Raw genomic sequence first — 57,671 nt, 5'->3', positions numbered from 1 at the left:
CGATATGGAGCCGGAGAAGGTACTGCAATTCGAGTATGACCTCAAGTTCGCAGGCAAGACCATTCAGGTGCCGACGCAGATCATCCTAGGCGATATTCATCTCAACCTGAAGCAGCTCGTATTGCAAAGCGGAGCAACGACCAAGGAATTGGAAGTGCCGGCGGCGTGGGCAGAGGCGGCAGCAGCGACCCTCCAAGCGGAATCCGCGTCCGCGTTATCGGCGGGTACGGCGTTCAGGAGCCTGCGGGCCGCGCTTCCGAGCGATGCGGTTCTGTTCGGGGATGCCGGGAGCCATTCCTTCCATGCCGTACAAAACTTCGAAATCATCGAGCCCGGAACCTTCTTTTTCGATGAAGTCTTTATCGCCATGGGCGCGGCCATCGGTTATTCGATCGGAGCCAAGATCGCCATGCCCGACCGCCCTGTCGTCTGCGTGACCGGCGACGGCTGCATCATGATGCAAGGCACCGAGATCTCGACGGCGGTTAACCACGGGATTCCGGTCATTTTCTTCGTACTGAACAACGGACGGCTAGACATGGTGGAGAAGGGGATGTCCTATAACACGGGGCGCTCCGTCGGCGCTGTCTACGAGCGGCCGCTGGACGTCAGCCTGTTTGCCCAATCCATGGGCGCCTCGGCCTATCGCTGCGACACCGGAGCGGAAGTCGAGACCGCGGTTCAGTCCGCCTTGCGGTCCAATACGACGTCGGTCATCGAGGTCATGGTGGATCCGCAGGAAATCCCGCCGATCCTGACCAGGCTGCTGAGCCTGGATTAAAGCTTACGGAGGATGTACATGGAAACGAATCGCTACGATAAAGGCATCGAAGTGCTGCAGCGGATGGTCAGCGAAGATACGCTGAACGCCACGGTTAAACGAATGGAGCAATTCAGCCCCAGCATGGCCAAACTAATCGTCGAGTTCCCTTACGGCTCGCTGTATGCCCGGCCAGGGTTGGATTTAAAGCAAAAGAGCCTGCTTACCATAGCGGCTATGATCGCATCGGGCGCGGCTACGCAGCTCGACTTCCATATCAAAGGGGCGCTCAATGTCGGACTTACGCCCAACGAGATCGTAGAGGCCGTTATGCACTGCGTGTCTTATGCGGGCTTTCCCAAGACGCTGGATGCCATGTTCGTGGTCATGAAGGTGTTCGAAGAGCAGGGAATTACATACGAAGAAGGAAAAGGATGACGCCTAGGCGCCATCCTTTTTTTCTGCGAAAGCGGCGGGATATCGTACTTCTTTAAAACATCGGCTTAACGACCATCAGCACGGTTACGGCCAGCGTTAACAGCTGCGCAGTCGTTTCCAGGGGCGCCAGTTTGCGCATGGCTAACCTGATATCGGCGGATAATTCATGACTCTGGCTTTTGGATGCGACTTTGATCCGTTGCACAAGCGGTTCAATAAATCCTCCTATCGCGACAACGAGTACCAGCGATAAAAGGATGGAGAGATTTAGCCACATTTGAGTAAACCCCGCCTTGGCGTTAACCATAAGCCAAATGCCGGTGATCACGAGCAATGCGGCGCCAATCTTGGAAATCCAGGCCACCTTGGTCGTCATATCAAAATAAAAGCGAAGCTGCGCGGCGGTTTTAGCCGATCTGCGGATGATCGGCACAAAAAAGGCCGAACCGATTACCGCAACCGCGCTGAAAATATGCAATACAAGCAGCAAGGCGAACATGCGATCAACCCCTTTCCTCGATTAGCGAGCCGGCTTCTCTTCCCGATAGGCGAGACCCACCCTTTTTCCTTTATACGGACCCGCAAGATCCACGTGGGTGAGCATGCAATCCGCGACATCCTCATAGGAAACATCCAGCTCCTGAAGACGGCTGAACAAGTGACCCGCCAGCTCGTTCTCGGAGAGCGCCTGTATCGTATCGGGAAACGGCAAGGGCAAGGCATCCGTGGTGAAATGCAAATGAATCGGCGAGGAGTCGGGCTTGGCTTCGACCATCGTTCCCGGACACATCACGGACCAATCCAGTCCGGTCTGCCGCAGACGATCCAAGTTCCGGTTGTGGTATTGGAAGGCCGGCGGAAAGCCCGGCAGCTCGTTGCCGGTAAGACCGGTATGCGGGATATCGAGCAGCCCGGCGCCTCCCATCATCCATACGCGTCCGGAAAAGAGAGGCTGACGCTCGCACTGGCTGACGATGTTGCCGACGATCGCAACGAATTCTTCTCCCTGACCTGCATGACCGGCAGCGATAACGGCGACATCCTGACGCGCCAGCGCCGCAAAGACGCTGTCCGGATCCATAATATCCTGCGCAATTACCTTTACTTGCTTAGCGGACTGCGTGCCTTGCTGCTCATACAGCTTTTCCGGATTGCGTACGAAAGCGGTCATCTCATGCCCCATTCGAACGCCTTGAGCAAGCACTCTTTTCCCCGTATTCCCCGTTGCGCCGAATACAATGATCTTCATCGTCTCATTCCCTTCTTTCACCAATTCATTTTTCACATTCTGTCTCGCTGAATTGACTCAAGCCTACCATGAGACATAAAATCTTGGTAAGAACCCACTTTTTTGTAGGGCACTTACTTCAAAGTAAGCATGGCGGAGGAGGGTTAGGATGGAAGCGAACGCTGAGACTGCGGCAGAGCGGAAATGTCCCATTGAAACGGTGATGCATCTGTTGGGCGGAAAGTGGAAGCCCTTGATCTTGTGGCACTTGTTAGAAGAAACCAGACGATTCAGCGAGCTGGAGAAGCTGATTCCCGAAGTGACCCAGAAAATGCTGGCGCAGCATTTGCGGGAGCTTGAAGCCGACAGATTGGTGACGCGGACGATTTACCCCTCGGTTCCTCCAAAAGTGGAATACACGCTGAGTGAATATGGAAAAACGATGGTCCCGGTTTTGGAAACGATGTGCGCCTGGGGAGAAAACCATAATCGTTTGAACCTGAAGCCAGCTTCCCCAATCACCGCACATTCGGTGTAGATGTTCCGGTAATTGCCCGCTAAAATATGGGCGAATCGCCGCTTATGCCGACCGCTGATTTGGCTTAGAGTAGTTACCGTAGACGACTGAAAGGCATGTGATGCCAATGTCGATCAGAAGGGACAAGTGGCTGCAATATCGCATCCTCCGCCATGCGCCCTCGCTCGCCGGACGACTGCCGGAAACGCGGTTGCTTAAGCGGAACGGGAAGAATGCTTTATCCGAGATGCTGCTTCAACATCGGAGCGTCGTGCTGAAGCCTCGGGACGGGAGTTTCGGAAGGGGTATTCTGTTCATTACGCGGAACGGCGCAACCGCCTATCGCATTCAAAACGAAAAAAATGCGATCACCCTGAGAGACACCGCCAAGGTGCTCAAATGGCTCCGCAAAGAAAGCAAAGGTCGCGGCTATATCGTTCAGAGGCGTCTGCAGCTTGCTCGAATTCAGCGCAAGCCGTTCGACATTCGGGTCATGGTCCAGCGAAAAAGAGGGGCAACATCCGCATCCGCTTGGGACGCGACCGGTTCGTATGCAAAAGTGGCGGCGCGAGGATATCTGGTCACGAATGTGACGAGCCGCACCCTTCCGGTGCTTGAGGCGCTAAAGTTAGCCCGGATCGGCGACCGGAGCATGCTTGGTAGAGTGGAACGGCTCGCACGACTGGCTGCCAAACGTTTGGGGGAGCGTTACCCCAAGCTTAGACAGGTCGGATTCGATATCGGCATCGACAAGAGGCGCCGGTTATGGATTATCGAAGGCAATTATCGGCCGGACTTGCGGCCTTTCAGGCGCTTGAAGGATGCTTCGATGTATCGCAGAATATTGCGATATAAAAAGCATTAACGTTTAAGAAAAACGTCAGGGGGATAACCCTTGTTTGCTCATCCGAGCGCATTTCCAACTTGTTGGTCTTTGCCCCCATGTCACGCTCTACTGCGGCAACTGCAAAAACAATCCAGCCAGCCTTGCGCATGAGGCGCCTGGGTGTTCCTAAGCAGAAACAAGTCCGGCCGGCCTTGCGCATGAGGCGCCGGGGTGTTCCTAAGCAGGAACAGGTCCGGCCAGCCTTGCGCATGAGGCGCCGGGGTGTTCCTAAGCAGGAACAAGTCCGGCCGGCCTTGCGCATGAGGCGCCTGGGTGTTCCTAATTAGGAACAAATTCGGACGGCCTTGCGTATGAGGCTCCTTGGTGTTCCTAAGTAGGAACAAGTCCGGCCGGCCTTGCGCATGAGGCGCCTGGGTGTTCCTAAGCAGGAACAAGTCCGGCCGGCCTTGCGCATGAGGCGCCTGGGTGTTCCTAATTAGGAACAAATTCGGACGGCCTTGCGTATGAGGCTCCTTGGTGTTCCTAAGTAGGAACAAGTCCGGCTAGCCTTGCGTATGAGGCGCTTTGGTGTTCCTGAGGAGGAACAAATCCGGTCAGCCTTGCGCATGAGGCGCCTGGGTGTTCCTGAGGAGGAACCGATTTTGCATTTATTTCTTCGGTCCGCACGCAGTCTGTCATGCTAACTGTCGATACACGGACTCTCCCGCCGCTACCGTCTCCGTGACGTCGACCGCTCCGCCGGGTTCGTAGCGGAAGAGCGTCAGATCGGCCCGCATGCCGGGCCGGAGCGCGCCCAGCGCCTCGAATCCCATCACCCTTGCCGGCCGTATCGTTACGGCTTGCACGGCCTCGGCCAGGGACAGATCCGTGAATCGCACGGCATTGGCGATTCCATCCGCCAGCGAGGAGGCGGAGCCGGCCAGGATGTTCGGATTGGCTGCCGTATGCAGCAGCCCGTTCGCCTGCAGCACGACCTGTCCGCCGATCGGGCTGCTGTAGGCGCCCGGCGCCATGCCGCCGAAGCGAACGCTGTCGCTGACGAACAGCGCCTTGTCCCGCTTGACCCGCAGCATCGCCTTGAGCACCGGAGGCGCAAGATGGTGGCCGTCCGGGATGAACGTCGCCCATAGCCGGTCGTCCGCCAGCTGCTGCCAGATATAATTGGGATGCCGGGGCAGCATCGGTTCCGAGCCGTTGCCCAGATGCGTCGACACGCGGGCTCCCGCTTGCACGGCTTCCTCCAGTTGTTCGGCGCCGGCTCGGGTATGCCCGATGGCAACCACGACGCCCGCGTCCGAGAGGCGTCGAATGAACGGAATCGCTCCCTTGCGTTCCGGCGCGATCGTGACCATCCGTATCAAGCCTTCGGCCGTCTCCTGCAGACGCTGGAATTCGTCCCAATCCGGATCGCGGATATGCGCCGCAGGATGAGCGCCGCGGCTCCCGTCCTCACCCGATAAATAAGGACCTTCCATATGAATGCCGACAATCGAACGGCTGCCGAAGCGCCCCTCTCTTACGTAACCCGCGATCGTCCCGAACGCGCGCCGCATCTGTTCGATCGGTCCCGTAATAATCGTCGGCAAGAAGGCGGAGACCCCCTTCGGGTGCAGCGCGCGAACGACGCCCTCCAGATCTTCGGGCGTCAGCATCTCCCCGTTGAGATCGTATCCCCCGAATCCGTTCACTTGCAGATCGATCCAGCCGGCGCTGATCCAGGGCAGGTCTTCGGCGCCTGTTTGCGGCTCGGCCGCGCTTCTGACGTCAACGATCCGCTCTTGCGAGACCGTCACTTCCACCGCCTGTCCCGTTACCGCGTCTCTACCTTTCCACATCATGCCTTCCCCCTCCTGTCCGGACGATTGCGCGATGCCCGACAGTCCTTAACGAAGCTGATAGATCAAGGATGCCGATGCTTGGTCCAGATACAATTGCCAATGGGAATGCGTCTTCAGAATCGTCGAAGGAAACTGCGGATCCACGCCCTTCAGCATGGTGTTGCGAATGGCCTCCGCTTTGACCCCATGCGGAACGACCGAGAGAATATGGCGGCTTTTCATAATCTGCTTCACCGTCATCGTGATCGCCTGCTTCGGTACCTCGTCGCGCGATGCGAACCAGCCCTCTCTAACCTGCTGATCCTTGCAGGAGTCGTTCAGATCGACCGCCATATACGGTTCCTCGATGTCAAAGTCCGCAGGCGGGTCGTTAAAAGCGATATGACCGTTCTCGCCGATGCCGATCAAGGCCAGATCGATCGGTGCCCGGGCAATCTCTTCCTTCAGCGACTGCAACACTTCCGGGACCGATCCCTCCCCGTCTACCAGATACGCGCGCTTCACCTTCACATCCTGCAGGAACCGTTCCTTCAGATATTTGCGGAAGCTCGCAGGGTGCGCCTCCGGCAAGCCGATGTACTCGTCCAGATGGAACATTTCGACCCGGCTCCAATCGACGTTCCTGGTTATAAGATGCTTCAGAAATTCAAACTGCGACGCGCCCGTCGATAACAACAGTCGTGCCTCATTTTGCTTGGCCAATGTATCCTGCAAAATTCGCTCCGCCTCGATCGCCGCCGCCAGCCCCGATTGATCGGGCGTATCCGATATTTTCAAGTTCATTCGTTCCCCATTCCCTTCCATTCCGAATTTAGCCATCCCGCGGTGCCCTATTCCCTTGTCGTTGGACCGGCGATGTCGACATATTGCAATAAGCCTGGAAAGACGGCGCTCATCCAATCCTCGTTCGGTTCGCCCGCCGACAGGAACCAATCCGCTAATCGCGCGTATTCGGTATCCGAGTAGACTTGCCCGATCCGATCGCACAACAGCGCCGCGAGGCGGGCCGACAACCAGGCGTTGCCCGGGGCATAAACCGAAAGGCTGGCATTTCCTGCGACGCTTGTTATCCATTCCGCACATCGGATCGTATCGTATGTCCGCAAGGCTGCGAGGCTGTCCCCAAGCCAGATTAACTCGTCCGCCAGCTTGTGCAGCATCCCGAACATCTCCCGTACCGGTTGACCGTACACCGGGGCCGGTTCGTGCGGACCGACGCCGGAAGCGTTCAGCACCACGACACTTCTTCCGGCTGCGCATTGCTCCAGAATCCAGGGCCAATGCCGACTTAGGCAATTCGTGCCGCCCGCCCACGCCGCCATTACGACTTCGGCCGGACGGTCGTCCGCCTCCCGGGCGCCGCCGAACCAGAGCGCGCTGTTCATCACGCCGCTCTGCGACCACCACATCCAATACGCCGTCGATAGACCGTCGGTATCCGCCATGCGCATATGCCTGGTATTGAACGGGCACGGCGCACGGCCGGCATAAACCTGATCGCGCAGCCATTGCTCTCCGTCAGGCGCAAGCGCATCCGACGGCCGCCCGGGGTTGTTCGAGCGGAACCTCTCGTAACGCCTTTGCACAATATCGGACAAAGTCAACGCTTGCGGCCATTCGGACGTCATTCGGCCCTGCTTCGTACACCACAGCTTGTCGGTCGGCACCGCGGGCAACGCATGCCCGGCCGAATCCCGCGGATGCGCAAGCAGCCGTTGCGCAAAAAAAGCCGCGGCCTTCTTCGCCATGCCGTCCGTATAGCGGTGCAGCGACGGTTCGACGTAGCATTCAAAATCGGCTTCCTTGCCGAGCATCTCCCAATAGCGCCGGGATCTCGTCACGGTCCGCCTTGTGCCCTCGATCGGGAAAAAGTCATATTCGGCGGCAAGCACAAGCAGCGGCTTCGGCGCGAAGGCCAGCAGCAAGTCTTCGTGATCGAACCCCGCCTCCGTCAGGCCGGGCCAGACTTGCTCCGCATCTTGCACGCCTCCGGCGTACATATAGCTCTGCCGGTCCATGATGAACGTAGCCGGCGCCGCGGCGCTGATACGTTCGTCGCAGAGCATCATCATCGCGGTCTGGGTTCCGCCTCCCGAATTGCCGGTCACGCCAAGGCGGGCGGTATCCAGCTCCGGACGCGTCTCCAGATAATCGATCGCTCTAATAGCATCCATGACGAAGTATCGGGCAATGCTCTCTCCGAACGGATAACACCGGACTCCGATCCGTTGATGCTCCCCCGTGCCCCATATGCGGTCGCCGGCGTCGTCCAGCGCTTCCCCGACGCGTTCTCCTTGTCCCGGGGGGTCAAAGGCGAACACGGCCAGCCCCTCTTCCACGAATCGTAAAATAACCCGGTGATAATAGTCGCTATGCCTGCCTTCAGGCTCATGGCCGGACAAGAAGAGCACGACCGGGCTGGGCGAGGCGGGTTCCGCTTGCGCAGGCAAATACAGATTAGACGTGACGCGATAACCCGGCAGCGGTTCGTAGACGATATTTTCGATGCGGTAGCCCTCTTCCCGAACCTGCCCGACGATTACGGCATTCATCTCCGCTTCCCGGTCCGGAATTCCCCCGATCGCATGAATAAACGCCGTCTTCATCGCAAGCTGCCGTTCGCGCAAGGCGCTTGCGGTCGAGATTCGGTCTCGCTCCCGGTCCCCTCGGGCAAACGCCCGGTCCGCCCGCTCATACACGTGGCGCTTCAATTGATCCTGCGTATCGTAAAGCGTAAATATCGTGCGCTCAAGCGCTTGCGGCAAAAGCATGGGAGCCTGCCTCCTTGGCTTCAGTTGTCATCTCACCAGTCTTCGGGACTAGGAAAGGGAAGCGAGCGGCCTTCCGCGATGGAGCGATTGGCGAGCGCCCCGATCAGCAACGATTCGGCTCCCGCCAAGCTTCCGGCTTGCTGGCCGAGCGGGTCGGCCAGATTGCCTTCGAACAGCGCTTGGCGAAGCTTGGCATCGCCGCCTCCGTGGCCTTCCGCCGAAACGCGGACTTCGATGTTCTCGACGGTGCCGTCGTTTCTGATTAATTTAATCCAATTGCTGTCGCCGGGCGACATATCTGCGTTGCTGTAGACGTTCGCCAGTTCCAGACGTCCTTGGCTGCCGTTGATCGACGCCCGCCAGCCTTCGTACGGGCTGTATGCGATCAAGGAGTACGTGAGCAAGACGCCGCTGTCGTACCTCACGTTCACGGACATGTTGTCGTAAATGTCGATCCGATCGTCGAACACGCAGCGGTCCCGGATATAGCTGTCCTCCTGCTCCGCCTGTAAATAATATTGCTTGAGGAACGGATCCTGCTCGGCGTCCAGGTAGAATTCGCAGCTCTGCTGAAAATCGCAGGTCAGGCAGCGCTCGCCTTTATTGGCGCGGCGGTCTCCATATACGCGCCGGCTCCCGAATGCATGCACTTCGGCGGGCGCGCTGTCGATCCACCAGTTCGCGATATCGAAGTGATGCGTCGACTTGTGAACGAGCAGTCCGCCGCTGTTCTTCATCTCGGAGTGCCAGCGCCGGAAGTAATCCGCTCCGTGCCGGCGGTCCAGAAACCATTCCAGCTGCATATGGTGGACGTCCCCGATCGCGCCGTCCGCGATCAGCTGCTTCACCTGGGCGAAGTACGGCGAGAATCGCAAATTGAACGTGACGGTTACTTTCCTTCCGCTGTCCTTCTCTGCCTGCAGAATAGCCTGGCACTTGTCTTCGTCGATCGTCATCGGCTTCTCGGAGATGACGTCGCAGCCGGCCCGCAACGCCTCGATAATGTAGGTGTGGTGGGTATGGTCGGCCGTGGCAACCAACACGACGTCGGGCCTCGTCTGCGCCAGCATGTCCTGGAACGTTCGGTAAACCGGGATGTGGCCGCACGCCTCGCTTAGCAGCGCCGCGCGCACCGGGTTCTTGTCGTAGACGCCGGCAAGCTTGATTCGATCCGACCACTCCGATGCCATCGGCTTGGCGAACATATGCAAGGATCTGGCGCCGGCTCCTGCAATGACATACTTTTTCACGCTCCGAACATCTCCTTACTGATTAGCCTTTAACAAAAAGTAATCGATATCTATCGTGAGCGTAACATGAAAGTGTTTGCAATTCAACTTTTATTCTATATATCCAATAAAATTACGATTATAAAGCTGCTTTTACCGCTTTTATATTCTTAATATAGGTAATCGATTACTTTTTGGATAACACAATAAGATTCAGTGTTAGCCATTCAAATCACGGACCGATTGCCGCTCGAGCAGCTTGGGTTGAAGAGTCACGTTGAACATCGGCTTATCCTTGCCCATCGTCATGTCGACCAGCATCCTGCAAGCCATCTTGCCCATTTCGTAATCGGGTTGCTTAATGGTCGTTAACGGAGGATGGATCATCTGCCCCACGTCAATCCCGTCGAATCCCATGACCGATACGTCGGACGGCACCTGCAGTCCCCGAGCCCTGAGCTCATGAATGACGCCGAATGCCAGAAGGTCGTTGCAAGCGAAGATCGCGGTCGGCGGTTGATCCGCATCCATCATTCGCCGGGCAAGCTCCCTGCCCGTCTCGAATTCGAAGATCGGATTAAAAGGCTCGTCGGTGCGGTATTCCTCCACGAACGGCTCAAGACCCGCTTCCTTCATCGCATCCGTGTAGCCGCGGCAGATCCCTTTTCGGCTGGGGCGATTGAGCTTGGTCGTCACATAACCGATGCGGGTGTGCCCTTTGCCTTGCAAGTATTTGGCCGCCAGGAACCCCCCCTTGTGATGATCGAACTCGATTTGCGATAGGCCTTCCTCGTCCAATTTCTGATCGATCGCAATGACATTTACGTTCATTTCGATTAATCGCTTCAGCTTCTCTTTATTTGTGGTGATGGAGGAGATAATGACCCCTTTGACCTGCTTTTCCATCATGGTCTGTATGTACTCGTCCTCCAGCTCCGGATCCTGCAGAGAATTGCAGGCAAATACCGTGAATCCCTCTTGCCTGGCCACTTCCTCCACGCCGAACACGACGGAAGAGTAGAACGGATTAATAATCGACGGAATAATGATGCCGATGGTCATCGTCGAATTCTTTTTCAATTGCTTGCCGAGCAAATTCGGAACGTAGTTGACTTCCTCGGCAATCTTGAGAATCCGGGTTCTGAGCTTCTCGCTAACCGGATAATCGCTGTTGCTGAGCACCCGGGATACCGTAGCCGACGATACGTTGGCCAATTTGGCGATGTCGTGAACCGTCACAGACTTTGACATGGGGAACCTCTTCAACCTGGTGAATTTACCTTGGCGGCATAGCCTAAATATAGCATAGTCCCACAGCGTGAGGAAGCGTGACGGGGAAGGGTTTGGCGACCGTCGCCAGCCACTCTCTATATCCGGAATGGCGCATTGAAGAGTGTCATCGCGGCCGCCTGAGCGTTAAAAAAGACGACAGCCTTTTAACATTGGCCTGTCGTCTCTTTGTGGTTGGCGCTTATGTTTGATCAGGCCCCGCTTGGGACATTCACCTGCGTTTTCTGGAGCTTACGACGCGCGTCACCTGGAACTGGTTGGGCCCTACCTGGATGATGGCAAAGTTGCTGTAGGATGTGCCGGAGGACGTATAGGGCTCCGCTTCGATATTGCCGCTCGGCGTTCTGACCGTTGCGGTGATCTTCGTCAACAAACAGGCGCCGCGGCTGGAGGCTCTCCAAGTCTCGTCGCGTTGAACGGAATAGCTGTCGTCGCTGCAAAGAAAGGATGCATATTCAACCTTCCCGGACGCATTAAACGGAGTCGAGTTGTGGATCTGAACGAGGTCGTAACCGGCTTGCGGCTTGCGATTTCCCATGCGCAAAACCTCCCTTAATGGATACTGTTCATTAAATGCAAGTAAATCCTTTCGGTCAGGGATAGATGTGGACAAGAAAAAAAAGTGCGATTGTCCGGGTAGGTCGGGATGAGACGGCCATTCATGATCGCCCACCTCCCGCCATCGCCGCCTTAAAATGCCAAATTAGACTATAATATCGTAAGATGCTTTACTTTTTAGTATACTGTGCTATTATTAAGCACTGACAGATCACACATCATAGGAGGCAATTCCCCATGGCAAACGTACTGTTCGTCAAGGCCAATAACCGCCCTTCCGAGCAAGCGGTCAGCGTGAAGTTATACAATGCTTTTTTCGAATCGTATAAGGAAAACAATCCTAACGACACGATCACCGTACTCGATCTGTTCGCTGCGGAACTCCCTTATTACGACAATGACATGATGACGGGACTGTACAAGGCGGCGCAAGGAATCGAGGCAACGGCTGAAGAGAAGAAGCTGGCCGATCTCGCGAACGGCTACTTGGATCAATTTCTGGCCGCCGACAAGATCGTCTTTGCTTTTCCGCTCTGGAACTTCACGATTCCGGCACAGCTCCTGACTTATCTGTTCTACCTGGGCCAAGCAGGTAAAACATTCAAATATACGGCAGAAGGCCCTGTTGGCCTGGCCGGCGACAAGAAGGTCGTCATTCTGAACGCCCGCGGCGGCGTTTACTCCGAAGGCCCGATGGCACAGCTCGAAATGTCGGTCAACTACGTGAAGAACACGCTTGCTTTCTGGGGCGTCACGGACGTCACGACAGTTATCGCCGAAGGCCACAACCAATTCCAGGACCGCTCGCAGCAAATCATCGAAGACAGCATCGCGCAAGCAACGAAGCTGGCGAGCAGCTTCTAAGCAATCCATTCCACTAAGACAAAGAAACCAACGCAGGCTTTTGGCCGGCGTTGGTTTCTTTGCGTTTTTTATGTCCGTTAAGCCGTGCAGGAAATCGCATTAAACCGCCGAAATAAACGAATGGGGTACAAAAGAAAAGGTACTTAAAAAACCGCTCGTCGGAAGGAGCGACCGACATGAATGAGCTATATCGGGAAATATATACGAAGCTGCCGGAACGGGAGCGGCAGGCGCTGCTGGCTTCGCTGGCGGAGAGGCATCCAGGCCTTGAGCTGAAGGCGTTTGCCCGTTTCGAGCGGTTCGACAGAGGCACGGATACGGCCATTTATTCGCTGGACGGGAGCGAGTTTGTATTTGTTCCAGGCGATACGGTGACGCTGGGATGGAATTCGTTCGCCGACGGCTTCGATGAGGCGACGCAGCAGGATATAGACGAGACGCTGGGCGAGTTCGATATCGAGGACGGCGAGGCGTGGATCGGAAGCCTCATGTCGCCGGTTCGCACGGTGACGGTGCCGCCGATGCTGGCAGAGCGCAAGCTGCGGGAGATCGGCTGGACGAAGGCATCGCCAGGCGACAGCGCAGTAGTCGAAAGATGGAAAGCGGCCATCGACAACTTCGAGAGCACTTCCACGAACAGGCTCACGATCGATAAGCGGTTGCGGCTTGAGCGGTCGGCGGAAGGCGTCACGGTCTTGTCGACGTACGCGCCGGTGAGCTACGAGGAATTGCTGCAAAGCCTTCAGTCGCAGGGCTTTTCCCTGCCGACGGAGGACGAGTGGGAATACTTGTGCGGCGGCGGCTCCCGGACCTTGTGGCGCTTCGGGGACAGCTTCGATTACGACATGCACCTTAAGCATTTCCAGGCTCCGGAGCGGAAAGGCGCGCCGCACGACCTGGAGCTGCCTAACGAGTTCGGTATCCACATCGCCTACGATCCTTACAAATACGAGGTGGTGGACGACGCTTGCTTCTTAAAGGGCGGCGACGGCGGAAGTATGATCTGCGGAGGCACGGGAATGGCGATCGGCTATTTGCCGACCGCGACTTATTACCGGCCTTCCTATATGGGAGAATCGGCAGAGACGGACTATAAAGCCGATATCGGCGGCGATTATACCTTTTATCGCAGAATCGTGCGGCTTTGAGGTGACTTTAACGTACTCGGGCTTTATTGAACGTTAACGGTCGCTTGCATCGCTTCAGCAATGATGAAGAAGTCCTCGCGCGCGATCTCGAATTGGCCGGTGCGGAACGGGTAACCCCAATTCTGCTTGCCGCTGGTGAAGCTAAGCCGGTCGAGCAGGTCCGCGATCCGCGCTTCCCGGCAGGCAACGTAGTCGATGTTCCGGCGAAAAGGCACGAACGTGGCGGACATCGCATACTCGTATACGCGATCGTCCGCTACCCGGCCGATGGCGGTGAACGCCTGCAGCGGTTCTCCGCCTCCCATCTCGGTGCGAGGAGAGTAGTACACCAGCCAGTCCCCCGGCCGCATCCTGCGCAGCGGCGCGGCTTTGCCGTGGCACATCTGGGCAAAGCCGCCCTGAACGCCGCGCTGCACGTGCGACGCCGAGACGACGCCGATCCAATAGCGCGGTCGCACGCGCACCGCGCCGGCATCCCCCTCGCCCGGGAACGCGGCGGTCATTTGCAAGGCCTCATACATACGCTTCCCTCCAAGCGTCGTCCAGACGCTTCTTCTGCAGCAGATGATGACGATAATGCATCTCGATCAATTGGAACCACTCGAGCGCATTTAAGCCGCCAAGCCGCGGATGAATAACCGTATTTTGCACGAGCGCAAGTGTCTTATCCTTGTTCGGATCAAATGCCGCTGCCACTGCCGACTCGATCTCGGCCATTCGACGAACCGTATCGCGCAGCCCGTCTACGATTTGTTCCTTGCTCTCCGGCTGGGGCGGCGTGTACTGCGGCGACGGGGGAACCTGAATGCGCTCCGGCGGAAAGCTTCCCGCCCTGAACAATGCCTCCCCCTGCTCCGACTTGCCTGCTGGAGAACCCTCCGTTTCTGCACCTGGCGAGAGACACAGCGCTACATTCCGCAAATGCATAAACTGCGCGGAGCGGATCAGATGCATATGCATCTGACCAAGCGACCACGCCTCTTCTGCAGGCTTCCATAGCAGCTGCTCCAGGCTGAAGCCCTCTAATTCCTGAATATAACCGTTCACTGTCTCTTCGAATTCGCGCAACGTTTCCTTCGTATTCATTACTGGAACCACTCCTTGAACTGGGATGGCTCAAGCATACGACAACGCTCCTGACACAACCTTGTCAGTACCTTTTTCGCATGTTTTCGATTTCCGCGCGCATGCGATCCCGCAGCGATTCCGGCTCCAGCACGCGCACGGCCGCGCCCCAGCCAAGCGTCCACTGGAGCAGCTCCTCGACTCGCCGGACGCGGAACGTCGCCAGCCAGCCACCCTCTCCTCCCGGCTCGAACGATTCCATATAGAAATTATCCGCTCCCTGCACCAGGTCCGCGACAGCCGGATCGACCAGCATCCGCACGATGACGTTCCGGTCGTCCGCGGGCCTTCGGTCCTGAAGGTTAAAGCCGGGAAGAACTTCAAACGATTCATCCAGTACGACGAGTTCATTCATGCGGGACAGCCGAAAGTGGCGAACTTCTCGCCTCAGACCGCAGAACGCGACAAGCAGCCACGCGCCCTGGGAAAATACGAGCCCGTAAGGGTCGGCGGTACGCTCGCTGTGACGGTTTCCGTCCATGTCCGGCAGGTTCTTGGAATAGCGGAAACGAATCTTACGCTTCTGTACGATCGCCCGGCGCAGCAGCTCGAACGTCTCCTTCTCCTCCCCGCGCGTTCTCCCCGCTCTATCGTTCAACAGCCGGATCGCCGACCGCAGCCGGGCCGTTTCCTCGCGTACGCTTTCCGGTAAAATGGCCTCGATCTTCTCCTGCGAACTGCGAGCGCTCGATCCGTACTCCGTATCCAGCCTCAGCTCGACGAAGTCCGCCCCGACGAGCAGCGCCATCGCTTCCTCGGCCGTGAAGCTTACCGGAGGGAGGAAGTATCCCTCCATCAGGGAGTAGCCTACGCCAGGGGCGCCTGCCACGGGAACGCCCATCTCGCTAAGCGCCTGCATGTCGCGGTAAATCGTGCGGACGCTCGTCTCGAACCGGCCGGCCAAGTCCTCGGCGCGCAGGACCCCTTTACGCTGCAGCTCAATGACGATGGCCAGCATTCGCTCGGTTTTGTTGATATCCGTCCACTTCCCTTCCCTCACTTGCTATGAATAATCGGATTTATCGGCAAAAACCCTAACTGATTCAAGGAGCCGTGGTTGGATAAGTTATTTATATCCATTTATAAGCTGTAATCTCGCGTTCCAGGGGATGTGATGGAATGAGCATGGAAAGGGACAGCAGCTTTTTTTACGTTGAAAATGAGGTTAGCAGGCATTTTATGCTCAGTCTTGTGTCTTCAATGATTTGCAGCATTGCTCTCGCCATTTTAGAAGGAAACCATTACATTCTGGTCTTTATTGTATATTGGCTCTATACTTTTCCTTCCATTTTAATCATGGGCGGCCTTTTCTCTTTCATTATTGAAAAAAAGATCGCTTTACATTTTAGCCCTAAAAACCGAATTCTAAGGTACTTATTCAAAATCATTTTGTACCTGATTGCCGGCTTTCTTTTTATAACCCTATATTTCCTTATTGTTTTAAAAACCTTGCCCTATTTTAGCCCGTGGAGCGCTTTTATTTCATTTTATCAATACGGGTTCTTTGGAGCTCTATTATATTTGCATCTATATATTTTTTATGAATTTATTCTGTCCTACAGAAAACACCCCGAAGCCAGGTGCAGTGAACTTGATAAGGGAACCAGGTGAAAAAATGCGAGATACTGACTGGACACGATTAAAGGTCGAAGGTATCGCCAAGATAGAAAAATTAGTTGCCGAGTATGTGGTAACGCAACTAGATGTGCCTACAGGAAGGTTTCGAGTAAGAATCTACGAATCCGCTAATCGTTGGTTTATGGGAATAACAAATTTACGAATTAAGAATGCCATCGATGGTTACCCGGAAGCCGGGTTAGGTAATGGGCAATCGTTAACTGAGGCATTAGAAGACACCCTCCGCAACCTTATGCAGCTTCTGTTAGAAGATCGTGTATTAACAGATGATGATTTTGTTTTTGTGAACTATAGTGATTTTTAAAAAAACCATTTAGAGGTGTTCGCCTGGCCTTATGGAGCGCCAGCGTCCGCAGGAGCATCCCCGCTGCCCGCATCCCCTTCGCCAGATATCGTCGTGTCATTGGGCGGGGTCTCCGTTTCTTCCGGCGTTTCTTCCGGCGTTTCTTCCGGCATTTCTTCCGGCGCTTCCTCCTTCACGATCGTCGTCAGGGCATCCAGCGGCAAATCGGCCTCGCGGACCCAGACTGTACCCTCTAAGGCCGCGACAAGGAGCCAGCCGTTCCAACGTTCGACAACGACGGCCGTTTGGGTTTGGAGCATGACGGAGGAAGGTTCCGCAGCAATCGGCGTTTCATAATGGACAGCTTGCTCCGTCAGGTTGACGGCCAGGTTAACCGGTTTCTCGAACGGACCTGCAATGACCGCTCTGGCAGAGATCCAGCTGGGGCCGTTCGGCGCGGAGATTTCCAGCCAATCGCCTTTCTGCCGCAGCGTTTGGTAGCTGCCCCTATACACGGCGCCCGCTGATTTCGCACGGAGCTCAGGGAACTGGTACCCTTTTTCATCGGCGAGCAGTCGAACCTCTTGGGTCCATTTTGCAGCCGATTGCCGTTTCATCCATAAGCCATAGCCTTTCTCGGCTAACATCCATAGGGTGTCTTTATGCTGCTTCCAGATTCGGTTCCATTCCGACAGCGGAACGTGCGTCGAACCGGCAGCCCGCCCAAGCTCCGGGGTCAGGGCGGGTCTTCCGAACTGCTGGATAAACCAATCGGTGAATCCGCCGCCGGACGGATTGGGCTGAGGCGCTACGAGCGAATAACCCGTCAGCTTCGCGTAGGCGGAAGCCATGCTATAATCGCGGCTGTAGTTCGCCGGATCGGTATGAAAATTCCAATATAAAATTTCGCCTGAAGTATGGTAAGCCAGCGAGATTTCCGGCTTGGTCGCGAGCGCCAGATCGTACATGGCCTTCGCTTCTTTCGCTTGCAGCGGCTGAGCGCCTTTATAGTTCATAAAGCTCGGCCTTTTGGCGGCGTTCGTGATTCCGCCCCAATTTGCCGGATATTGACGGTTCAGATCGATGCCTTTGGCATTCGCTTTCCAACGCTTGAAGTCTCTGCTGCCGTTATTCATATAGATGAGACTGGCGCGATCGGCTTCCGGAAAAGCGCTCAAGCCGGATTGCTGGAGCGTCACGCCGTCGGGATTGACCATCGGGACGATGCGGAACGTGACCCGGTCCAGCAGGTCGCGGGCACGGATCCCGCCTGAGACCGTACCGTTTTTCTCGTATTGAACGGCCATCTCCTCGATCAGCTTCATCAGCGTAATCGTTGTCATCCATTCGCGGGCATGATGGGAACCATTAAGCATAATGACGGCAGGGCCATGGCCGACATCAACCATGAACAGCGAACGGCCGTATTCGCTTTTTCCCGCTGAATCAAGCGTAATAAGTTGTGGATATCTCGCTGACAGGGCCTGCAAATCGACGCTCATGCGGGTGTAGGAATACACTTGCAGCGGATTGACGATCGGTTGATTGGAGGACGGATTGGCCGATTGAACGGCGGCTCGTACGGGTAATCGAGCAGAGGATAAGACGACCGCGACCGTTAAAACAAGGGCAATTAAAGTTCGGACGGACTTTTTAAAGCGGATATCTCGCAGGATGAAGAAAGACATTTTGTTCCTCCAAGCCGATGATGTCGAATACGCAAATCTGATCCTACGTATTCGACATCTATCGCTAATCCCCTCCTAACAGTTGGAAATCTCATCCCGCAGCCGTTCCGATAATCCGGCCTTATCGTCGCCGCGCCGTTCATTTGCCGCAATGCCTGCAAATATACATCCATTTTCGCCGATTTCAATCCTTTCGAGAAGAAAGGATGCAATAGCGCAGTTATTTTCCTCCATCAGCCCGATTTCCGGTTGTGCTTTTAAATTTACCTGCATATTTGCATGTATTTCATTAAACGCCGCGAACAATTAAAAAATACCTGTACATATGCAGGTTTTACGTCCCGCCACACGCCCGGAAAGCTGCCGCTCGCGGATCGCGCGCTTGCCTGTCCGCGAATCGCCGCCTGGATCAAGAATCAAAAAAATGGCGGCCTTGTGGCCGCCATACATACTTGATTGACTCGAGCTGCTTGCTTGGCTGCCTCAATATTCGCCTTTAATGACGAAGAACGAACCACGGATGGTGCCGGCCAGCTTCGACTTCTGCCTTGCGAATTTGAACTTCTTCTCTTCCAGCTCCTTAGGCACTTCCATTCCCTCGGACAGCTTGAACCCTACGGCCCGCTTCTTCGGATCGTCCACCGTATACAAGACGTTGACTCCCAGGCCGTCTTCATAAAAGACGAAGGCCCAATCGATATTTTCGACTTGAAAACGCGCCGTTTCCAGCGGTCGGGCCGCAAACGCAATACCGCGCTCTTCTTTTAAAACGCGTTCCACATAATCTAGCGTCTCTTGGCTTTCACTGGCAGGCACGACCGTGAATTCATGCTTGTATTTGTTCATGAAGTAACGGGATTCATTCGCGCGCAAACCGGCTAGCGCCTCTGCGACCGGCGAAGATTCCAGGCCGGCGGCAGACACGTTTTTAAAGTCAACGATTGTGGACATTCCTTATTCCCTCCTGTCGTTCTCGTTTACTTTTGTACGACCGGGACCCACATCTCGCCATAGACCAGGCCGTCCCGCTGCCCCATCTCGACCGTTGCATTGGGCCCCCCCACATAGGCGTATTTATCGGCTGCCGGCAGGGCTTGACCGAAGGCAATGCCGGTCAGCATGCTGCTGAGCTCGTCGGGCGATTTCCCTTCGCCTTTAACGACAAGGTATTGTCCCTTAGGGAATTGAATCACTCTGTGCTCCTCCGGTACCGACGAGTCCGTCATGACCCCGGCGTAGTACATCATCTTGTGATTGACCGCTTCGTTGACGGCAAAAATGTAGTCGTTCGCGGCGATCGCCTTCAGCGTGTCGAGCCTTCCGTCCTGCTCCACGGACCGCCAGAAGTTCTCCTTCTCCTTGTTCATGGCGACATAATCCGTGTAATCGCTCTTCAGTTCCGTTCCGATCCCCAGCACGATAAAGCTGTCTTTTTCTTCAAAGGTATACGTTGCCATGATTCCAGCTCCCTTTTTAAATAATGAATGGACTTGTCTGCTTGCTTGATAGATTAATCATAACCATAAACGATGTCAAAATACGATACCGTTTAACGTCGCGCCCTATTACAATCTGCGGCTTTGCGGACGAAGCGCCCAGGAAGCGATGGCAAGCGCGGCGTAGAACAGCGGTAGGATCACGTGGAATCCGCCGTCGCCGTAATCATGAGCGAACATATGCGATAAGGACGCGCCCGACATCAGGAAGAAGATACCGCTATACGCCCATTCCTTCAGCCGGGGGAAGCCCGGGATGAGAATCGCAAGGATGCCAAGCAATTTCCACGTCCCGAGAATGTTCGTGATATACAACGGAAAACCGATAGCAGTGACCAGGTCGACATTGCCCCCATATCGCATCAACTGCCCGATCCCGCTTAAGGCGATAGAGAATGCGAGAATGACGGTGACGGTCCAATATGCGGCCGTTTTTCCGGTAAGACGGGATCCCGCCTTTGCGATCTTTTCGTTTCCTGCGATCGGACTCATTTCCATTCCTGTTGCCATCGTCCCAGCTCCTTTTTCGTTTGGTCATTTGTTTTTTCTCTTGATGAGCTTATAATAACGATTAATCATGTCAAAATATGATACTGTTTAGAGGTCCCTATGAAAAAAGTAGAACGGATTAACGTCATCATGCGGTACATCAACAACCGCGCTCACTTCACCATCTCGGAGATCATGCGGGAGTTCGACATCTCCCGTTCGACGGCAATCCGGGACATCAGGGAAATCGAAGCGATGGGCATGCCGCTAGTCGCCGAAGTCGGGAGGGACGGGGGCTATTTTGTCATGAGTAACGCCGTCCTGCCCACGGTCCGCTTCACCGATAACGAGATTAAAGCGCTATTTATCGCCTTCATGGCCACGCGCAACCTGCAGCTCCCTTATCTCAAGAGCCGCCACTCTTTGGCGGAAAAGCTGCTCGGCCTCATTTCCCAAAACCAGCAAGACGATCTTGTCCTGTTAAATCGAATCCTGCTCTTCGAGGGTACCAATCCCCACAATCCTGACCTGCTCGATCTATCGGACCTGCCCCACCCGATGTTAGAGCAGCTCATTCAGATCCTCCTTGCAGACCGCTATTTGGCGATCTCCGTCGAAGAAGGAAGGGAAGTAAAGTCTTACGCCATCTATCTCATGCGGCTATATCGCGAAAAAAGCGCTTGGCAAATCGAAGGTTTTGACCTTGCGGAGGAGAAGCGGCGAATTATTCCGGTCGACAATCTCGCCGATGTCAAACCATACCCCGAGAAAAAAAGAATAAGCGCGAAGAAAATGGCAGAACAACTAAGCAAGCAGGAAGAAGCCATCAACCTGATCGTCGAGCTTGGTCCCAGGTCGATCGCTCAATTTAAAAAGTACCATCCTTTAAAAATGACGATCTCCTATACGAATCCTTATCAAACGACGGCGATCTTAAAGGCGTTCGTTCATGTTCATCAACCGGGTGAATTAGCCGAGATCACGAACTGGCTGCTTTTCTTAGGCGCAGATATCAAGGTCAGGGAAATACCGAATGAGGTTGTCGAAGTATTGCGGGACCGAATGAAGGTGTTGGGGAGCGAGTAATGGCTACCGTAACCCTTTCCTGCGAATGACTGCTTCGATGACGAGCAGGTTGGGAATCCAGCAAATCCAGGCGACAACCCGGTACCCCGCCTCGAAATCGCCAAAGAGAAGAGCCATCGGCGCTAGCCAGATCCGCAGGGTTACGGCCGCAAAAGTAAGCGAATAGCTGCGGAGCATCCATGCTTGATGCGCTTGGATGTCTTTGACCATCGCTTTTCTCATTCCGGTAAGTGTCGTCCCCACCCATAGGATATCCAGCAGCATGAAGCCAAGCCCGGCAACCCAGCCTCCTGTAGCAAAAAGAGATAAATATACGCTCACGATCCCGCTTGCCGTAATCGAAATAACGTACACATAACCCAGCAGCCGATGCCGTCGTTTCCTTGCGTTCGTTGGCTTCATAAAAATTTGAAAAGGCCCGATGATCAAAGCAAGCATCGCGGTGGCGATATGTATGTACAACACGTAGACCCACGGCGTGAGTTCAAAATCCGGCTTTTGCAATTTGAAAGCGACGAGTCCCGCATCGCTGGCTTTAAGCACGCCGTACTGAACGATTGCATATCCCGCAATTGAAAATGCCAAAATCATAATGAGCACCCGAATCGTCTTTTTTCCCATTTTGAGATCAACGCTCCTCCAATTAATTAATCGCCGTTCAATTAAAGTTTAAAAAAATTACGACAGCCCACGCAGTAATAATTGCACGTGTAAGTCGGCCAACGCGGCAATGTCTTCGTACGTTTGCGGACTATGAATATAGAAGCTGACAAAACCATGAAGGGACAAAAACAGGACCCAGATCAACTGGACGTCTTCCGACCGGTCGGCGCTGATCGCTTGCAGCGATTCCTTTACCGCGCCGTAAAACTTCTCGTAGCTGGCCATCTTCCCTTGCGACGTATAGCTTTCAAGCCCCGGCTCCTGAATCAAAAACATGAGTTCAAACGACTTTTTGTTCTCCAGGCCGAATCGGATAAAAGACAGAAAAATTAACGCAAGCCGCTCGCGTCCCGGAGATGGCGATGCGCTCACCACTTCTTCGAGGAGACGGTCCAGTCTGAGAAAATCTGCTGCCGTCAGGGCGCTAAATAAATCAGCCTTCTCGCGAAAATGATAATAAAGCGAACCCGGTGAGTAGCCCAGCTGCTTGGCAATGCCTCGCATGGATACGTCGCGATACCCTTGCTCCACGAATTGCTCTCTTGCTGCATCCAGGATTCTTTGCCTGCTCAGCTCATGCTCGACGGCTTTTCTTGGGGACAAGTGGGATACCTCGCTTTATTTAAACGATGTTTAATAAAACATAACACACGCTATATTTCTCTGTCAAAGCGTCTGAATACAAGACAAGGCTGCCTGGAGATTGAACTCCCAAGCAGCCTTGCATATTTATCTTTAAAGCAGCCTTGTATGATTTACCTTTACTTAGCCGATTGCGCCAGCATTTTCAGCAGTACGGTCACCGACTCCGCTCTGGTCGCCTTTTCGCCCGGCGCAAATGCATTCGCGCCTTTGCCTTCGATATTGCCCAGCTTTTCCATGGCCCCGACTGCGCCCTTCGCCCAGGCCGGGATGTCCTTGTCGTCCGCGATGCCGGTTGCCGTTGTGGCATCCGCCGGCTGTCCCAGCGCTTTGGCGATCATCACGGCCATCTCCGCACGCGTAATCTCGGCATTCGGCCGGAAGGTACTGTCTTCATAGCCTGCAAGAATGCTCGCTTGCACCGCTTGCGCGACCGATTTCTGCGCCCTTGCCCCGACCTTTTCTTTATCGGTAAACGTCAGTGCGGCTCCATCCCCTTGCGGCTTGAGGGCATTCATCAGCATGACCGCAAATTCAACGCGCGTTACCGTGCGGTTCGGATTGAACGTACCGTCCGTATAGCCCTTGACGATACCTCTAATATAAGACGATTACAGCGCAAAAAAATCCCCCATCCAAGGGGGAGAGGGGATAAAATTATGGGGATATTCTTATACCAGTATTTATTGTTAAAAGCGCTCTATAACCACTTAAATTCTTTTCCTTGCGCCAGCGCCTGCTCTCTGCTGTTCACGCCAAGCTTTCTATACATGCTCTTCAGGTGGCTCTTGACCGTCTCCGTCGTAATCTGAAGTTGGTCGGCAATCTGTTTATTCGACAGCCTCATCTCGATCATCCGTAATATTTTCAATTCCTGCTTCGTGATCAAGGCGCCCGCGTTGGCCGTCTCATTCGCAGGGTCCGACATGAGCAGCAGCAGATCCCTGGCATAGCGCATGATCGGAGACATCAGGTTAGCGTTGATCTGCCTGTGCCCGATATATGCGCGCAACAGCTCGGCCATCTTGACCCCTTCATCCAGGAAACTGCGGATGTATCTCCCCGGTTCCGCCAACAGGAGCGCCGCCTCCAGCTTCATGAGGGCGTTTGCCGTCTCTCCTTTTTGGTAAAATGCCAAGCTTTGCAGGACCGTCACCTTCACCTTATCCCAGGTTCGATCTTCATCATCGACAAAACCGTACATTTGCTCGAGCAGTTGCAAGGCATCGCTCTCCCTGCCGCACGCCATACATGCCCGTGCCAAGTGAGAATATTCCCTGATCGAAGCAAACGGCGCCGTATCGGTATATTGGATGCCGCAGGTTTGCAGCCAACCCGCATCAAAAGAACCATTCACAAACGACAAATAAGCCTTCTCTGCCTCGATCTTCCTCATGAAAATACTTTTGTCCGGAGAATGGATTTTCGATTTGAGCCGCTCCAGCAGATCAAACGCTCTAACCGGATCTCCCTTGGCCTGATAAATCCGTACGGCAACTGCAGCGGCACCGAACAAAATAAGGCCATAGGGCTGTATACACTTGGTCTGCAGCGCCCTTTCCGCATAAACTTCAGCCTCTTCCAACCGGTTCTGCTCGTATAACAGCAAGCTGTACGTAACGTAGTAAAAACCGACAAAGGGATAATTTTCCCTGCTCTCCCATCTCTTAACCCACTTTGAAAAATACCTTTCCGCTTCATGCAAATCGTTGGTAAAGCTCAATTGCGTGTCGAAGTTAATTGAATAGGAATTCCCTTCGATCATCTGAATGTAGCTGCCTTCCGGCATATGCCGGTCGAACATCTCCATATATTCATCCAATCGCCGAATATCTTTCCGGTAAAAAGCAACCGCCGAGGATAAATAAAGCACATTCCCGACGTACGCTGCCCATTCCGGATCCGACAGCTTGTCCTCCATATGACGAAGTCTGGCTTGTGCCAGCTCCATTTGACCGGATTCCACCATCACTTTGACATAAAGAAACTGAATGCCCGGCTTCTCTGCCAAACAAGACTCCGGCAGCTCATGCAGCCATCGGTAAAGCACCCCTCTTCTTACGCGAAAGTCTTGCAGATGCTTTTCCATAAGATCGCTTGCTTCCGGATAATGCCCGTCCATGAGCAGCTGCTCTACCGCTTCTTCTAAAAATCCGTGCGCCTCCAGCCACTGGGCCGCCTTGGCATGCAGCGCCTTCGATCGTCCCGCATATCGCTTCCGAAAAAGCCGCCGTAAAAACTCGGAAAACAAATGATGATAGCGATACCATTCCCGCTGATCGTCCAACGGGACGATGAACAGATTTTGTTGTTCCAGCGTCTCCAGCAGTTCCTGGCAATTCGCCTGTCCTGTAACCGCCTCGCACAACGGGCCGTTTATCCTGTCCAAGATTGCGGTTTCCAATAGAAAGGACTGAATCTCGACCGGCTGGAGACTAAAAACCTCCTGAAACAAATAATCGGATATGTTGCGGTGCTCCCCGCTGAAGGCACGTATAAAATCCGAATGGTCGCCGCTTCTTTGCAGTGAAATGGCCGCCAGATACAATCCGCTGATCCATCCCTCCGTACGGTCGACAAGCACCGCGATCTTATCTCCCGACAGCGGCAATCCCATGCAATCCTGAAAGTAACGGATACCCTCCACAAGTTGAAATCGCAGCTCTTGAACCGTAATTTTCACCATTTGGCCGGTCGTCTGCAGCCTTACCGTCGGAAAAGGCATTTCAGCCCGGCTTGCGACATAGAGGTGGAAGCGAGCGGGCAAATAAGCAAGGAAATAAGCGACCGATGCGTGAATGGACGGAAGATCAATCGCGTGATAGTCGTCCCAAATCATTACGAATTCATCCGAGTAGCTGTCAAGCTCGCGAACCATGGCTGAGATGAAGGGCTCGAACGCGCCCGACTTTAAGGATGGCAAATACGGGGTAACCGCTTCCGAAAAATGAGGCATCTTACTGTCGACCGCAGCGATCGTATAGTTCCAAAATGCAATCAGGTCGTTATCTTGCGGTCCCAAGGAGATCCATACGGCAGGGATGGCGGACTGCTGCAGCCACTGGCTCAGCGCCGTGGTCTTGCCGTATCCTCCGGGAGCCGTCAAGGCGGTAAGCTTGCTCTTAAGGCCTTTATTTAATAGCCCGGTGATCGTCGCCCGCTCGACAAGGTCGTCGCGCCGCGTTTGCGGAATATGAAGCTTGGTACTCAGAATCATGTCGGCACCTCGGAGTCGGCTGTCGGTTTCTTTTTATTATATGGCATTTGCCAAGCAGACGAACAGGCCGGATGCTACGCCCGGATCGGCGATTTAATAAATGGAACTAAAACCAACTGCACAATCTTAATCATCCTCGTCTTCATACGCAATCGGAAGTACGGGCAGCGGATAGAGACCGTCCGCTTTCTGCTCTTTATTGGGACGCCGCAGCAAAGAATGCCGCTTCAGGAGCAGCCATATTTGGCTAGCGATGCAAATCGACGAATACATCCCGACGATCAGTCCGATCGACATTGCGAGCGAGAACATTCTTATCGATTCGCTGCCCCAGAATAATAAAGCAAGTGAAGCGAAGAGGACCGCAATAACAGTATTAATGGATCGGCTTAATGTTTGATTGACGCTTCGATTGACGAGATGACTTAAATCCTCAAAGGACCGGACCTTCGCAAAGCGCATGTTTTCCCGGATTCGGTCGAAGATGACAACCGTATCATTAATGGAGTAGCCGATAATCGTGAGCATCGCGGCGACAAAAGGCAAATTTACTTCCAGCTTGAATACAGAGAACACGCTCACCACAAAAAATGCGTCATGAAGCAACGCAACGATAGCCGCCAATGCGAACCTCCACTCGAACCGGATGCAAACGTAAAGCAGGATGCCCAGACTTGCAAGAGCGACCGCATAAATAGCCTGCAGGGCCAGTTCGCGTGCAATGCCGGGATCTACCGTATTTTCTTCTTTACTCACGTTGTTTCCAAACTCAGCGACAAATGCCGATACAATCCTCGCAGAGTCTTTGCCTGAGGGATCCAACACATGGTCGAAGCGCATCGATACGCGATTTTGTCCGTTGCCGCCTACGGACAGGACAGAAGGTTCAAATCCGGCATTACTGACTATTCGATTCGCAGTCGTCGCGTCGACGGATCGGTTTAACGTGATGTCCAGAGAAGTGCCTGCCTTGAAATCGACGCCATAATTTAAGTTAAAGAGCAGAAGACTGGCTATGCCGAGCAGAGTGGTGATGAGGGAAAAAGAAAAGAAGGCTTTGCGGCGATTCACAAAATCGATGGTCTTGCGAAGCGTCGGCATCTCCGCGACCTCGGCCTGCATAACAATTTGCTCTGATTTCACGCCATACAAATGAATATGATCTGCCAGTCCAGTGCGCAGCAGCATACGGAGGAGCCATTGAGAGAAGTAGATATTCGTAAAAACACTCAATACGATGCTCATGATTAATGTAATGGCAAAGCCTTTAATCGCGCCGGATCCGAGAGAGAACAGAACAAACCCCGCAATTAACGTCGTAACATTGGCATCCATAATCGTTTTAAAAGACCTTTTGGAGCCGGCCTTAAATGCGGATAAGGGCGTTTTGCCCGTCCGCAATTCTTCGCGAAATCGTTCATAATTGATGATGTTGGCGTCCACGGCCATGCCAATCCCCAGGACAAATGCTGCAATACCGGGCAATGTCAGCGTGGCTTGCATCAAATTCATGAAAAGCAGAAGCAACCAGGAGTAGGTTATCAATGTAATACTGGCTACGACGCCGGGCAGCCGATATAAAGCCAGCATAAACAACAAGATGAGAATGGAGCCAGCAGCCCCTGCAGTCAATGTCTGCTCCAGCGATTGTTGCCCCAGCGAAGCTCCGACGGACTGGCTGAAATTCTCAGTCAACTTAAGAGGCAGGGCGCCCATATTGATGGTATCGACAATGTTTTTCGCGTCGTCGTAAGTAAATTGGCCTGTAATCCGGCATATTCCGTTGGTCAGGACCGCTTGAATAACGGGCGCCGTCAGCACCCGCTCATCCAGATTAATGCTGATGGTCTGCCCAAGGAGCCGCGCGGACAGCGATTCCAGCTTTTCTTTATTCTTAACGGTGACTTGTATATTAGGATTCCGCATCTCGTCGTAAACAACCTGGGCAGCACCCTCGACAAAGTCGGTTCCCGTCAGTTCGACTTGGTTGTCCGGTCCCCGAACTGTCAATTCCGCCGGCTTCTTCAACATTTCTCTGACTTGTTGCTCGTCGGTGACGCCGGCGATTCTGACGCGAATTCTGTCCGTACCCTCGGTCCAGATTTCGGGCTCGGCCGTACCTAACGCGTTGATTCGCTTTTCCAGGCTTTTGGCCGTCTGTCGGAGCGTATCGACCGGAATCTCGCCTTCACCCTTAACGGGCGAAGCTTCGTACAAAATCTCGAAGCCGCCTTTCAAATCGAGTCCCAGACGAACATGATTGACAATGCCCGGCGAGGTGAAGAAGACAACCCCGAGTGTTAGGACGACCGTTAGCGTCAGTCCTGCCAATCTCTTTAGCAGCAGCACGTTTTAGCTCCTCTCGCAGCCATCGGTTCCTATTAATTTAGTACCAACTATAGCACATCTTTCACTTTAAAAAGCAATCCCGCCCCTGTTCAGCGAATGTTCAGTGTAGGTTGTTAGTATTATTTACATAAACAAGAATCGTCAGGATTCATCAAATTTCGATAGGTCGGCAGGCTTATCTGAGTTGAGGGAGAGAGCACTGGTGAGAGACAAACGCAGAGCCGTGATGACAGGACTCAGCATGATTATGATTCTGTCCAATGCCGGACAGGCTGCGGCTGCGGCCAAGGATTTTTTTAAAGACTTGCAACACGTGCCCTGGGCGGAAAGACAAATTAATAAAATGAGCATGCTTGAGGTTATCGACGGCAGAGGAAACCAGGTTTTCGACCCCGCCGATAAAGTAACGAAGCAAGAAGCGATCATCATGGTCGTTCGGCTGATGGGCGCGGAGAATCGCCTCGAGACGGGCGTCACAGGCTACCCCGTCGATGCATGGGCGCAGGCCTATGTTAAACTCGCATTGCAACTCGGACTCGTGGACGAGTCCGAAATAGCCGGAGGCTCCGTTGCAAATTGGGGGCGTTCGTCCGTCCAACGCGTATGGGCGACCCAACTCATGGTCAAGGCGGTCCAGCATGGCAATGAAGACCTGGCGCTGTACAGCTCGTTGTCTAAGTTTAACGACTGGTACAAGGTGTCCCAGGAGATGCTGGCCTACATCAACCTTGCAAGCGAACTGAAAATCATCGAAGGATTTCCGGACGGCTCTTTTAAACCGCTCGATCTCGTGACGCGCGGACAAATGGCTAAGATTCTGACCGCGACGCTGCCATATCTAGCGGACAGCGAAGACGGCAGCAAGGCCGGACTCGTGAAATACGGAGTTATCGCCGCCATTAAAGGCAACGTCGTGGACGTTAACATCGATGGCGAGATAAAAAGCTTCCAGCTTGACGAGAATACGTTTATCTACGGCAAGGACGGAAAGAAAGCGACCGGTGCAACCGCGCTTAAAGTGGGCCAGCCCATCTCCCTGGTCGCGGACGGCAACAAGCTCGGTCTCATCGAAGTGACCGATAAAGCGCTTAGCACCGCGACTTTTGCATCGCAGCTGAAGGTGCTGGCAGAAAAAGCGGAAGCGAGCAAAGGGCAGAAGGGCGATCCGGGCGCCACGGGGGCTACCGGAGCTCCAGGCGTTACCGGCACGACCGGCATACAGGGCGGTCCAGGCGGTCCAGGCACGCCAGGCGTCACGGGTGCTACGGGCGTCACCGGCGACACGGGCAATCCGGGCGTCACCGGTGCCACTGGCGGTACCGGCGCTACGGGCGATCCGGGCGTGACAGGTGCTACGGGTGTCACCGGCGCTACGGGCGGTCCAGGCGTGACGGGTGCTACGGGCGTCACCGGCGCTACGGGCAATCCGGGCGTGACGGGGGCCACGGGCGTCACCGGCGCTACGGGCAATCCGGGCGTGACGGGGGCCACGGGCGTCACCGGCGCTACGGGTGAGCCAGGAGTGACAGGTGTCACTGGCGCTACGGGCGGTCCGGGCGTGACGGGTGCTACGGGCGTCACCGGCGCTACGGGCGATCCGGGCGTGACGGGTGCTACTGGCGTCACCGGCGCTACGGGCGATCCGGGCGTGACGGGTGCCACGGGCGTCACCGGCGCTACGGGCAATCCGGGCGTGACGGGTGCCACGGGTGTCACCGGCGCTACGGGCAATCCGGGCGTGACGGGTGCCACGGGCGTCACCGGCGCTACGGGCAATCCGGGCGTGACGGGTGCCACGGGCGTCACCGGCGCTACGGGCAATCCGGGCGTGACGGGTGCCACGGGTGTCACCGGCGCTACGGGCAATCCGGGCGTGACGGGTGCCACGGGTGTCACCGGCGCTACGGGCATGACCGGCGCTACGGGCATGACCGGCGCTACGGGCATGACCGGCGCTACAGGCGTGACGGGCGCCACGGGCGTCACCGGCGCTACGGGCATGACCGGCGCTACAGGCGTCACGGGCGCTACGGGCGCTACGGGCATGACCGGCGCTACAGGCGTCACGGGCGTCACCGGCGCTACGGGCGCTACGGGCGTCACTGGCGTGACTGGTGCTAACGGTGCCACTGGCGTAACAGGACCTATGGGAGTTTAAGACCCCGCGTAACGAAGAGTATCAATCACAACCCGCGTCCACGCTACGGATTCATCGTTCGCGTGGACGCTTTATTTTCAAGAAGCAAAGACTTCCTGGACAAATTTATTTTTGATCTGGGATACTAGCAGAATAGAGAATGTCTGTAACGGAGGTTCGCCATGAAATCCGTAAGTATCGTTTTGCTCGCGCAGCACGAAAACCTGGTCGAGAGTTGCTTGACTGCGCTTTATAATCGCACGAAGCATCCTTTTGAGCTCATCGTCGTCCTTGCCTCCGGAGCGGCCGGATTCGCCAAAAAAGTCAGGACCCTGGCGGATGCGAGCACATTGATCGTGCTGGCGCCTAAAGACATTGGCGTAGCGGCCGGCTATAACCTTGGCGCGGCGCAAGCCGGCGGAGAAGTCGTTGTCTTCATGCGGGATACCGTTGCGGTCGGCAAGGATTGGCTGGAGCCGTTGGTCGATTGTCTTGAAGCTCATCCGGAAGCCGCAGCGGCCGGACCTATGAGCCACGGCGTCAGCGGTGCGCAGCATGCGGCAGGGGACGTCGGGGAACTGCTGGAGCTGGACCGCGCAAGCCGGGAAGCGGTCAGAGCGGATCGGCGGGCCTCCAGATTGATCGGTCTGACGATCGCTTTTCGCAGCGCCGCGCTGGCGCAGCTGGGCGGATTCGACGAACGGTTCGAGGGCGAGAGCTACGAGGACGACGATCTATGCTACAGAGCGCTGCTTGCGGGGTATTTCCTGTACATTGCGTGCGGGAGCTTCGTCGCATACCACTCGCCGTACCTGACGACGACCGAATGGCATGCGTTCAGCGATAACATGACGAAGAATAAACGGGTAGCCATAGCCAAATGGGGAAGCGACCTGACCGAACTGTTGCAAAATTGGAAGCTGCCTGCGACGGTCAGTCTGTGCATGATCGTTAAAAACGAGGAGGAAACGCTCGATCGCTGCTTGTCCAGCGTCGCAGATCTCGTTCAGGAGATTATCGTCGTCGATACGGGATCGACGGATGCCACGAAGCAGGTTGCCGCTCGTTTTGGGGCGCGCATTTTTGATTTTGAATGGGTCGACGACTTTGCCAAAGCCAGGAACTACGCCTTTGACCAAGCAACGCAGGACTATATTCTATGGTTGGATGCAGACGACGTCCTGCTGCCTAAAGACCAAGCGGCTTTTGCCGAATTGACGGCAGCCCTGCCGACGCAAGCCGACGCGATATCCATGCACTACCATCTCGGGAAAGACGAATACGGCAACGTGACAAGCAGCCTCCGCCGGAATCGTCTAGTCCGTCGCAGCATGAACTTCAAGTGGATCGGCATCGTTCACGAGTATCTGCAGGTGCATGGCCATATCGTGCACAGTGAGATTGCGGTAACGCATGACAGAGTGCACGGCCATTCGGATCGCAACCTTCATATCTACGAGCGCAAGCAGCGTTCGGGCGAAGCCTTTAACCCTAGAGACATCTACTACTATGCCAACGAGTTGTACGATCATGGCTTATGGGCGCGCGCCGCCGAGCAATACGAGAAGCTGTTGACGGAGTCGGAAGTATGGGTGGAGGACAGGATTGGCGCTTGCGGACGCGCGGCCGAATGTTACCATGCGCTCGGTCAGACGCAACTCGCCAAGATCAAAGCGCTGCAGTCCTTCGCCTACGCGCTGCCCCGCGCCGAAAATTGCTGCCGGCTCGGCTCGTTTTATTTATCCGAGGACAACTATAAGGAAGCCTCCTGGTGGTATCGGTTGGCCACGGAAGTCGAGATGCCTTCGGATTCTTCCGCGCTGCTGCAGCATTCATGCTGGACCTGGCTGCCGCGTCTGCAACTATGCGTTTGCTACGATCGCATGGGGGAGTACGCGCTGGCCTATGAAGAGAACGAGCAAGCGGCGGCCTACATTCCTAGCGACGCTCGGATCTTGGCGAATCGCTCCTATTTGCAAAGTCGTCTCGGACGAGGAGAACACGCAGGAGGAATCTCATGAGTGCGATCGCTATGCAAAGGCGAATAACGCTTTCCATGATCGTCAAGAACGAATGCGGCAGATACCTGGAGCAGGCGCTGAAGAAGCACAGGGAATACATCAGCAATGCCGTCATTATCGACGATGGCAGCACCGATCGCACGGCGGAAGAATGCTTGCGTCTTTTGGAGGGCATTCCGGTCAAGCTGGTCCGCAATCCCGCGTCGCGCTTCCAAAACGAGATCGAACTGCGGCTTCAACAGTGGGAGGAGACGATTCGCGAAAATCCGGAATGGATCTTGAATATGGACGCGGACGAGTGGTTCGAAGATCGGTTTGCCGGCGAGATTCATCGACTGCTCGCGGGCGAGCAAGCGGATGTCCTATGCTTCCGATTATATGACTTCTGGAGCAAGGAAGCCTATCGGGACGACGAATACTGGCAGGCTCACCATTACTATCGCCCGTTTCTCCTTCGATACCGGCCGGATTTCGACTATCGGTGGCGGGCTTCGGCCCAACATTGCGGACGCTTTCCGGAGAACATACTGGAGCTTCCGTCGGCAAAGTCCGAACTCCGGCTGAAGCATATGGGCTGGTCATCGTCCGTGGACCGGGAAAATAAGTTCATCCGCTATATGCTGCTCGATCCGAAAGGCGAACATGGCTGGAGAGAACAATATCTGTCGATTATGGACGAGCAGCCATCTCTGGTCGCTTGGTCGGATTAATCGGACGAACCTCCTATCCCTATGGCGGGCAGGAGGTTCGCGTGTTTTTAGGACTCCAAGCGCTTGGCTAGCAGCAACCGGATGCACTTAATCTCGGGCCCCCACATCGCCGTAGAGATCGCATCGACCGGTTCGCCAAAATCATGCAGCCCCGCAAAACGCCAGCCGACGGCATCCATTTGCGCTTGAAACATCGTCATATCGACATTTGGATAGTCAACGGTGAGCACAAGCAAGCCGTCGTTCTTAAGCACCCGGCGGAACTCTTCCAGCGCGCCCCGCAAGGTCTGCGCATCCACATGCTCGAGCACGGAGATACAGAAGATTTTGTCGAAAAACGCATTCGCATAAGGCAAATGCGTCATATCGCACTGCGAGAACCGTATGCGATCGAAAAGGCCGGGATCGAATTCGGACTTCGCCCGCAGACTAACGGATTGCGCGATATCTTCCAGAATCTCCTCCCGGGAGAGAATGCGTCGATCGAGATCGAATGCAAAGGTCGCCGCCGTTCGGGAAGCCGCATAAAATTTGAACGGATGGCATATCCCGCAAGCCGCATCAAGGACCGTGTCCTCAGGAGACAAATACTTCGAGGCCCAGGCATATTCATAACCCCGGCTCCACCATGCTTCAGGCAGATCGTAAGTAAAATGAGGCATGCACTCGTCGTCTACGCGTATAAATCGGGATATGGCATGCTCGTCCGACAGAACATCGTACGTTTGGCTCTCTTCTACCCGTTGCTGTTCCGGGGCATTGACGCCCATAACCCTTTCCAGAAATTCTTTATTGGACAGCATCCCGGCGTGTCGGGGATCAAAACGCAAGCCTTCATTATTATAATGGTAGGCCAGATTGCGATCTCCGAGATTTTCATAGCACACGCAAAGCTGGATATACGGCTTCCATGTCCATGCTGCCGGATCAGGGGAGGCCGCTTCGGAGAAAGGCTTGTAAGCTTTCGTCGCCTGTTTGAACCAAATGGCGGCTTCTCTCCAGTCTTCCTGATCCATGCATTTGGCGCCAAGCCTGCAATATAGCTCCGCCCGCTTATGGTTCAACAGCTCCTTGAGCAGAATCGCCCTGCCTTCGTCTCCGTTTCCCCTTCGCGAGTGAAACTCGTCGAGAAAAAGACAAGCATGCGCCCGGTATACGGGCAGCGAGTCCGCATCCTCCAACGCCAGATATTGCTGCATTCGGTATGCCGCCGCAGTCTCATAGCCGAAACTTGCCAGGCGGAGCGCATCGTCGTAGGGAGAAGCCGGACTGTCGGCGGCGGCCGGCGCGTCATCCGCAACACAACGCGCAACGAAAGCCGGCAATCCTTCAAGATCCGTGTCACGGTACAGATGATAGGCCGGATACGTCGTCTCGACATGCAGCCGCAAGCCAAGCGCGGCGGCACGGACGCAAAAGTGCCGATCCTCCCCCCAATAGCCAAGGTTCGGAATTTCGGCGAACGAGACGCCGGCTTGGATCGCCTTTTTGGAGATCAGCGTGCAGGCGCCCAAGCCTCCTACCTCATAAATACCGGGTACGCGCATTCGTCCGTAAAACAACTCGGTTTCCAGCGTCTTTTGTTCCTCGGCAAGCGCCTGGCGGCGCTCAAGCGGATATTGCTCATACTCGCCATGAAGCCAAACCTGAGGCATGGGTCGCGTCCCGGGCTGCCAGCTGGTCCAAAAAACATTGGAGACAATGTCCTTATTCGACCGGACAAGCCTCTGGAGCGTCTTGGGGTGGAGGATTAAATCCGAGTCGATCAAAAATACGCCGTCAAATCCTTCGTTCCCGGCGGCGGATAGAATCGAATCCTTGTATGCGGCCACTTTCCAGACGAGCGCTTCCTTCCAGATATGCGTGAATTCGTTCCGGTAATCATCCCGCAAGTTGTCTTTATTGGACGCCGTGCCTTTGACGATACGGACCGAAGCGTGTCGAAGAGCGAATCGTTCCAACAGCGCAGAGGAATCCGGGTGTTCGTTATCGTCGATAAAATAATAGCCAAGATCGATGCCATTCAGATCCAGCCGCTCGAGCGATTCAAGGAAGGCGGCGAGAACAGGCTCTTGCTGCCTGATCGGACTGCCTAATAATAGTCTGGTGACGGTCATAGTCATGAACTCCTATTCTTCGCTTCAGCCAATGTTACTGTCAGATTAACATAGAATATCCGACGATAGAACCGTACGGACTGACGAGCCGGATAAAAAAACGGGACGAGGCAGGGAATGTCCTGTTCGTCCCGTTTTTCGGCTGCCGCCCCTATTTGCTCCACTGCTCGAGGCCCGTCTCGTACAAGACATAACCGTGCGTGACCGAAGCCTCCATAATATCCGCGTAAGCCCAGTGCGTGTCGGATACATCGTTCCACACGGCGGGTACGCCGACCGTCTGGCCGGGGCTTCGCTTCAGCAACTGGTTGAACACCTTCACCGCTTCGGCTCGCGTGACGGCCTGATCGGGACGGAAGGAGCCGTCCTCGTAGCCTTGCATCATTCCTTGTGCCTGAACGGCCGCGATCGCTTCGCTCGCCCAGTGCATGCCGATATCCACGAACGTCGACGCGCCGTTCCCGGCCTTGTCCCAGCCGTATAGATTGGTCAGCGTCTGCGCAAGCTCGGCTCGCGTGACCTGGCCTTCGGGCTTAAACGAGCCGCCGGCGTAGCCCTTCATCCAGCCCTGCGCGGCTGCGGTCCGAATGCCGGCGGACGCCCAATGCTTGGCCGACACGTCCTTGAAGGCGACCGCCTTATCGCTCGGCTCCTTCTGCGCCATCGTGCGGGTCAGGACGGCGGCCAATTCGGCTCGGCTCACGCCCTTGGCCGGCTTGAAGCTGCCGTCCGGATAGCCCTTCATATAGGCCGCATGCGTGCCGGAGCCGTTGGCCTTCGGCATCATCTTGAAGCTGTATTCGACGATCGATTGGCCGACGTGTATATTGCCGTCTTTCACGTAGCTGTCCTCTCCATGCTGCTCGGCGCGCGTATCCAGGCGGCTGTCGTAAGCAACATAGCCGTCCTTCTCGCCCAGAATGTAATAGTCGCCGTCCGGATAAACCATCCATCCGTACTTGCCGCCGTCCGTGCTCATCTGCGGATCCCGATTCTGATTCGGCGCGAAGTCCGGCAGCTCGGGCAGTTCGACCAGCGCGCCCGGGGTACGGCCCTTCGACTTGTTCAGCGCGGTATCGCTCCAGTGAAGCGTCACCTTGACGCCATCCACCTTCTTGCCCGTCAAAGCGTCCGTCACGATGCCGTACGGATCGATCAGCTCGGATGAGATTGTGGCGTTCCCCGCGGCATCGACGGTCAGCTTCGCAATCTTGCCCGCGAGCTTTTCTCCGTTCGGCGCGACCACGCTCAGCACGAGCTTGTAGGTGCCCGCAGCGAGCGCCGGCAGTTGAATCGGCTGCCCGCTCTTGATCGAAACGGGCGCATAGCCGAGGCTTTTGCCGTCTGCGGACAGCAGCTGCCCTGCGAGCGCAAGTTGAGACCCGACGAGCTTGGTGAGCGGATCGCTCATTACTGCACCCTTGTCGTCCACCACGTTAAGCGTCACGGACTTGACGGCCGGCGACGCCGTCACAGGGGGAGCCGGCTGCGCTAGCGCTGCAACCGACGCTGTGTTCGAATCGCCCCCGCGGCTGCCTCCGACGACCGCCAGCTTGAACAGGTAGGCCGTACCCGTCGACAGCCCCGTCACGGTCGCCGTGCCGGTCGCGTAATTAAGCGGCTGCTCAGTAGTTGCCGTCTGCCAACTCATTCCGCCGTCAGCGGATACAAGAACGGCAACCTGCGAGGCGCCGGACGGCTTGTCGAAGCTGAGCAACACGCGGTCGCCGCTCCACTCAGCGGACAGGTTCGAGATCGGCTTGGGATATACTTTGACCGTCGACTTCTCGCCTTCCAATTGATCCGCGTAGGATACGTAAGGCCTGCCCTCGGCATCGATCGCAAGCGAAATGTCGTAGGCGTCGCCGCCAGAAAAATCGGCGCCCCCTACTTCCTCCCATGCGTTGCCGCTCCAGCGCAGCACGCTGACCGGCCCACCGCCCTCGTTGCGTTTGGTATAAGCGACATAAGGGACGCCTTGACTGTCTACAGCCATCCGCAGCGAATCCGCGCGCGGTGCGATGCCCGTAGTTCCGATCGCGTCCCAATCGCTGCCGTTCCAGCGGATGACGCTCGGCTTGCGGCTGACGTTCGTATCGTCGAAGACGGCGTATAACGCGCCGTCGACCGGGCTTGCGGCGAGCGAGATACGATATGCCGCCGAATGGGGCGTACCGAAGCCGGAATAGCTGATGTCCGTCCAGACGCCGTCGGCCAACCGGTACACGAATGGTTTGTAGCTGTTGTACGAACCGTCCGGGACGGCAAAGTAGCCGACATACGGCACGCCGTCCTTGCCAATGGCGAGCGACAGGCGCTGCACGCTGGTCTCTGGCGTGAACTGAGCGGCACCGGCCGGCTGCCAGGAACCGTCGGCGAATCTCGATACGGTTATGGCGCCGCCGAGCGGACCGGCCAGATCGCGGTAGGCGACATACGGACGGTTCTCGGCATCCAGCTTGAGATCGGGCAGATCGGCTTCTCCGATGCCGGCTTGTCCTACCGTCGTCCATGAAGCTCCGTCGAATTTGCGCACGGTCAGCAAGCTGTCCGCCGTTGCCGTATAAGCAATATAGGGGCGGCCTTCGCCGTCGAGCGCCAGCGAGACGCTGGACGCCTGTTCGTCGGACGCCTCGGCGCCGACGGATACCCAGGACGCGCCCGTAAACTTTTTAACGATAATCTTGCCCGTCATGGCTTGATCGACATAAGCGATATAAGGGATGCCTCCGGCGTCCAAGACGAGCTCGGTGTCGCGCACCAGTTGTCCGCTGAAGCCCGCCTCGCCCACCAGCCGCCATCCGGTATCCGGCTGCGTCACGATTTGCCCCGTATTGGAGATGCCGCCCTTAGAGCCGTCCTTGACGACCAGCCTGAACCAGTAGGCCGTCTCCGGTTTAAGTCCGGTCACGGTGGCGTCGTTCGAATAATTGTCCAGCGTACCGGCATTGGCGACAGTCCAGGTGGCGCCTGCATCCTCCGATTGCTCCAGCACGACTTCGGTTGCGTCGGGAGACGGACCGAAAAAGACGTGCGCCATCGTGTCGGTCGCAAACTGAACGCTCAAATTGTCGTGCGGCTCCGACACCCAGCCGGCCAGCACGAACGGCAAGATCTGGCCGTTGGTCCGCTCGGCGCCGCTCCAGTCCGTACCCGCGATGTCCGAGCCGGCGTCGTGAAGGCTGTAAATCACGCGCGAGCTCTCCTCGACGCGGGCAGGCTGATAGAGATCGGTGACATAGTTATTGGTTCCCTGCTGCTCCGACAGCGGCTGCTCGTTGACGCCGACCAGGCTTACTCTGGCGGAGTCGGCATCGGTCGTGCCGTAGACGACCCAATATTGCCGGTCGCGGTACAACTTGGCCGGTTTTTCAAAAGAAATGTAAAACCGGCTGAACGGGTTCGACTGGCTGCCTGAATCGACCTGATCTTCAAGCTCGTAGCTGCCGATCGCATCGTCCAGCGCGGCGCCCGGTTTGCCACCGTCGTCGGCGAAAATCGCGACCGACATCTTGGCCCTCGTGGCGGTCGGCCGGCTCGTATTCTCGTATTTGGCGTTCAGCATAACCGCACTAATCTCGCCGTATGCGTTGTTGATGCGAAACGGCGCAGCCACGTAGCTGCCTGACGGCAGCGACCGGAAAGCGGGAGCCGAAGGCGGATTGTTGTAATTCATCGTGTCGTAGAGCGGCACGAATTCTGCCGACGCAGCCGGCAGGCGTATAAACGGCAGCGTGAGCGCCAGAATCAGCAGCAGCGCCAACGATCGTCTTAGTTTACCGTAGTTTTCCATTTAAATTGTAAAACCTCCTGTTGAATCTATCGTAGCTTCTCAAATTATAGCAACCGATTCTGGACATTCTCTGAACAAAATTCGACGAATTTCTTGATTCGCTGTCGAAAAGAAAGAAAGAATATGGTAAAAAGGAGGTACTAATTTTCTCGACGAATGGGGCTTTCACCTAATGAGAGCGATAATTATAGACGACGAGCAGCCTGCGATCGACTTACTGAGAATATTGCTCGCCTCGGACGGGCGCACGGAAGTCGTCGCCACTTTCCGGCGTCCTTCCGAAGCGCTGGAGCGGCTGGGCGAGCTGGCGCCGGACGTCATATTTCTCGATGTCCATATGCCGAGCATGAGCGGCCTGGAACTGGCCGAGCGGCTGTTCGCGCGCTATCCTGGTCTTGAAGCCGACATCGTCTTCGTCACGGGCTACGGACATTATGCCATCGAGGCGTTTCGCCTGAATGCGATTAATTATCTGCTCAAGCCGGCGGACGAGGAGCGGGTCAGGCAGACGGTTGACCGCGTGCTGAAACGAATCTCCAGAGCTCGTCCTCACCTTCAAAATAACCCCGCCGGGGAAAAGCCCGTTCCGGAACCCCAGGACGAATATACCGTCGTTAAAGGGCTCGGCGGCTTCAAAATCGATTCGCGAAATTCGGCTCCAATCAAGTGGCGAACCGCCAAATGCGAAGAACTCATCGCCTTTCTGGCACTGTACAGCGACCAGCCGATGTCCAAATGGGAGATTATCGAGCAGCTCTGGCCCGACCTTGACGTCGACAAGGCGCTGACGATGCTCCATACCACCGTATATCAGTCGCGCAAGGCTTTGAAGGCTTCGGGTCTGCACGCCGACCTTCTGTTCTCCTCCGGCAAGTATCGTCTGTCGTGGTCGGGAGAGCCTGCGGACTTTAAGCGGTTCGAAGCCTTTTTTACGACCTGCTTGAAGGTTGACAGAGACAACGCCCAGCCGTTCGAGCGCATGCTCGCTTTGTATGCCGGAGAGCTTTACGGAGACATGGACGCGCCCTGGTGCATCGACAAGCGCGAGCGTCTGCTCGTACTGTATCTCGATCGCTCCCGCCAATATTGCCGCCATCTCTTGAAGCAAGGCGATGAGGACGGGGCGGAGCGCAAGCTGGGAGAGCTGCTGCGGCGCTATCCGCTCGACGAAGGCTTTCATGAACTGATGCTGGCCTTGCTGGAGAGGCGCGGCGACCGTACCGGGTTTATCCAGCATTATCATCGGCTGGCCGATATTCTTGAACGAGAGTTCGGTCTGCAGCCCGGCGATGGCGTCAAGCAATTGTACGAGCGCGTTTTGAATGCCGGGAAAGCATCCGGCTAAAACTTTTCGCCATCCGGGAGGGCGCCGATTATTAAACTTACTATGCGCACATGGCTTGAAAATAAGCCTCGTCTCGTTTTTATCCTTTCAGCGCTCGTTTACGCCGCCACTTTTTTCGTTCCCATCTATCAGCATCAGCACGCCTACAAGCCGGTCGCCGTATCCGGCACGATGGATCTGCGGGAATGGGATTGCGCCTCGGACGTTACCGTTCCGCTTAACGGAGAATGGGCTTTTTATTGGTCCCGGCTCTTAACTCCCGCCGATCTGGCGGCAGGCACCATACAACCCCAGACCTACATGAACGTGCCGGGTCACTGGAACGGTCAGCGCGTCGGGGACGTCAAGCTGCCGATCAACGGATATGCCACCTACCGCCTTCAAGCCAAGCTCTCCTGCAATCAAGGCACGCTCGCGCTCAAGACGTCCAATATCCGGGCGTCCAACCGGATATTCGTCAACGGCGACGAGATCGGGCACAGCGGATCGCCGGCTGCGACAGCCTCGGACATCGTCCATCGCAATACCCCCTACGCGGGCTATTTTCAACTGCAAGGAAGCAGTGAGCTCGATATCGTCGTTCAGGTCGCAAGCTTCAAGAGCTTCAACTCGGGCATGGTGCAGACGATTACGCTTGGTAGGCAGGACGTGATCGCCCATCTAAGCGAGTACAATGTCCTGTTGGACGGGATCGTTTCTTCAGGCTTTCTTTTTATCGGGCTGTACTTTTTCGTCTTGTATTTCCAGCGCAACAACAGCAAGGAGCTCATCTACTTCGCATTTGTCAGCTTCTCCGGCGGTATCTACCAGATGACGCATTCGGAACGTCTTCTCATGAAGCTGCTGCCCTCGCTAGATGTCATGCCGCAACTGTGGATTGAAAATTTGTCCGCGCTCGGCGTATTGTTTTTCTTCTCCCGATTCACCTACTATCTGCTGCCCGGCGTATTCTCGCGCAAGGCGCTTCGCGTGCTGGAGATCGTCCTGGCGGCGTGCGCGGCGCTCGTAATCTTCACCAAAGCAACGTACTACGCGCCTTATATTTATTCGATCCTGCCGATGTCCGCCTTTGTCATGGGACTGAACGGTTATTATATGTACAAGGCATCGCTCAAGCGCAGACCCGGCGCCGTCTATCTGACGCTCTCCGCCATGAGCTGCTTTATCATGATGTTCACCTCCGCGCTCAACACGCTCTGGCAGCTGGACGGCCACTTTTTCCTGCCTATCGCCCAGCCGATTCTGGTCATCTCCCAGGCGCTGTACATGTCGCTGCAATTTACGAACGACTACAATCAAGTCAGGCGCTTAACGGACAAGCTGTCGGCGGCAGACAAGCTCAAGGATGAATTTTTGGCCAACACTTCGCATGAATTCAAATCGCCGCTCAACGGCATCATCAATATTTCGCAATCCTTGATCGAAGGCGCGCGGGGACCGCTCGGCCGCGAGCAGTCCGAAGATCTGCAGCTGGTCAGGGACATCGGCCGGCGGCTTACGATATTGGTCAACGACATTCTGGATTACTCTCGCATGAAGCATCGCGATCTCGTCCTGCACATCGCGCCGGTGGATCTATCCGCGGTCGTAGGGGCGGTCATCGGACTATACGGTTATGCAATCAAAAGCAAGCCGCTGCTGCTCGACAATCGGATTGCGCCCGCACAATTTTTCGTCCTGGCGGACGAAAACAGACTGTATCAGATTATCCGGAATCTGATCGACAATGCCGTCAAGTATACGGAGCGGGGCAGCGTCACCGTCACTGCGAGCGCCGAGGCCGGCCGCGTCAGGATCACGGTCTCCGATACCGGCAGAGGCATTCCGCCCGATCGGCTCGAATCCGTTTTTATGTCCTACGAACAGGCGGCCGATACGAACACCCAGCTCTCCGGCGGCGTCGGTCTCGGCTTGTTTATCGCGCGGCAGTTGGCCGAGCTGCAGGGAGGCACGATCGCGGCAGCTTCTTCGGTCGGCAGCGGCACGCGCATGGCGCTCACGCTGCCGGCGGCCCCGATGCCGGCAGAAGCCATGCCGGAAGCGAAGACAAAACCATCGCCGGAGCCGGATGAATTCTCCGCTACGGAGGGCCACGGCCCGACAAACGTGCTGATCGTGGACGACGACTACAGCAACCTGCGCGCATTGCTGAACGTCCTTGCGCTGGACGGTTATACGGTGACGGCAGTGGGAAGCGGGGAAGAAGCGCTCCGCCGCATCGACGAACAACCTTACGATTTGTGCATCTTGGACATCATGATGCCGGGAATGACCGGGTACGAGCTATGCAAACGGATTAGAGAACGCTACACCTTGCCCGAGTTGCCCGTCCTTCTCGTTACCGCGGGCTCGAGCAGGGAAGGCATGGCATACGGCTTTGAGGCCGGAGCCAACGATTTTCTGCTGAAGCCCTATGATATGTCGGAGCTGCGTACCCGCGTCAGGACGCTCGTCGCGCTTAAGCAAGCCATGGGACAGGTCGTGCAGAAGGAGCTGGCTTTCCTGCAGGCGCAGATCAAACCCCACTTTTTGTTTAACACGCTCAACACCATCCTGTCGCTAAGTCATACGGATCACGCCAAATCCCGCACGGTGCTCCAGAACTTCAGCGCTTACCTGCGCTACAGCTTCGACTTCAGAGGCGAGACAGAGCTGGCCGAGGTCCGTCAGGAGCTGACTTTGATTAGAGCTTACGTAGATATCGAACTCGCTCGCTTTGGCAGCGAGCTCAGGGTGGCGTACGATATCGATCCGGAAGCCGGCGCCTGCAGGATGCCTTCTCTTATGCTCCAGCCGATCGTAGAGAACGCCATCCACCACGGCGTCATGCGCAGAGAGGAAGGCGGGACCGTCAGCATCTCCGTCCACCTTCGCGGCGATCGGCTGCATGTGAACGTACGGGACGATGGCGTAGGCTTTTCTGCCAAAGACATGAACGGCAGCGGCACGCGAGGGGCGAATGTCGGTCTGGAAAATATTCAAAAACGCCTCAAGCATCTTTACAACGAGTCGCTAATCATTGAGAGCAACCCGGCCGCAGGCACCTCCGTCACGTTTTCCATTCCTCAGCAGCAGCATTAAGCATGCCTAGCTCACCCGCCCGCCTGCCTGTCTTTGCCACGTACATGATATTTGATCTGATTAAAGTTGTCCGTCCAAAGGAGACCGCGATACGTGCCGGATTGGTCTTATCAAACCTTGTTTCGCCCGCTGCTGTTCCGTCTGCCGGCTCGAACCGCACAGCGCATCACGCTTAGCGCCTTCGGCGCTGTCGGACGCATGCCAGGCGGCGCATTTCTCATTAAGACGCTGGGCCACCAGGAGCCTTCCCCTTTGCTCGAGACGGGGTGGTCGGCGACGCCTGTAGGTCTATCCGGCACCATCGATCCCCAAGGCATCGCCCAACGCGGGCTTGCCCGGCTTGGCTTCGGCTTCGTGGAGATTGGCCCCGTCACCGTACACCCGATCAGATCCCGCGAACCGATTGAACTCGATGCCAAGCAAGAGCTGATTTATTTTCCCGAGCCTTTCGAAAACGAAGGCTTGCCTGCCATCATACAAAAACTCGCGGCTTCAGGACACAATCTGCCCAAGTACGTACGAATCGCTGCCATGCCTGACGCGTCCGATGTTGAAGCGGTTTCCCAGTTTACTCATCTGATCGATCGTCTGACGGCGGTTGGCGCTGCGGGCATTTATGTAGATACAACGTCCCTCATTGAGGACGCTTCCGTATGTTGTCGTATACTGAGCCGAGTGGCCGAATGTGCGATAGCTAAAGGCACTCTTTTTATATATCTCCCGCCCGGCTTATCGGAAGATCGGCTTCGCCATCTGCTGCAACATATCGATTGCTCTGCCTGGGACGGTGTCGTGATCGGGGGAGAGCAACCTGCGGAAGGCGGAGCGGCGGTTCAAGGAAGTTGCGTAAAGTCATCGGGCCTGGAGACGCTTCGGCTTGTACGGCAGCTGGGGCCTTCAAAGTGGACCGTCAAAGTGGCCGCCGGCGTCCATGAGCCCCAGGATGCGGCGCTTTTTCTTCAAAACGGCGCAGATGCCGTACTTCTAGGCAGCGGATTTGTTTTCGCCGGACCGGGCCTGCCTAAGAGAATTAACGATGCGAGTATTAGCGACAAAGTAACAAGCGCCGCCATCCCTGAAACGCCATCCTTCTGGAGGCATTGGGGCTGGATGTGTTTGCTTGGGATCGGCATGATCATCGGTGGATTTATCGCTTGGCTGATCGCATTATCGAGCGTGCTGCTTCCCTACGACGAGCGCTTTCTCCATATGAAAAGGGACGAACTCATCGCATTTAACGCACACTTGCTTCATTTTATGTCCCATGACCGTATTACCTTAAGCGGAACGCTGATCTCCATCGGCATTCTCTATTACCAGTTAGCCAAGCACGGATTGCGCGACGGGCTGCATTGGGCCAAAACGGCTGTCACGACCTCTTGTATTGTCGGTTTCCCAAGCTTCTTTCTATATCTAGGCTATGGCTTCTTTGATCCCCTGCATGCCGCGGCAGCCATTATTCTATTGCCCATGTTCCTTCTGTCGCTGAGAAAGAACCCCGACCGGCCATTTCGCGGGCCAGTCAGTAGGGTTAACGATCGAATATGGAAACGGGCGATGTGGGGACAGTTATGCTTCGTGGTGCTGGGCGTTTCCTTAGCCATCGGGGGTCTGACGATTGCGGCCATCGGCGTGACGCAAGTGTTCGTGCCGACGGACTTAACGTTCCTGCGGCTGACGCCCGCAGAGCTGGACGCCTTCAATTACCGGCTCGTCCCGCTCATCGCCCACGACCGCGCGGGCTTCGGCGGCGCGTTATTCTCTGATGCCGTCGTGTTATTAATCACGGCTTTGTGGGGAATCCAACGCGGACAACGCTGGCTGTGGAGAACCCTCCTCTTCGGCGGCATGCCCGCCTTTATCGCAGGCCTGAGCGTCCATTACGGGATCGGCTACACCGATTTCATCCATTTGCTGCCTGCCTGGTTTGCCTTTGCGCTTTATGTGGCTGGGTTGATTTTGTTGTATCCGTATATGCATGGGGTGGATAGGGGGGACTGAACCTGAAGCTTCGCTCGAATTTCATTCATTTGTTGGTGAATTAATAGCTACAGGAGCTGCCGCCGTCAGCTCCTTTGCTTCAACAAGTTCCAGGTTTAAATATGGATTAAACTTTGAAGGTTTGCACGATCGATTTGAGCTCGGCCATCCGCTGATTCAGCGTCTGCGCCGAAGTGGTGATATCCTCTGAAATGGCACTTTGCTCTTCCGCCGAACCTGCTACGGTCTGCGTACTCTCTGCAGATGCTTTGGAGATTCCGACCATTTCCGCAACGGACGCGGATACCTCCTCCGAGCCGGCGGATAGTTGTTCGGTCGTGGCGGAGATGTCCTGGATTTGTCCGGCCGTATCTCGCACCGCAACTCGGATTTGCTGAAACCCATCGCCGATGCTTCTCATCTTTACGACACCTTCGTCGATCGCCTCCACGTTTCGCTGCATAGAGCGCATGGCCCTGTCCGAGGTAAGTTGAATGCTGCCGATTAAGCTGCCAATATCCTCTACCGAACGCTGGGTTTGTTCCGCGAGTTTCTTGACCTCATTGGCCACTACCGCGAAGCCTCGGCCCTGTTCGCCGGCATGTGCGGCTTCGATCGAGGCGTTCAGGGAAAGAAGCGCCGTTTGGTTCGAAATGTCTGAGATTACGTCGACAATCCGCCCGATCTCGTTGGAGCGTGCGGACAATTCCTCCATCGCAGCGGATGCCTCCTCGGCGGAAGCGCCGATCACATCCATCTGCTCGATCGCGGTGGTAATGTCGGCGACGCCGTCTTCGACTTCAAGGGCGACGCGGTTGGTCATGTCCGCGACGCTGCCGGAGGATTCGGCGATTCGCTGGATGCCTCCAGCCACCTCCTCCATGGCCCGGGCAGATTGCTCCGACCCTTGAAGCTGCGCATCGGCACCGTCCGCCACCTCCTGAATGGAGGCGGCAATCTGCGAGGCGGCATCGGAAGACTGCTCTGCAGACCGCTTCAACTCCTCCGATTCGCCCGCCACCTGGTCTACCGTCTTATTGATTTGCCGTACAATGCCGGCAAGGGAGTCGATCATCTCGTTAATGTTGCCGCCCATCTGCCCGAGCTCGTCCTTTGTTCGGACTTGTACGCGATCCTTCAAGTGTCCGGTCGCCACTTTTTTCATCACTTCAGAGATAGCCAGGATCGGCTTGACGATCATGCCCGTCACGAAGACGGCGATCAATCCGACTAACAGGAGTACCGCGACGATAATCCATACGGTCAACGTCTTGGCACGATTCACATCCGCCATGATTTCGCTTTTTGGGGCAGCCACGATCAACTTCCAATCCGTATTTGGAATCGAGGCATATTGCACGATAAGCTGCTTTCCTCCCGACTCCCGGTATTCGACAGACCCGCTCGATCCGGCAGCCAGAATCTTCTGAAAGGCGTTTTTCTCGCTAGCGGTGGGTTGAAAGTCTTCCAATGATTTTCCGATTCTGCTTTGGTCCGGATAGGTGTAATATTCGCCTTGTCCCGATAGGATGTAACCGAATCCGGTTTTGCCAACCTTAATTTTATTGGTCAGCGTCGTTAGCGTCTCGGGAGACACGCTAGCCGAAATGGCGCCGACGAATTTTCCCGAGGCATCCAAAAGCGGAACAACCATAGGCAAGACATACTTGTTCGTCTTCTTGCTGACCAGCATGTCCGAGATGACCGGTTGCTTCGTCTCCTTAATCTTTATAAAATATGCCCGATCCGAGGCGTCGAGGGAAACCTGGTTCGTATCAATGCCTTTGCCATCCGAGCCCAGCACGGTATATGTACTGATCTCCTTATCGCTATCGTCAAGCACCCTAAGGATGGGAATGAGTTTCTTCGGATCCGCTGACTGGAACTCGTCTTGATGCTGACTGCTCAACTCCTGTAAAGCAGAAAATTTGGATTGCATCCAATCGTCGATTCGAGAAATATTCAGCTCTTCGACTGTCTCCTGCATTTGTCCTTTGTCGTTTTTCGAAACGCCTGTGAAGTACTGAATATAAAATAGAGCCGTACCTAGCAAGGGAATGATAACTAGCATAAGCAGCACAATTGACAGCTTCAGCCGTATAGAGCTTCTTCCCCGATTCCATTTGAACTTCATAATCCGTCCTCCGATACCTGATGCATTGCTTGTTGGTCCATCAGTATATATCGGGTCTTGTAAAGTCAATATGAAGATATAAAATGGTATACTTTGGTAACCGTTTTCAAGCCGCGCTTCACAACTCACTCAAGATTAGGTTGTAAAATTAGGACCGTATACCTCAAATTCATAAATCCTTGCTGCCGCATTCGTGGTTTGCGTAGGCGTCGTTACGTTCAGCTTTTGTTCGCTTGCTTCACGGAACCGAGATCGATCTGCAGCCAACGGCTACTCGACTTGGAGCACCATTTGCTGTCGTTAATGACGTCTAACCTACCAAAAAAAGCTACCATCGCTGGCAGCTTCTCTCGCAAACATACCGGATTCACCGTAAATTCAAAGCAGCTTAATCAGCGCTTCCAACTCATCGACCAATCCTTTGGCAAGTTCAAAATCCGTATCTTTTAAAGCCGATTCTATTTTCATTTCAACCGACTTTTTCTTTTCTTCCTTTTCCAGATAATCTCGATCAAAATGGCTGGCATAGATCATCTGTCTAAATTTTCGCATGCTCATTTTTCTGATCGTCTTATCTTCAATGACTAATACATAATCCATACCGTTTACGACCGAATAGAAATCATGAGAAATCATGAGAATGGCGCCCTTGTAGTCTCCAATGGCTTTCTCCAGGGCGACTTGCGTATAGGTGTCTAAATGGCTGGTCGGTTCATCAAGAAGCAATACGTTTGCTTTACTGGCGGCGACTTTAGCGATTTGAAGCAAATTTTTCTCTCCGCCGGATAAAGAGGCAATCTTCTGATTAACGATTTCTCCTTCAAAGCCATAGCTTGAAAGGTACGATCTAACCTCATCATAAGTTTTAAATCCGGCCTCGATGAATTCTTCTAATATCGTGTTCGAATCCTTTAGCACTTCGCCTTGATTCTGCGATAAATATGCCAATTTAACGTCAGCGTTGATTTCAATTGCATCATGACTGTTTTTAAAGATATCCCGGAGTAAAGTTGTTTTCCCGGTACCGTTTGCGCCGATGATAGCTACTTTATCCGTAGATTTAATCTCAAAGTTCACTTGGTCTAAAAGCAGTTCATCAAAGGCAACGCTATAATTACTGACCTGTATGACGGTGCAATCTTCAATTTCATGATCCAGGTCGAAACGGATCGCCGGCTGCTTCAGCGCAACGAACGGCGCTTTAATTCTACGCGCTTCCAATCGCTCTTGGAACCTGACTCTAGCTTTTAACGCTCTACCTCTAGAGGCTTCTGAATTATAAGTTGCAATCACTCTAAGATTGTTGATGACTTTCTCGTTTCTCTCACTTTCTTCTGCCTCGGCGACTGCGATTTCTTGTAGCTCAATTTTAGTCTGAAGCAGTGAGAAGTTATAATCTATATATCGCCCGTCAAACTCTTGGATCTCCGTGTTTTCAAGGTGCAGGATTTTGTTGAAGCAATGATTCAGTAAATATCGGTTGTGCGTCACAACGAGCAGCGTTCCTTTATGAGAATTAATGAGATTTTTTAGCGCATTTAGGTTTTCAAAGTCTAAAAATACATCCGGCTCGTCCATAATCAATACGTCAGGACGACGAAGCATTTCCTTCATCACTTGAATAAGCTTGAATTCCCCGCCGCTCAGGTCGGATACCCTATGATCTCTTAGCTTCGTAAGGTTTGCTAGATTTAGTTTCTTATTGATGTTGCTTTCATAATCGTCCCCGCCGATGGCCTCTAACGCGTCTAAAGCGAGTTGATACTTTTCCAATAACGAATCCAGATCCGAGGTGGATTCCATTTCCGTACAGATCGATGTGATCTCGTTTTGTAGCTTGATGAATTCTTCCCCTATATAATCGAAAACGGTTGTTTCTTTCGCGTTATCGAGTTGCGAGAATTGACTTACATGCCCGATTTTGCAAGCCGGGTCTATGTCTAAGAGGCCCTCGAACATATATCTGTCCGGATCCATCAGGATGTCTATTAACGTACTTTTCCCATTGCCGCTCGTTCCGATAAATGCGCAATGCTGTCCTTCTTCAAGCGTAAATGAAATGTTTTTATATAATTCTTTTTGCGGAAACGAGAAGGAGAGTTGTTCAACTTTTATCATCGTATGACCTTTCCTTGTAAAACATAGATTTGGCGTTTGCCGTTGTTAGCGTAACACTGATCACAACCGACTTCAATCGCATATGTTCCGACGGTCCGAATGCGCCGTCCTCCTATAAGTCCGCCGCTTGCGCGCCTCCCCTCCCCGTCTCAATGCGCAGCCGCCCGGAACAGCGGATCTGCATCCGCGAAGGCGCGCAAGATTTGCCCTGCATAGTCGGCCTCGGGCACCGGGCTCGCCTCGATCGACTTCAGCAGCTCCGCCATCGCCTGGCCTTCGTCCACGAAGCTGCGAACGAACCCCTGCGGCTCCGCCAAGCGCAAAGCGGTCGTCAGCAGATCGAGCGCCTCCTTCGTTCGATCGGTGCGATGCATGATCAAGCTTTGCAGAATGAGAATTCGAATCCGATCGCGGAGACGGTCTTCTTGCCGGAACAATTGCTGCAAGCGTTCCGCCAAGGCCGACGCTTCCTCCGTACGGCCGCATGCTGCGAGCACGTTCGCCAAAGCGATATACGCCGAGACGCCATTCATCGATACTTCATCCGTCGAGGCCATCCCGCACCGCTCCAGCCATTCCGCCGCCGCATCCAATGCGCCTTGGCGCACGGCCAGACAAGCTTTCTCTGCTTCAATTTTTTGCCGGAAAAGCGCGTAATCCGGAGATTCGATCCGGCCTTCCAAACGCGTCAGCAGCTCCGCCGCCTCCGCGGGACGGCCGAGCGTTTGCTGAATTCGCGAGGCGCCGATGTAAATCTGCATCAAGCTCCGCGTATTAAGATGCGCTTCATCGGGGAGAAGGACGTGACGAATGCAGCGCTCGGCCTCTTCCATCCGGTTCCATTCGTAAAGCAGCATGCTGTACGAAGCGTACAGCCGACCGGCAAACGGATGCCCTTTCTGATGCGCCCATCTGGACGTCCACTTCAACAGAAATGCAGCCGCAGCCCGATAATCGTTAATGAAGGACAAATGATCCTCGAATTCTTCGTAACCGCTATAGCGATTGTCCCCGATCGTTTGAAGGAAGCCGCCTTCCGGCGTATACAGGTCCGCTAGCTCAAAGTATGCCGATACCCGGTCCAGATCCTTCTCAAAATAGCTGGAGGAGGCGCAAACGAAGCAGATATCGCCCATCATTTGCTTCCATTCCGTTTCGTCCATTTGCCCCTTCTGGTTCTCGTAGCGGCGTTTGGCTTGCTCTGCTTTCGCATAGGCCTTATCCCATTGCCGGATTCCGATGAGCAGCAGCAGATAGAACATCTCGACCATCGGCCGCTTCGAGATGAAGGGCTCCGGAAGCTGCAAGATCCATCTGCTCAGCGTAGCGAACTTCTTCTGCAAGAAAGCTTGCAGATTGTTCTCGATCACGCGAACGGCGCCGCCGTACTGCCGGCCTTCCAAATAGTGCCTGGCCGCATCCTCTTCGAAGCCATGGCGCTCCAGCCAATCGGCCGCGCGGGCATGCGCAAGCATCCAGTCCTCGGGCGCGCTTTGAGCGAACAGCCGCTGCAGAAAATCGGACAGCAGCTGATGATATCGGTACCAGTCCCGCCGATCGTCCAGCGGGCTGATGAACAAATTCCATTGCTCCAGCTGCTGCAGGTACTCCTGACTGTTCGATTGTCCCGTTACAGCTTCGCATAGGGCATGATTCATACGGCTCAGAATAGACGTTCGGAGCAAAAAGGCGCGCATCTCGTCCGATAGATGACTGAACACTTCCTCGAGCAAATAATTGGCGATATGTTGCTGCTGGCCGTCAAACTGCCGTATCGCTCTCGCGATGTCGCTGCTGCTCTTGAGCGCGAGCGCCGCGAGCTGCAGGCCGCTGATCCAGCCTTCCGTCCGCTCGCACAATTCGGCCGCCTGCTGTTCGGACAACGACAAACCCTTCGTCCCCCGGAAAAAGGTCAAACCCTCGTCCGGATGAAACCGCAAATCCCGAACCGTGATGTGCCGCATTTCCCCCTTGGCCGGAAGTCCGACGTCGGAAACGGCTGTATCGGTTCGGCTCGCGATATACAGATGAATGCGGGGAGGCAGGTACGCCAACAAATAACGCAACGACTTCTGAATGGCGGGCAGCTCGATCAGATGAAAATCGTCGAGAACGACCGCCAGGTCGGCGGACAGTTGACGAAGCTCGTTCAGCAGAGCGGAAATCGCGGGCTCCTGCGATTCGGACGACGCGGATGGCCCCTTCTCCAGCAGCGGCCAGACCGTTCGCGCAAAGCCGGGGATCCTCTTCTGGATCGAAGCGATGACGTAGCTCCAGAACGGGACCCACTCGTCATCCTGCTTGTCCAGCGATACCCACGCCACAAGGACGCCGCTATGTCTGGCCCATTCGCCGAGCGCCGTCGTCTTCCCGTAGCCTGCCGACGCGGAGACCAGCGTCAACTTGGCTGTCATCCCCTCGTCGAGCTTGCGCATTAACTGCGGCCGTGGCACTAAAGCGTTACGCAAACGCGGAATATATAGCTTGGTCTGGACAATCAACTGGCAACCCTCCGAAAACGACAGAAAATAGGTTTTAATAATGACTATGTCGACAGTAGGGCCCAGAATCCTGAGTTAGGCTAAACCGCAGCGCTATCTTCGCCCGGCATTTATTTGGCTAACGTATCTGCACTTTCCTTTAACCGCGCTTCCAAAATCAAGCGCAGCTCATCGGGAATCCGTTCAAACTCGACGCCTTTCCCCAAAAACAAAAGCCAATCCGCATAATACGCCAGCGCCTCGGCATCGTTCACGTCCAATTGAACGTTAAAAATCCCGCTCGACTGGAACATCCCTGTAAAGGATAAAATAATCCCCGGCGGGTGCATGCGCTTAAAGCGCTGAATCCCGGTCCAGTCAAGCTTTACAACCAAATTGGACTCCCGTGCGCCAAGCCGCTTCTTGCTTAAAATCTCTTGCTCGGATCGCTTCATCTTCTCCGTGGAGATGGCCGAATCCCGCAGCATCTCGACAGGTAAATACCGAAACTCATCCGTATCGAAATCATAAACCTCGACCAGCCAATGCGCGTTCGAGTTAAAAATATGAATCAAAAATACGTCCATCAACTGAGGCCAGCCGGCACTTGGCTCATAAGTCAAGCGCAGGTGCTTATCCCGCACAGCAAGCGAGATCAGCTGGTTCAACTCCGCAGGCGCCGTATCATCGAGCTCCAGCAGATTCGGATTCGCAGGATTCGTATTTTCGAAAAGCAGGATATGATTCAGCTCGATCAGCTCGTCGTGCTGGGCTTGCGAGGCGATGCCGATGAGTTTTTCAGTGATCGAGCGGCGATTTTGCAAATAAGGCAGCTGCGAATTTTTCGAAGCGATAAAGCTGATAAATATCGCTTTGAGCTCCTCCGGCGTGAAACGGACGGCGGACAGGTACTGATTTTGCAGGACATTGTAGCCACCCCCGCGCCCTAGCTCGGACGTCAACGGGAAACCCATCGCCTGGATCTCGTTAATGTCGCGGATCGCCGTCGCGCGGGAAATCTTGAACTCCCGCTGAATCTCCGCAATCGTAAAATGCGCGCGGTTATTGATAAAGCGCATAATCAGGTTCACTCGTTCGGTCTTTTTCATGACTGTATTGTATCAGAAATGCAGCATCGTTTTTTGAATCCAGCAAAAAGAGTATCGTTTTTTGATACATTTAGCGAATAATATCAATCTTGTAAAGAATCATCCCAAAGGAGAGAATAAAAATGTCTAGCTACGCCATCCAAACCGTCTCGGAAAACTACAAAATGACTGCTTTCGGCGTTTTACTGGAGGACTACAACGACTGGGCAGGCAATGCGGCAAAAACGGCAGCGAAAAAAACGGAAATCACTGAAAACGGCAAGCTTGCCGCGCTTCTCGCGCTCGCTGACGGGCAGGAATATCAGATCAATTACGTCATCGGCGGCAAAGCTTGGCGCGGCTTCGGCGTGATGGGTGCATACGACGCGGAAGACGCGGTCGTTCTCGACTTCCTCGCCGGGGAATACCTCGTGGTGCCTGGCACTGGCGCCGACAAGGACCGCCTTGCCGACGAAATAACAGGCAAAGTTTTCGGCGGCCTGCTGCAAGAAATCACGGACTACAAATACGTCGGTCCCGGCAACTCCACATTCGTCAAAGCAGCCGAAGACGGCAAGTTCTACGGCGAAATGTGGCTTCGTGCGAAAAAAACAGGAGACTAATCTTAAGTAAAGGAGCGCTCTCGTGGATAGTTACGCCGTCGAACACAAAAAGTCGTTTACACTGACCGCTTACGGTTTTTCGATGCAATCCCATTTCGGAGACGCGCCGGCTATGCAAAAAGAAAAAGCGGCGTTTTGGGGAGGACTGATGGCCGACGGACGTTTTGATAAGCTTAAGGCGGCCGCAAAAGACGATCGTGAATGGTCGGTCAACGAGGTTTATCAAGGCAGACCGTGGAATTACTTCGCGGTAGAGGCTAGCAAATCGGTGGCTGACGCAACGCGCATGATCGAGTTTCCGGAGAGCGAGTACATCGTGATCGCAGGCACCGGCGACAAGGAAGCCTTGTTCGATCAGTTGACTTATCGCGCTTTTGCCGAAGTCTTGTCGCAAGTCACGGACTATGCTTACATCGGCGGTCCGAATGCGACTTATCGTAAAGAAAACGGCGATGGCACGTTCTACGGCGAGTTTTGGGTTCCTGTGGTTCAAAAATAATAGGGCCGTCGTACCGACTTTAGCCGCACGGGTGACTCCCCCGTACGGCTATAGCCGGTATGACCCCGAATTTACGGTCGCATAAGCCGTTGCTCTATTTTAGTTGCCCAGCGTGACACTTTTCTTTAATAAATGCATCGTCCCGTCCCCATTCCCCGGGTCAAAGGCCATCAATCGCTCATAGCCTCGACGTTCATACATAGGCAGCAGCCATGGATGTTTCTCGGCCGTCGCTAATGTAACCGCTGGAGCACCCAACTTATCGCGAATGATTTGCTCCTCCACCCAAGTGAGCAGCTTGTTGCCGACCCCTTTTCCCTGAGACGCAGGATCCACGGCAAACCATCTCAGGAATGGCAGATCCGTAATGCCTTTAAGCTCATTGCCTTTAGACAAGGTAACCGTAGCTTTAACTTCCCCATCAATCTCCAAAACATAGCATTCATTTTCCGCGATATTCGTCTGGATCATCGCCAAATCCACATGAGCGGCAGGCCAATGAAGCTCCAGCTCGCGTATCGTGACATAAGCCTCGTAAATAACCCCTTGTAGTCTCTCCGCATCCTCTTGCGTCGCTAAACGATAAATGTCACTCATCCTCAAAGGACTCCCTGCAAAATAATATTGAAATTCAAGGCTTTTGCTCGGAATAAACTCAAATACACTCTAACATAAACTTATAGCATTCGTTAATTGAGTTTTTCTATTCATTCATCGAATTCACTTCCGACTTTTGCTTGTGTCTATTTAATATTTAGCTTATCATCTAAATACAAGTTAATTAGAAATTTATCTAAATATCAAATTCTTGAATCGACGAAAGGATGTTATGCCATTTCATGAACGACACCTTCAAAGCATTGTCCGATCCGACTCGAAGGAAAATTCTTCAATTACTTAAAGATAAGGATCTTACCGCGGGAGAGATTGCCAGTCATTTCGATATATCCAAGCCAAGCATCTCCCATCACCTCGGCATCTTGAAGCAAGCCCGTCTCGTTCAGGATGAGCGGCAAGGCCAGAATATGATTTATTCCATCAATTTGTCCGTCATGCAGGAGGCCATGGGCTGGTTTCTTGGCATGATCGGAGCCAAAGGAGGTTCTTCCTAATGAATAAACACGAGTATACGCAAGAGAAGCTTGCGTGGTCCGGCAGGGATTGGTTGCTGTTGGGCATCAATGCCCTGATCTTTGTCGTTATGTTCATCCTCTTTAACGATGATCTTCCAGCAGAGGTAGGCACCCACTTCAATGGTCAAGGAGAGCAAGACGGCTCCATGTCGAAGCCGTTCTTCTGGCTGATCAACGCCGTCATCACGGTGGCGCTGCCTGCCGTACTGTCCCTCCTGAGACGCGTCGATCCACGCCGTCAAAATTACCGATTTTTCGATGGTTATTATTATCTGATGCGCTGGATTATCAGCCTGTTCCTCCAAGCCGTCCTGCTTGTCGTTATTTTCGTGAACCTGGATTACAACGTACCTACGCTTCACCTTGTGCTGGGCGGCCTGGGTCTGCTATGGATAGCGATCGGGAATCGGATGGGCCAGCTCCGCAGCAACTTTTTTATAGGCATAAGGACACCTTGGGCGCTGACGGATGAGCACAACTGGAAGCGGACTCATCGTTTCTCGGGGAGATTATGGTTTGTCGCGGGTATCCTCATGTTTATCAGTGCGTGGATCATCGCTTCAGATTGGATCATGCCCGTATTGTTTACATGTGTCTTGGTCAGTTCCTTGGTTCCCTTCGCCTATTCTTATATGCTCTACATGCGCAAAGCTCAATCCTAAAAAATTTAATTCAATGGAAAGGCGGTTCGTTCATGAAAAAGACGCTCTTACTGTTCGTTGCGCTTATCGTTCCTCTAACGACATTCTCGGTCGATGCATCCGCTAACGCCATCAAGGTGCTTCTTGAAGGTAAAGCCATCTCCTTTACCGATGCGCAGCCCTACCTGGATAACAATGAAGTGATGATTCCTGTGCGTGCCGCGGCAGACGCTTTAGGCATGAAAACCGTATACCGGGGAGCCGCGAAAGAAATCGAGCTTCTTGTACCCACCGCTTCAATTATGTTTAAAATCGGAGACAACAGCGCCGCCATAAATGGAAAAGGTCCCCTCTTGTTCGGAAAGAACGCGGTGCTGAAGCAAGGTCGCGCATTCGTTCCGCTTGCCTTCTTCCAGTCGGTGCTCGGTCTGTATACGTCATACAATGCCGACCTTAACGAGGCTGTCATCGCAAGCTCCGCCCCTCCTATCGAGAAAGAGCTGCCGTCTCAATTAGTAGAGGAAGAGGTCGTGATCGGCGAGGGAACAGCCTTCCCGCTGAAGGGGACTTTAACGATGCCCAGAGAGGCCGACGGCCCTCTGCCGGCAGCCGTTCTTGTCCATGGCTCCGGTCCAAGCGATCGGGACGAAACCGTAGGCGGCTACAAGCCATTCCGCGATATCGCGTGGGGACTGGCGGAGCAGGGCATCGCCGTTCTTCGTTACGAAAAAAGAACCCTGGCTCATGCAAGCAGCTTCACCCCCGAGATGCTGGCGAAGTTCACAGTCAAGGAAGAAACGATTGACGATGCGATCGCAGCCTCTCGGTTGCTCAAAAAAGACGAGCGAATAAACGCCTCCCAAGTCTATGTGATCGGGCACAGCCTTGGCGGCATGATGGCTCCCAGAATCGATGCGGAAGGCGGAGATTTCGCCGGCTTGGTCATCATGGCAGGCACGACTCGCCCCTTATGGGCGCTCATCCACGATCAGAATAAAGCCTCTGTCGATACGATGGACGACAGCGATCCGGCCAAGGCAGCGAACGCGGCATGGTTAGCTGACGAACTGCGCAAGGCAGCGAGCATCAAAAGCATGCCGGAAGAGGAAGCGCTCGGCCAATCCGTCTTCGGCGTGCCGGCCTATTATCTCCGCGATATGGATATCCACGATACCGGAGAGCTGGTAGCCGCATCGAATAAGCCGATCATGGTGCTGCAGGGCAGCGACGACTTCCAGGTGTATGCCGACAAAGATTATGTGCTCTGGCAGGAAGCCTTGAAGGATAAGCCAAGCGCAGTCTTGAAGCTATACCCCGGATTAAACCACTTTTTCGTAAATTATAGCGGCAGCGGGGAAGGCACCGCAGCCGAATATAAGATTCCGGGTAGCGTCGATCCGCAAGTAATTGCGGATATCGCCAGCTGGATCGCGAACAACGATTAACGGCAAAATTGGGGGCGCAAGCGCGGTACATGACAAAAAGGGGCTGTCCCAAAAGCCCTTTGAAGTTGAAGCAAAAAGCTGAAATGAAGCCGAAATAGCCAAACGGGACGAAGCAGGGGAGTTTCCTGCTTCGTCCCGTTTGCGTTTTTGGTCGATGGCGAC

The 57,671-nt window shown here is 54.7% G+C and carries 47 protein-coding genes and 1 pseudogene (1 of these 48 running past the window's edge); 19 read left to right on the top strand and 29 right to left on the bottom strand.

The genetic code is table 11. From position 1 onward, the window contains the following. Both ACFOTD_RS29955 and ACFOTD_RS29950 read left to right on the top strand, forming a co-directional pair. Positions 1-781, top strand: the final stretch of a protein-coding gene (locus ACFOTD_RS29955) for a thiamine pyrophosphate-binding protein (protein ID WP_378123631.1). It extends 869 nt beyond the left edge of the window; only the last 781 of its 1,650 coding nucleotides appear in the window; the start codon falls outside the window, past its left edge; its stop codon occupies positions 779-781. Positions 782-799: 18 nt separating this feature from the next. Next, positions 800-1,198, top strand: a complete 399-nt coding sequence (locus ACFOTD_RS29950) for a carboxymuconolactone decarboxylase family protein (RefSeq protein ID WP_378123630.1) — start codon at positions 800-802, stop codon at positions 1,196-1,198. Between the two features lie 52 nt (positions 1,199-1,250). On the opposite strand, the gene ACFOTD_RS29945 is transcribed toward ACFOTD_RS29950, so the two are convergent. Together ACFOTD_RS29945 and ACFOTD_RS29940 are read right to left on the bottom strand one after the other, a co-directional pair. After that, positions 1,251-1,697, bottom strand: a complete 447-nt coding sequence (locus ACFOTD_RS29945) for a DUF2269 family protein (RefSeq protein ID WP_378123629.1) — start codon at positions 1,695-1,697, stop codon at positions 1,251-1,253. Between the two features lie 21 nt (positions 1,698-1,718). Then, complete coding sequence (locus tag ACFOTD_RS29940) at positions 1,719-2,447, bottom strand: NAD(P)-dependent oxidoreductase (protein ID WP_378123628.1); 729 nt, start codon at positions 2,445-2,447, stop codon at positions 1,719-1,721. Positions 2,448-2,595: 148 nt separating this feature from the next. Between ACFOTD_RS29940 and ACFOTD_RS29935 the strand changes: the two genes are divergently transcribed. Both ACFOTD_RS29935 and ACFOTD_RS29930 read left to right on the top strand, forming a co-directional pair. Further along, positions 2,596-2,964 carry a winged helix-turn-helix transcriptional regulator gene (locus tag ACFOTD_RS29935; protein WP_378123627.1) on the top strand — a complete coding sequence of 123 codons (369 nt, stop codon included), beginning with the start codon at positions 2,596-2,598 and terminating at the stop codon, positions 2,962-2,964. 106 nt (positions 2,965-3,070) lie between these two features. Beyond that, positions 3,071-3,808, top strand: coding sequence for a YheC/YheD family protein (locus ACFOTD_RS29930; RefSeq protein ID WP_378123626.1), 738 nt, complete (start codon positions 3,071-3,073; stop codon positions 3,806-3,808). A gap of 656 nt (positions 3,809-4,464) precedes the next feature. On the opposite strand, the gene ACFOTD_RS29925 is transcribed toward ACFOTD_RS29930, so the two are convergent. The 6 genes from ACFOTD_RS29925 to ACFOTD_RS29900 all read right to left on the bottom strand — a co-directional run bounded on the left by ACFOTD_RS29925 (position 4,465) and on the right by ACFOTD_RS29900 (position 11,456). Beyond that, on the bottom strand, positions 4,465-5,628 hold the full coding sequence (locus tag ACFOTD_RS29925; RefSeq protein ID WP_378123625.1) for an N-acetylglucosamine-6-phosphate deacetylase: 1,164 nt from the start codon (positions 5,626-5,628) through the stop codon (positions 4,465-4,467). Between the two features lie 45 nt (positions 5,629-5,673). Further along, on the bottom strand, positions 5,674-6,411 hold the full coding sequence (locus ACFOTD_RS29920) for a glucosamine-6-phosphate deaminase (protein ID WP_378123624.1): 738 nt from the start codon (positions 6,409-6,411) through the stop codon (positions 5,674-5,676). A gap of 47 nt (positions 6,412-6,458) precedes the next feature. Continuing rightward, positions 6,459-8,399: an alpha/beta hydrolase family protein gene (locus tag ACFOTD_RS29915; RefSeq protein WP_378123623.1), complete on the bottom strand. Its 1,941-nt coding sequence runs from the start codon at positions 8,397-8,399 to the stop codon at positions 6,459-6,461. A gap of 32 nt (positions 8,400-8,431) precedes the next feature. After that, positions 8,432-9,649: a Gfo/Idh/MocA family protein gene (locus ACFOTD_RS29910; protein ID WP_378123622.1), complete on the bottom strand. Its 1,218-nt coding sequence runs from the start codon at positions 9,647-9,649 to the stop codon at positions 8,432-8,434. 198 nt (positions 9,650-9,847) lie between these two features. Continuing rightward, the gene (locus tag ACFOTD_RS29905; protein WP_378123621.1) at positions 9,848-10,879 is read right to left on the bottom strand and encodes a LacI family DNA-binding transcriptional regulator; all 1,032 of its coding nucleotides are present in this window, start codon (positions 10,877-10,879) and stop codon (positions 9,848-9,850) included. 250 nt (positions 10,880-11,129) lie between these two features. After that, positions 11,130-11,456 carry a hypothetical protein gene (locus tag ACFOTD_RS29900; protein ID WP_378123620.1) on the bottom strand — a complete coding sequence of 109 codons (327 nt, stop codon included), beginning with the start codon at positions 11,454-11,456 and terminating at the stop codon, positions 11,130-11,132. Between the two features lie 257 nt (positions 11,457-11,713). On the opposite strand from ACFOTD_RS29900, the gene ACFOTD_RS29895 reads away from it, so the two are divergent. Next, a complete protein-coding gene (locus ACFOTD_RS29895; RefSeq protein WP_378123619.1) occupies positions 11,714-12,340 on the top strand; it encodes an FMN-dependent NADH-azoreductase in 627 nt (208 codons plus the stop codon). Positions 12,341-12,516: 176 nt separating this feature from the next. Next, the gene (locus tag ACFOTD_RS29890; protein WP_378123618.1) at positions 12,517-13,488 is read left to right on the top strand and encodes a hypothetical protein; all 972 of its coding nucleotides are present in this window, start codon (positions 12,517-12,519) and stop codon (positions 13,486-13,488) included. Positions 13,489-13,511: 23 nt separating this feature from the next. Here the strand turns inward: ACFOTD_RS29890 and ACFOTD_RS29885 are convergent, their stop codons facing one another. The 3 genes from ACFOTD_RS29885 to ACFOTD_RS29875 all read right to left on the bottom strand — a co-directional run bounded on the left by ACFOTD_RS29885 (position 13,512) and on the right by ACFOTD_RS29875 (position 15,589). Further along, positions 13,512-13,991, bottom strand: a complete 480-nt coding sequence (locus ACFOTD_RS29885; protein ID WP_378123654.1) for an EVE domain-containing protein — start codon at positions 13,989-13,991, stop codon at positions 13,512-13,514. 10 nt (positions 13,992-14,001) lie between these two features. Next, on the bottom strand, positions 14,002-14,574 hold the full coding sequence (locus ACFOTD_RS29880; RefSeq protein ID WP_378123617.1) for a DinB family protein: 573 nt from the start codon (positions 14,572-14,574) through the stop codon (positions 14,002-14,004). 64 nt (positions 14,575-14,638) lie between these two features. After that, positions 14,639-15,589, bottom strand: a complete 951-nt coding sequence (locus ACFOTD_RS29875) for a helix-turn-helix transcriptional regulator (protein WP_378123653.1) — start codon at positions 15,587-15,589, stop codon at positions 14,639-14,641. A 615-nt stretch (positions 15,590-16,204) separates the two neighbouring features. Here ACFOTD_RS29875 and ACFOTD_RS29870 point away from each other — a divergent pair. After that, complete coding sequence (locus ACFOTD_RS29870; protein WP_378123616.1) at positions 16,205-16,555, top strand: hypothetical protein; 351 nt, start codon at positions 16,205-16,207, stop codon at positions 16,553-16,555. 29 nt (positions 16,556-16,584) lie between these two features. Here the strand turns inward: ACFOTD_RS29870 and ACFOTD_RS29865 are convergent, their stop codons facing one another. From ACFOTD_RS29865 to ACFOTD_RS29845, 5 genes are all read right to left on the bottom strand, one after another. After that, a complete protein-coding gene (locus ACFOTD_RS29865) occupies positions 16,585-18,222 on the bottom strand; it encodes a M14 family metallopeptidase (protein WP_378123615.1) in 1,638 nt (545 codons plus the stop codon). Positions 18,223-18,297: 75 nt separating this feature from the next. Then, positions 18,298-18,528 (bottom strand): hypothetical protein, encoded by a 231-nt coding sequence (locus ACFOTD_RS29860; RefSeq protein ID WP_378123614.1) that lies wholly within the window; start codon positions 18,526-18,528, stop codon positions 18,298-18,300. Between the two features lie 177 nt (positions 18,529-18,705). Next, positions 18,706-19,173, bottom strand: a complete 468-nt coding sequence (locus ACFOTD_RS29855; RefSeq protein WP_378123613.1) for a phage tail protein — start codon at positions 19,171-19,173, stop codon at positions 18,706-18,708. A gap of 26 nt (positions 19,174-19,199) precedes the next feature. Then, positions 19,200-19,679: a GyrI-like domain-containing protein gene (locus ACFOTD_RS29850; RefSeq protein ID WP_378123612.1), complete on the bottom strand. Its 480-nt coding sequence runs from the start codon at positions 19,677-19,679 to the stop codon at positions 19,200-19,202. A gap of 108 nt (positions 19,680-19,787) precedes the next feature. Then, positions 19,788-20,210: a DoxX family protein gene (locus ACFOTD_RS29845; protein WP_378123652.1), complete on the bottom strand. Its 423-nt coding sequence runs from the start codon at positions 20,208-20,210 to the stop codon at positions 19,788-19,790. 117 nt (positions 20,211-20,327) lie between these two features. Here ACFOTD_RS29845 and ACFOTD_RS29840 point away from each other — a divergent pair, with 117 nt between their 5' ends. Then, positions 20,328-21,293 (top strand): helix-turn-helix transcriptional regulator, encoded by a 966-nt coding sequence (locus ACFOTD_RS29840; protein ID WP_378123611.1) that lies wholly within the window; start codon positions 20,328-20,330, stop codon positions 21,291-21,293. A gap of 3 nt (positions 21,294-21,296) precedes the next feature. Here the strand turns inward: ACFOTD_RS29840 and ACFOTD_RS29835 are convergent, their stop codons facing one another. The 6 genes and pseudogenes from ACFOTD_RS29835 to secD form a co-directional block, all read right to left on the bottom strand. After that, positions 21,297-21,914 (bottom strand): DUF2306 domain-containing protein, encoded by a 618-nt coding sequence (locus ACFOTD_RS29835; RefSeq protein ID WP_378123610.1) that lies wholly within the window; start codon positions 21,912-21,914, stop codon positions 21,297-21,299. 57 nt (positions 21,915-21,971) lie between these two features. Next, entirely contained in the window at positions 21,972-22,559 is a 588-nt protein-coding gene (locus ACFOTD_RS29830; protein ID WP_378123609.1) for a TetR/AcrR family transcriptional regulator, read from the bottom strand. 158 nt (positions 22,560-22,717) lie between these two features. After that, the gene (locus ACFOTD_RS29825; RefSeq protein WP_378123608.1) at positions 22,718-23,122 is read right to left on the bottom strand and encodes an S-layer homology domain-containing protein; all 405 of its coding nucleotides are present in this window, start codon (positions 23,120-23,122) and stop codon (positions 22,718-22,720) included. Between the two features lie 12 nt (positions 23,123-23,134). Next, positions 23,135-23,191, bottom strand: a pseudogene (locus ACFOTD_RS29820) (S-layer homology domain-containing protein); the annotation flags it as partial. A 107-nt stretch (positions 23,192-23,298) separates the two neighbouring features. Further along, positions 23,299-25,815: a winged helix-turn-helix domain-containing protein gene (locus tag ACFOTD_RS29815; RefSeq protein ID WP_378123607.1), complete on the bottom strand. Its 2,517-nt coding sequence runs from the start codon at positions 25,813-25,815 to the stop codon at positions 23,299-23,301. Positions 25,816-25,941: 126 nt separating this feature from the next. Next, entirely contained in the window at positions 25,942-28,164 is a 2,223-nt protein-coding gene (gene secD, locus ACFOTD_RS29810) for a protein translocase subunit SecD (protein WP_378123606.1), read from the bottom strand. 202 nt (positions 28,165-28,366) lie between these two features. Here secD and ACFOTD_RS29805 point away from each other — a divergent pair, with 202 nt between their 5' ends. The 3 genes from ACFOTD_RS29805 (at position 28,367) to ACFOTD_RS29795 (ending at position 33,032) form a co-directional block, all read left to right on the top strand. Continuing rightward, the gene (locus ACFOTD_RS29805) at positions 28,367-30,322 is read left to right on the top strand and encodes an S-layer homology domain-containing protein (RefSeq protein WP_378123605.1); all 1,956 of its coding nucleotides are present in this window, start codon (positions 28,367-28,369) and stop codon (positions 30,320-30,322) included. Between the two features lie 161 nt (positions 30,323-30,483). After that, the gene (locus ACFOTD_RS29800; RefSeq protein ID WP_378123604.1) at positions 30,484-32,322 is read left to right on the top strand and encodes a glycosyltransferase; all 1,839 of its coding nucleotides are present in this window, start codon (positions 30,484-30,486) and stop codon (positions 32,320-32,322) included. Continuing rightward, a complete protein-coding gene (locus tag ACFOTD_RS29795; RefSeq protein ID WP_378123603.1) occupies positions 32,319-33,032 on the top strand; it encodes a glycosyltransferase in 714 nt (237 codons plus the stop codon). Before ACFOTD_RS29800 ends, ACFOTD_RS29795 begins: the two co-directional genes overlap by 4 nt. Before the next feature lie 47 nt (positions 33,033-33,079). Here ACFOTD_RS29795 and ACFOTD_RS29790 read toward each other — a convergent pair whose 3' ends face one another. Together ACFOTD_RS29790 and ACFOTD_RS29785 are read right to left on the bottom strand one after the other, a co-directional pair. Next, positions 33,080-35,149, bottom strand: coding sequence for a methyltransferase domain-containing protein (locus ACFOTD_RS29790; RefSeq protein WP_378123602.1), 2,070 nt, complete (start codon positions 35,147-35,149; stop codon positions 33,080-33,082). A 151-nt stretch (positions 35,150-35,300) separates the two neighbouring features. Continuing rightward, positions 35,301-38,942 (bottom strand): S-layer homology domain-containing protein, encoded by a 3,642-nt coding sequence (locus tag ACFOTD_RS29785; protein ID WP_378123601.1) that lies wholly within the window; start codon positions 38,940-38,942, stop codon positions 35,301-35,303. A 172-nt stretch (positions 38,943-39,114) separates the two neighbouring features. On the opposite strand from ACFOTD_RS29785, the gene ACFOTD_RS29780 reads away from it, so the two are divergent. The 3 genes from ACFOTD_RS29780 to ACFOTD_RS29770 all read left to right on the top strand — a co-directional run bounded on the left by ACFOTD_RS29780 (position 39,115) and on the right by ACFOTD_RS29770 (position 45,369). Beyond that, complete coding sequence (locus ACFOTD_RS29780) at positions 39,115-40,287, top strand: response regulator (RefSeq protein WP_378123600.1); 1,173 nt, start codon at positions 39,115-39,117, stop codon at positions 40,285-40,287. 42 nt (positions 40,288-40,329) lie between these two features. Beyond that, on the top strand, positions 40,330-43,368 hold the full coding sequence (locus ACFOTD_RS29775) for a hybrid sensor histidine kinase/response regulator (protein WP_378123599.1): 3,039 nt from the start codon (positions 40,330-40,332) through the stop codon (positions 43,366-43,368). A gap of 93 nt (positions 43,369-43,461) precedes the next feature. Then, entirely contained in the window at positions 43,462-45,369 is a 1,908-nt protein-coding gene (locus ACFOTD_RS29770; RefSeq protein WP_378123598.1) for a dihydroorotate dehydrogenase, read from the top strand. Positions 45,370-45,475: 106 nt separating this feature from the next. On the opposite strand, the gene ACFOTD_RS29765 is transcribed toward ACFOTD_RS29770, so the two are convergent. The 4 genes from ACFOTD_RS29765 to ACFOTD_RS29750 form a co-directional block, all read right to left on the bottom strand. After that, positions 45,476-47,611: a methyl-accepting chemotaxis protein gene (locus ACFOTD_RS29765; RefSeq protein WP_378123597.1), complete on the bottom strand. Its 2,136-nt coding sequence runs from the start codon at positions 47,609-47,611 to the stop codon at positions 45,476-45,478. A gap of 249 nt (positions 47,612-47,860) precedes the next feature. Further along, complete coding sequence (locus tag ACFOTD_RS29760) at positions 47,861-49,600, bottom strand: ABC-F family ATP-binding cassette domain-containing protein (protein WP_378123596.1); 1,740 nt, start codon at positions 49,598-49,600, stop codon at positions 47,861-47,863. Between the two features lie 149 nt (positions 49,601-49,749). Then, positions 49,750-52,014: a winged helix-turn-helix domain-containing protein gene (locus ACFOTD_RS29755; RefSeq protein ID WP_378123595.1), complete on the bottom strand. Its 2,265-nt coding sequence runs from the start codon at positions 52,012-52,014 to the stop codon at positions 49,750-49,752. A gap of 197 nt (positions 52,015-52,211) precedes the next feature. Continuing rightward, entirely contained in the window at positions 52,212-53,189 is a 978-nt protein-coding gene (locus ACFOTD_RS29750; RefSeq protein WP_378123594.1) for a helix-turn-helix transcriptional regulator, read from the bottom strand. A 122-nt stretch (positions 53,190-53,311) separates the two neighbouring features. Here ACFOTD_RS29750 and ACFOTD_RS29745 point away from each other — a divergent pair, with 122 nt between their 5' ends. Then, positions 53,312-53,791, top strand: coding sequence for a hypothetical protein (locus ACFOTD_RS29745; RefSeq protein WP_378123593.1), 480 nt, complete (start codon positions 53,312-53,314; stop codon positions 53,789-53,791). A 22-nt stretch (positions 53,792-53,813) separates the two neighbouring features. Continuing rightward, positions 53,814-54,290: a GyrI-like domain-containing protein gene (locus ACFOTD_RS29740; RefSeq protein ID WP_378123592.1), complete on the top strand. Its 477-nt coding sequence runs from the start codon at positions 53,814-53,816 to the stop codon at positions 54,288-54,290. 99 nt (positions 54,291-54,389) lie between these two features. Here the strand turns inward: ACFOTD_RS29740 and ACFOTD_RS29735 are convergent, their stop codons facing one another. Beyond that, on the bottom strand, positions 54,390-54,887 hold the full coding sequence (locus ACFOTD_RS29735) for a GNAT family N-acetyltransferase (protein ID WP_378123591.1): 498 nt from the start codon (positions 54,885-54,887) through the stop codon (positions 54,390-54,392). Positions 54,888-55,129: 242 nt separating this feature from the next. Here ACFOTD_RS29735 and ACFOTD_RS29730 point away from each other — a divergent pair, with 242 nt between their 5' ends. Genes ACFOTD_RS29730 through ACFOTD_RS29720 form a run of 3 tightly spaced genes read left to right on the top strand, consistent with a single transcriptional unit; the run spans position 55,130 to position 57,509 of the window. Further along, positions 55,130-55,402 (top strand): autorepressor SdpR family transcription factor, encoded by a 273-nt coding sequence (locus ACFOTD_RS29730; RefSeq protein WP_378123590.1) that lies wholly within the window; start codon positions 55,130-55,132, stop codon positions 55,400-55,402. Beyond that, complete coding sequence (locus ACFOTD_RS29725) at positions 55,402-56,085, top strand: SdpI family protein (protein WP_378123589.1); 684 nt, start codon at positions 55,402-55,404, stop codon at positions 56,083-56,085. The genes ACFOTD_RS29730 and ACFOTD_RS29725 overlap by 1 nt, the downstream gene beginning before the upstream one ends. Then, positions 55,971-57,509 carry an alpha/beta hydrolase family protein gene (locus ACFOTD_RS29720; protein WP_378123588.1) on the top strand — a complete coding sequence of 513 codons (1,539 nt, stop codon included), beginning with the start codon at positions 55,971-55,973 and terminating at the stop codon, positions 57,507-57,509. The genes ACFOTD_RS29725 and ACFOTD_RS29720 overlap by 115 nt, the downstream gene beginning before the upstream one ends. Positions 57,510-57,671: the final 162 nt, after the last annotated feature.

It is taken from the genome of Cohnella sp. GCM10012308 (genome assembly GCF_042649185.1).
Lineage (GTDB): Bacteria > Bacillota > Bacilli > Paenibacillales > Paenibacillaceae > Cohnella.
Note: the sequence above shows the minus strand (reverse complement) of the source record. Positions and strands in the feature narration are given on the sequence as shown.

Bases quoted from the DNA above. Each gene is read 5' to 3' on its own strand.
- ACFOTD_RS29950 (WP_378123630.1), top strand. From the start codon at position 800: ATGGAAACGAATCGCTACGATAAAGGCATCGAAGTGCTGCAGCGGATG.
- ACFOTD_RS29945 (WP_378123629.1), bottom strand. From the start codon at position 1,697: ATGTTCGCCTTGCTGCTTGTATTGCATATTTTCAGCGCGGTTGCGGTA.
- ACFOTD_RS29940 (WP_378123628.1), bottom strand. From the start codon at position 2,447: ATGAAGATCATTGTATTCGGCGCAACGGGGAATACGGGGAAAAGAGTG.
- ACFOTD_RS29935 (WP_378123627.1), top strand. From the start codon at position 2,596: ATGGAAGCGAACGCTGAGACTGCGGCAGAGCGGAAATGTCCCATTGAA.
- ACFOTD_RS29930 (WP_378123626.1), top strand. From the start codon at position 3,071: ATGTCGATCAGAAGGGACAAGTGGCTGCAATATCGCATCCTCCGCCAT.
- ACFOTD_RS29925 (WP_378123625.1), bottom strand. From the start codon at position 5,628: ATGATGTGGAAAGGTAGAGACGCGGTAACGGGACAGGCGGTGGAAGTG.
- ACFOTD_RS29920 (WP_378123624.1), bottom strand. From the start codon at position 6,411: ATGAACTTGAAAATATCGGATACGCCCGATCAATCGGGGCTGGCGGCG.
- ACFOTD_RS29915 (WP_378123623.1), bottom strand. From the start codon at position 8,399: ATGCTTTTGCCGCAAGCGCTTGAGCGCACGATATTTACGCTTTACGAT.
- ACFOTD_RS29905 (WP_378123621.1), bottom strand. From the start codon at position 10,879: ATGTCAAAGTCTGTGACGGTTCACGACATCGCCAAATTGGCCAACGTA.
- ACFOTD_RS29900 (WP_378123620.1), bottom strand. From the start codon at position 11,456: ATGGGAAATCGCAAGCCGCAAGCCGGTTACGACCTCGTTCAGATCCAC.
- ACFOTD_RS29895 (WP_378123619.1), top strand. From the start codon at position 11,714: ATGGCAAACGTACTGTTCGTCAAGGCCAATAACCGCCCTTCCGAGCAA.
- ACFOTD_RS29890 (WP_378123618.1), top strand. From the start codon at position 12,517: ATGAATGAGCTATATCGGGAAATATATACGAAGCTGCCGGAACGGGAG.
- ACFOTD_RS29885 (WP_378123654.1), bottom strand. From the start codon at position 13,991: ATGACCGCCGCGTTCCCGGGCGAGGGGGATGCCGGCGCGGTGCGCGTG.
- ACFOTD_RS29880 (WP_378123617.1), bottom strand. From the start codon at position 14,574: ATGAATACGAAGGAAACGTTGCGCGAATTCGAAGAGACAGTGAACGGT.
- ACFOTD_RS29865 (WP_378123615.1), bottom strand. From the start codon at position 18,222: ATGTCTTTCTTCATCCTGCGAGATATCCGCTTTAAAAAGTCCGTCCGA.
- ACFOTD_RS29855 (WP_378123613.1), bottom strand. From the start codon at position 19,173: ATGTCCACAATCGTTGACTTTAAAAACGTGTCTGCCGCCGGCCTGGAA.
- ACFOTD_RS29850 (WP_378123612.1), bottom strand. From the start codon at position 19,679: ATGGCAACGTATACCTTTGAAGAAAAAGACAGCTTTATCGTGCTGGGG.
- ACFOTD_RS29845 (WP_378123652.1), bottom strand. From the start codon at position 20,210: ATGAGTCCGATCGCAGGAAACGAAAAGATCGCAAAGGCGGGATCCCGT.
- ACFOTD_RS29840 (WP_378123611.1), top strand. From the start codon at position 20,328: ATGAAAAAAGTAGAACGGATTAACGTCATCATGCGGTACATCAACAAC.
- ACFOTD_RS29835 (WP_378123610.1), bottom strand. From the start codon at position 21,914: ATGGGAAAAAAGACGATTCGGGTGCTCATTATGATTTTGGCATTTTCA.
- ACFOTD_RS29825 (WP_378123608.1), bottom strand. From the start codon at position 23,122: ATGCTGATGAATGCCCTCAAGCCGCAAGGGGATGGAGCCGCACTGACG.
- ACFOTD_RS29815 (WP_378123607.1), bottom strand. From the start codon at position 25,815: ATGATTCTGAGTACCAAGCTTCATATTCCGCAAACGCGGCGCGACGAC.
- ACFOTD_RS29800 (WP_378123604.1), top strand. From the start codon at position 30,484: ATGAAATCCGTAAGTATCGTTTTGCTCGCGCAGCACGAAAACCTGGTC.
- ACFOTD_RS29795 (WP_378123603.1), top strand. From the start codon at position 32,319: ATGAGTGCGATCGCTATGCAAAGGCGAATAACGCTTTCCATGATCGTC.
- ACFOTD_RS29790 (WP_378123602.1), bottom strand. From the start codon at position 35,149: ATGACCGTCACCAGACTATTATTAGGCAGTCCGATCAGGCAGCAAGAG.
- ACFOTD_RS29785 (WP_378123601.1), bottom strand. From the start codon at position 38,942: ATGGAAAACTACGGTAAACTAAGACGATCGTTGGCGCTGCTGCTGATT.
- ACFOTD_RS29780 (WP_378123600.1), top strand. From the start codon at position 39,115: ATGAGAGCGATAATTATAGACGACGAGCAGCCTGCGATCGACTTACTG.
- ACFOTD_RS29775 (WP_378123599.1), top strand. From the start codon at position 40,330: ATGCGCACATGGCTTGAAAATAAGCCTCGTCTCGTTTTTATCCTTTCA.
- ACFOTD_RS29760 (WP_378123596.1), bottom strand. From the start codon at position 49,600: ATGATAAAAGTTGAACAACTCTCCTTCTCGTTTCCGCAAAAAGAATTA.
- ACFOTD_RS29755 (WP_378123595.1), bottom strand. From the start codon at position 52,014: ATGACAGCCAAGTTGACGCTGGTCTCCGCGTCGGCAGGCTACGGGAAG.
- ACFOTD_RS29750 (WP_378123594.1), bottom strand. From the start codon at position 53,189: ATGAAAAAGACCGAACGAGTGAACCTGATTATGCGCTTTATCAATAAC.
- ACFOTD_RS29745 (WP_378123593.1), top strand. From the start codon at position 53,312: ATGTCTAGCTACGCCATCCAAACCGTCTCGGAAAACTACAAAATGACT.
- ACFOTD_RS29735 (WP_378123591.1), bottom strand. From the start codon at position 54,887: ATGAGTGACATTTATCGTTTAGCGACGCAAGAGGATGCGGAGAGACTA.
- ACFOTD_RS29730 (WP_378123590.1), top strand. From the start codon at position 55,130: ATGAACGACACCTTCAAAGCATTGTCCGATCCGACTCGAAGGAAAATT.
- ACFOTD_RS29725 (WP_378123589.1), top strand. From the start codon at position 55,402: ATGAATAAACACGAGTATACGCAAGAGAAGCTTGCGTGGTCCGGCAGG.